At 71.4% G+C, this 57,328-nt stretch carries 48 protein-coding genes, 1 tRNA gene and 1 riboswitch (2 of these 50 cut by a window edge); of the genes, 16 read left to right on the top strand and 33 right to left on the bottom strand.

The features are described from left to right. Positions 1-473, bottom strand: partial view of an acetyl-CoA carboxylase biotin carboxylase subunit family protein gene (locus tag DEJ47_RS33720; protein WP_150174876.1) — the 5' portion only. 901 nt of this gene lie to the left of the window's left edge; 473 of the gene's 1,374 nt are visible here — the first part of the coding sequence; the start codon lies at positions 471-473; its stop codon lies off the left edge, out of view. A 262-nt stretch (positions 474-735) separates the two neighbouring features. On the opposite strand from DEJ47_RS33720, the gene DEJ47_RS33715 reads away from it, so the two are divergent. Continuing rightward, entirely contained in the window at positions 736-1,833 is a 1,098-nt protein-coding gene (locus DEJ47_RS33715; protein WP_223828598.1) for a PAS domain S-box protein, read from the top strand. Positions 1,834-1,843: 10 nt separating this feature from the next. Here DEJ47_RS33715 and DEJ47_RS33710 read toward each other — a convergent pair whose 3' ends face one another. After that, the gene (locus DEJ47_RS33710; protein ID WP_150174873.1) at positions 1,844-2,359 is read right to left on the bottom strand and encodes a lytic polysaccharide monooxygenase auxiliary activity family 9 protein; all 516 of its coding nucleotides are present in this window, start codon (positions 2,357-2,359) and stop codon (positions 1,844-1,846) included. Between the two features lie 185 nt (positions 2,360-2,544). Further along, positions 2,545-3,633 carry an endonuclease/exonuclease/phosphatase family protein gene (locus DEJ47_RS33705; RefSeq protein ID WP_150174871.1) on the bottom strand — a complete coding sequence of 363 codons (1,089 nt, stop codon included), beginning with the start codon at positions 3,631-3,633 and terminating at the stop codon, positions 2,545-2,547. Between the two features lie 86 nt (positions 3,634-3,719). Between DEJ47_RS33705 and DEJ47_RS33700 the strand changes: the two genes are divergently transcribed. After that, positions 3,720-4,418 (top strand): response regulator transcription factor, encoded by a 699-nt coding sequence (locus DEJ47_RS33700; protein WP_150174868.1) that lies wholly within the window; start codon positions 3,720-3,722, stop codon positions 4,416-4,418. Between the two features lie 10 nt (positions 4,419-4,428). Further along, positions 4,429-5,496 carry a sensor histidine kinase gene (locus tag DEJ47_RS33695; RefSeq protein WP_150176055.1) on the top strand — a complete coding sequence of 356 codons (1,068 nt, stop codon included), beginning with the start codon at positions 4,429-4,431 and terminating at the stop codon, positions 5,494-5,496. Positions 5,497-5,507: 11 nt separating this feature from the next. Here DEJ47_RS33695 and DEJ47_RS33690 read toward each other — a convergent pair whose 3' ends face one another. From DEJ47_RS33690 to DEJ47_RS33665, 6 genes are all read right to left on the bottom strand, one after another. Next, entirely contained in the window at positions 5,508-5,879 is a 372-nt protein-coding gene (locus tag DEJ47_RS33690; RefSeq protein WP_150176054.1) for an EF-hand domain-containing protein, read from the bottom strand. Between the two features lie 124 nt (positions 5,880-6,003). Further along, positions 6,004-10,284, bottom strand: coding sequence for a NaeI family type II restriction endonuclease (locus tag DEJ47_RS33685; protein ID WP_150174866.1), 4,281 nt, complete (start codon positions 10,282-10,284; stop codon positions 6,004-6,006). 4 nt (positions 10,285-10,288) lie between these two features. Continuing rightward, entirely contained in the window at positions 10,289-11,299 is a 1,011-nt protein-coding gene (locus DEJ47_RS33680; protein WP_150174863.1) for an AAA family ATPase, read from the bottom strand. Next, positions 11,296-13,458, bottom strand: a complete 2,163-nt coding sequence (locus tag DEJ47_RS33675; protein WP_161235528.1) for a trypsin-like peptidase domain-containing protein — start codon at positions 13,456-13,458, stop codon at positions 11,296-11,298. The genes DEJ47_RS33680 and DEJ47_RS33675 overlap by 4 nt, the downstream gene beginning before the upstream one ends. Before the next feature lies 1 nt (position 13,459). Beyond that, positions 13,460-13,774: a trypco2 family protein gene (locus DEJ47_RS33670; RefSeq protein WP_150174857.1), complete on the bottom strand. Its 315-nt coding sequence runs from the start codon at positions 13,772-13,774 to the stop codon at positions 13,460-13,462. 177 nt (positions 13,775-13,951) lie between these two features. Further along, positions 13,952-14,025: transfer RNA gene (locus DEJ47_RS33665), tRNA-Pro, on the bottom strand. A gap of 111 nt (positions 14,026-14,136) precedes the next feature. Between DEJ47_RS33665 and DEJ47_RS33660 the strand changes: the two genes are divergently transcribed. From DEJ47_RS33660 to DEJ47_RS33650, 3 genes are all read left to right on the top strand, one after another. Continuing rightward, the gene (locus tag DEJ47_RS33660; RefSeq protein ID WP_150174854.1) at positions 14,137-14,655 is read left to right on the top strand and encodes a DUF309 domain-containing protein; all 519 of its coding nucleotides are present in this window, start codon (positions 14,137-14,139) and stop codon (positions 14,653-14,655) included. Between the two features lie 255 nt (positions 14,656-14,910). Beyond that, positions 14,911-16,902 carry an MDR family MFS transporter gene (locus DEJ47_RS33655; protein ID WP_150176053.1) on the top strand — a complete coding sequence of 664 codons (1,992 nt, stop codon included), beginning with the start codon at positions 14,911-14,913 and terminating at the stop codon, positions 16,900-16,902. Positions 16,903-16,932: 30 nt separating this feature from the next. Then, positions 16,933-17,802, top strand: coding sequence for an alpha/beta fold hydrolase (locus DEJ47_RS33650; protein WP_150174852.1), 870 nt, complete (start codon positions 16,933-16,935; stop codon positions 17,800-17,802). 8 nt (positions 17,803-17,810) lie between these two features. Here the strand turns inward: DEJ47_RS33650 and DEJ47_RS33645 are convergent, their stop codons facing one another. The 6 genes from DEJ47_RS33645 to DEJ47_RS33620 all read right to left on the bottom strand — a co-directional run bounded on the left by DEJ47_RS33645 (position 17,811) and on the right by DEJ47_RS33620 (position 25,376). After that, entirely contained in the window at positions 17,811-19,328 is a 1,518-nt protein-coding gene (locus tag DEJ47_RS33645) for a long-chain-fatty-acid--CoA ligase (protein WP_150174849.1), read from the bottom strand. A 101-nt stretch (positions 19,329-19,429) separates the two neighbouring features. After that, positions 19,430-20,617, bottom strand: coding sequence for a thiolase family protein (locus tag DEJ47_RS33640; RefSeq protein ID WP_150176052.1), 1,188 nt, complete (start codon positions 20,615-20,617; stop codon positions 19,430-19,432). 133 nt (positions 20,618-20,750) lie between these two features. Further along, positions 20,751-21,971: an NAD(P)/FAD-dependent oxidoreductase gene (locus tag DEJ47_RS33635; RefSeq protein WP_150174846.1), complete on the bottom strand. Its 1,221-nt coding sequence runs from the start codon at positions 21,969-21,971 to the stop codon at positions 20,751-20,753. Further along, positions 21,968-23,383 carry an FAD-dependent oxidoreductase gene (locus DEJ47_RS33630; protein WP_150174844.1) on the bottom strand — a complete coding sequence of 472 codons (1,416 nt, stop codon included), beginning with the start codon at positions 23,381-23,383 and terminating at the stop codon, positions 21,968-21,970. The genes DEJ47_RS33635 and DEJ47_RS33630 overlap by 4 nt, the downstream gene beginning before the upstream one ends. After that, on the bottom strand, positions 23,383-24,843 hold the full coding sequence (locus tag DEJ47_RS33625; RefSeq protein WP_223828597.1) for an FGGY family carbohydrate kinase: 1,461 nt from the start codon (positions 24,841-24,843) through the stop codon (positions 23,383-23,385). The genes DEJ47_RS33630 and DEJ47_RS33625 overlap by 1 nt, the downstream gene beginning before the upstream one ends. A 74-nt stretch (positions 24,844-24,917) precedes the next feature. Next, positions 24,918-25,376 carry a MarR family winged helix-turn-helix transcriptional regulator gene (locus tag DEJ47_RS33620; RefSeq protein ID WP_150174841.1) on the bottom strand — a complete coding sequence of 153 codons (459 nt, stop codon included), beginning with the start codon at positions 25,374-25,376 and terminating at the stop codon, positions 24,918-24,920. 80 nt (positions 25,377-25,456) lie between these two features. Between DEJ47_RS33620 and DEJ47_RS33615 the strand changes: the two genes are divergently transcribed. Then, positions 25,457-25,825 (top strand): VOC family protein, encoded by a 369-nt coding sequence (locus DEJ47_RS33615; RefSeq protein ID WP_150174838.1) that lies wholly within the window; start codon positions 25,457-25,459, stop codon positions 25,823-25,825. On the opposite strand, the gene DEJ47_RS33610 is transcribed toward DEJ47_RS33615, so the two are convergent. Together DEJ47_RS33610 and DEJ47_RS33605 are read right to left on the bottom strand one after the other, a co-directional pair. Then, on the bottom strand, positions 25,803-27,380 hold the full coding sequence (locus tag DEJ47_RS33610; RefSeq protein WP_150174835.1) for an MFS transporter: 1,578 nt from the start codon (positions 27,378-27,380) through the stop codon (positions 25,803-25,805). The two genes, DEJ47_RS33615 and DEJ47_RS33610, sit on opposite strands and share 23 nt — an antisense overlap. Then, positions 27,377-28,153: a GntR family transcriptional regulator gene (locus tag DEJ47_RS33605; RefSeq protein ID WP_150174833.1), complete on the bottom strand. Its 777-nt coding sequence runs from the start codon at positions 28,151-28,153 to the stop codon at positions 27,377-27,379. Before DEJ47_RS33605 ends, DEJ47_RS33610 begins: the two co-directional genes overlap by 4 nt. 512 nt (positions 28,154-28,665) lie before the next feature. Between DEJ47_RS33605 and DEJ47_RS33600 the strand changes: the two genes are divergently transcribed. Further along, positions 28,666-29,991, top strand: a complete 1,326-nt coding sequence (locus tag DEJ47_RS33600) for an amidohydrolase family protein (RefSeq protein WP_202456602.1) — start codon at positions 28,666-28,668, stop codon at positions 29,989-29,991. On the opposite strand, the gene DEJ47_RS33595 is transcribed toward DEJ47_RS33600, so the two are convergent. The 6 genes from DEJ47_RS33595 to DEJ47_RS33570 all read right to left on the bottom strand — a co-directional run bounded on the left by DEJ47_RS33595 (position 29,988) and on the right by DEJ47_RS33570 (position 34,343). Continuing rightward, entirely contained in the window at positions 29,988-30,626 is a 639-nt protein-coding gene (locus tag DEJ47_RS33595) for an FG-GAP repeat protein (RefSeq protein WP_223828596.1), read from the bottom strand. The two genes, DEJ47_RS33600 and DEJ47_RS33595, sit on opposite strands and share 4 nt — an antisense overlap. Positions 30,627-30,697: 71 nt before the next feature. Then, on the bottom strand, positions 30,698-30,982 hold the full coding sequence (locus DEJ47_RS33590; RefSeq protein ID WP_150174826.1) for a DUF3253 domain-containing protein: 285 nt from the start codon (positions 30,980-30,982) through the stop codon (positions 30,698-30,700). 114 nt (positions 30,983-31,096) lie between these two features. Next, on the bottom strand, positions 31,097-31,651 hold the full coding sequence (locus DEJ47_RS33585; protein ID WP_150174823.1) for a GNAT family N-acetyltransferase: 555 nt from the start codon (positions 31,649-31,651) through the stop codon (positions 31,097-31,099). 33 nt (positions 31,652-31,684) lie between these two features. After that, positions 31,685-32,416 (bottom strand): SDR family oxidoreductase, encoded by a 732-nt coding sequence (locus DEJ47_RS33580; RefSeq protein WP_150174819.1) that lies wholly within the window; start codon positions 32,414-32,416, stop codon positions 31,685-31,687. Between the two features lie 98 nt (positions 32,417-32,514). Further along, on the bottom strand, positions 32,515-32,808 hold the full coding sequence (locus tag DEJ47_RS33575) for a hypothetical protein (protein WP_150174814.1): 294 nt from the start codon (positions 32,806-32,808) through the stop codon (positions 32,515-32,517). A gap of 44 nt (positions 32,809-32,852) precedes the next feature. Further along, positions 32,853-32,962: riboswitch (SAM riboswitch) on the bottom strand. Between the two features lie 22 nt (positions 32,963-32,984). Next, positions 32,985-34,343 carry a radical SAM protein gene (locus tag DEJ47_RS33570; protein ID WP_150174811.1) on the bottom strand — a complete coding sequence of 453 codons (1,359 nt, stop codon included), beginning with the start codon at positions 34,341-34,343 and terminating at the stop codon, positions 32,985-32,987. Between the two features lie 356 nt (positions 34,344-34,699). Between DEJ47_RS33570 and DEJ47_RS33565 the strand changes: the two genes are divergently transcribed. Then, complete coding sequence (locus DEJ47_RS33565; protein ID WP_223828595.1) at positions 34,700-35,131, top strand: hypothetical protein; 432 nt, start codon at positions 34,700-34,702, stop codon at positions 35,129-35,131. 59 nt (positions 35,132-35,190) lie between these two features. Here DEJ47_RS33565 and DEJ47_RS33560 read toward each other — a convergent pair whose 3' ends face one another. The 7 genes from DEJ47_RS33560 to DEJ47_RS33530 all read right to left on the bottom strand — a co-directional run bounded on the left by DEJ47_RS33560 (position 35,191) and on the right by DEJ47_RS33530 (position 42,797). Continuing rightward, complete coding sequence (locus DEJ47_RS33560; protein ID WP_150174808.1) at positions 35,191-36,210, bottom strand: Gfo/Idh/MocA family protein; 1,020 nt, start codon at positions 36,208-36,210, stop codon at positions 35,191-35,193. Continuing rightward, entirely contained in the window at positions 36,207-37,259 is a 1,053-nt protein-coding gene (locus DEJ47_RS33555; protein WP_150174806.1) for a Gfo/Idh/MocA family protein, read from the bottom strand. Before DEJ47_RS33555 ends, DEJ47_RS33560 begins: the two co-directional genes overlap by 4 nt. Before the next feature lie 54 nt (positions 37,260-37,313). Continuing rightward, a complete protein-coding gene (locus tag DEJ47_RS33550) occupies positions 37,314-38,147 on the bottom strand; it encodes a carbohydrate ABC transporter permease (RefSeq protein WP_150174803.1) in 834 nt (277 codons plus the stop codon). Continuing rightward, positions 38,140-39,087: a carbohydrate ABC transporter permease gene (locus DEJ47_RS33545; RefSeq protein ID WP_150174800.1), complete on the bottom strand. Its 948-nt coding sequence runs from the start codon at positions 39,085-39,087 to the stop codon at positions 38,140-38,142. The genes DEJ47_RS33550 and DEJ47_RS33545 overlap by 8 nt, the downstream gene beginning before the upstream one ends. Further along, a complete protein-coding gene (locus DEJ47_RS33540; RefSeq protein ID WP_190415694.1) occupies positions 39,084-40,340 on the bottom strand; it encodes an ABC transporter substrate-binding protein in 1,257 nt (418 codons plus the stop codon). The genes DEJ47_RS33545 and DEJ47_RS33540 overlap by 4 nt, the downstream gene beginning before the upstream one ends. 64 nt (positions 40,341-40,404) lie before the next feature. Next, on the bottom strand, positions 40,405-41,547 hold the full coding sequence (locus DEJ47_RS33535; RefSeq protein WP_150174797.1) for an ROK family transcriptional regulator: 1,143 nt from the start codon (positions 41,545-41,547) through the stop codon (positions 40,405-40,407). 149 nt (positions 41,548-41,696) lie between these two features. Continuing rightward, positions 41,697-42,797, bottom strand: coding sequence for an amidinotransferase (locus DEJ47_RS33530; protein ID WP_190415691.1), 1,101 nt, complete (start codon positions 42,795-42,797; stop codon positions 41,697-41,699). 283 nt (positions 42,798-43,080) lie between these two features. On the opposite strand from DEJ47_RS33530, the gene DEJ47_RS33525 reads away from it, so the two are divergent. Together DEJ47_RS33525 and DEJ47_RS33520 are read left to right on the top strand one after the other, a co-directional pair. Continuing rightward, positions 43,081-44,169 carry a mechanosensitive ion channel family protein gene (locus DEJ47_RS33525; protein WP_150174793.1) on the top strand — a complete coding sequence of 363 codons (1,089 nt, stop codon included), beginning with the start codon at positions 43,081-43,083 and terminating at the stop codon, positions 44,167-44,169. A gap of 115 nt (positions 44,170-44,284) precedes the next feature. Beyond that, complete coding sequence (locus DEJ47_RS33520; RefSeq protein ID WP_150174789.1) at positions 44,285-45,211, top strand: cation diffusion facilitator family transporter; 927 nt, start codon at positions 44,285-44,287, stop codon at positions 45,209-45,211. 19 nt (positions 45,212-45,230) lie between these two features. Here the strand turns inward: DEJ47_RS33520 and lipB are convergent, their stop codons facing one another. Next, positions 45,231-45,917, bottom strand: a complete 687-nt coding sequence (gene lipB / locus DEJ47_RS33515) for a lipoyl(octanoyl) transferase LipB (protein ID WP_150174786.1) — start codon at positions 45,915-45,917, stop codon at positions 45,231-45,233. A 234-nt stretch (positions 45,918-46,151) separates the two neighbouring features. Here lipB and DEJ47_RS33510 point away from each other — a divergent pair, with 234 nt between their 5' ends. After that, positions 46,152-46,577 carry a hypothetical protein gene (locus tag DEJ47_RS33510; protein ID WP_223828594.1) on the top strand — a complete coding sequence of 142 codons (426 nt, stop codon included), beginning with the start codon at positions 46,152-46,154 and terminating at the stop codon, positions 46,575-46,577. Positions 46,578-46,731: 154 nt separating this feature from the next. After that, positions 46,732-47,727 carry an esterase/lipase family protein gene (locus tag DEJ47_RS33505; protein WP_161235516.1) on the top strand — a complete coding sequence of 332 codons (996 nt, stop codon included), beginning with the start codon at positions 46,732-46,734 and terminating at the stop codon, positions 47,725-47,727. A 29-nt stretch (positions 47,728-47,756) separates the two neighbouring features. Here DEJ47_RS33505 and DEJ47_RS33500 read toward each other — a convergent pair whose 3' ends face one another. Further along, on the bottom strand, positions 47,757-49,130 hold the full coding sequence (locus tag DEJ47_RS33500; protein WP_150174780.1) for a phenylacetate--CoA ligase family protein: 1,374 nt from the start codon (positions 49,128-49,130) through the stop codon (positions 47,757-47,759). Positions 49,131-50,119: 989 nt separating this feature from the next. Here DEJ47_RS33500 and DEJ47_RS33495 point away from each other — a divergent pair. Together DEJ47_RS33495 and DEJ47_RS33490 are read left to right on the top strand one after the other, a co-directional pair. After that, complete coding sequence (locus DEJ47_RS33495; protein ID WP_223828593.1) at positions 50,120-50,851, top strand: thioesterase II family protein; 732 nt, start codon at positions 50,120-50,122, stop codon at positions 50,849-50,851. After that, complete coding sequence (locus tag DEJ47_RS33490; protein WP_150174774.1) at positions 50,848-51,648, top strand: AfsR/SARP family transcriptional regulator; 801 nt, start codon at positions 50,848-50,850, stop codon at positions 51,646-51,648. The genes DEJ47_RS33495 and DEJ47_RS33490 overlap by 4 nt, the downstream gene beginning before the upstream one ends. 53 nt (positions 51,649-51,701) lie before the next feature. Here the strand turns inward: DEJ47_RS33490 and DEJ47_RS33485 are convergent, their stop codons facing one another. Further along, a complete protein-coding gene (locus tag DEJ47_RS33485; protein ID WP_150174771.1) occupies positions 51,702-52,952 on the bottom strand; it encodes a cytochrome P450 in 1,251 nt (416 codons plus the stop codon). Between the two features lie 219 nt (positions 52,953-53,171). Between DEJ47_RS33485 and DEJ47_RS33480 the strand changes: the two genes are divergently transcribed. Then, positions 53,172-57,328: the 5' portion of a type I polyketide synthase gene (locus DEJ47_RS33480; protein WP_150174769.1), read on the top strand. 769 nt of this gene lie beyond the right edge of the window; the window shows 4,157 of its 4,926 coding nt (coding positions 1-4,157); the start codon lies at positions 53,172-53,174; its stop codon lies beyond the right edge, outside the window.

The raw sequence follows: 57,328 nt of genomic DNA, 5'->3' as shown, positions 1-57,328 counted from the left end.
GATCCGGCGCTCCAGGCCGCCTTGAGGAGCAGCGGTCCGGCCAGCTCGCGGGCTGCCGCGTGCAGATCGGCCTCGGTGCGGACGGGGCGGAACTCGGGCTGCGGGAGGGCGTGCTGCTGCCAGGTGCGCCGCATGAGCCGCTTGTCGCGGGCGAGCGCGGCGGCGTTCCCGGCCCCCGCGAGGCCGAGCGTCTCGCACGCCTCGGCGACGGCGACGACCGCGTATTCGGAGAAGGTGAGCACCGCGTCCGCGCCGACGGTCTCGGCCCGCTCGACGATCAGGGACACCAGGTCGGAGCGGTGGGTCTCGTCGGGCGTGACGACGGACGCGCACAGTCTCCGGGCGGGCCCCGCCACGGCGGGAGGCAGAGCGCTGAGCGCCAGCAGGTGCACTTCCGCCCTCGCGGCCGTCCGGGACAGGACGTGACCGAGCGGCGGACCACCCTTGGCATGCACTAACAGCACCTTGCTCACGGAAGTTCGTCTCCATTCATCGAGTCACGGGCCGTGGATACGGGCCGTCGAGCCTTCACATGGCGGGGCGTGTTCACCCGCTCACTCCAGGGGACCAAACCCGGCATGTCCGCAACGCCCCACCGGGCACCGGGGACTCAGGCAAATGCCTGAGTCTCGTCTGCGGCAGTTCGGCCGAGAAGGGGGCATGTGCGAGCTGAGGGCGGGATATCCAGTGCCGTGTGACTGAGCGTCAGCCAGTCGTATACGGACGGAGACCGCTGTGGACGATTCCACCTTCAAGGCACTGAGCAGGACCGGTACCCCCGGCAGATACGCGGCCTTCGCGGACCTCGTCGACCTCGCCCCCGCCGCCGCGTTCATACGGGACAGCGACGGCCGCTACCTGTGGGCCAACCACGCCTACGCACACCTCTACGGCACGGTCCCGGAGCAGGTGATCGGCAGGTACATCGAGGACCTCGACGAGCCCGCGGACGCCGAACAGTTCCGCGCCCTCGACCAGGAGATCCTCGGCCGGGGCACACCGGTCCGCCACACCCTCGCCTACCGGCGCCCGGACGGCAGCGCGGGCAGGGCGGTCGGCCACCGCTTCCCCGTCCGGGAGAACGCGCGGACCTGCGTCGCCGGGATCTACGTGGACGTCACGGACCATCTGCGCGCCACGGTCCAGTGGCAGGAGGCGGAGGAGAACCTGCAGGCCCTGCGCGACCACAGCGGTCTGCCCTGCGCGCTGCTCTCCGCGAACGGGCGGGTGGTCGAGGCGAGCGCGGCGGCGGCCGAACTGTTCCAGGTCAGCCCGCACGACCTGGTGGGCCGCCGCGCGCACACCCTCCTGGCACCGTCGCCCGACCTGGCCCGGCTGCACGCCCGCTGGAACGGCCTGATATCCCGTCGTACGAGACGGGTGGAGACCTCCGCGGTGCTCGTGGACGCGCACGGTCTGCAGCGGCGCGCGCAGCTGCACCTCACGTCGATCGGTCACTCGTCGACCGGCCACCCCTCAGGCGGCCACGCGCCGGTCGGTCACGCGCCGGTCGGCCACTCGACGTCGCGGGCGCGGCACGTGTGGGCCGTGGCCACGCATCAGAGCCTCGCCCACGAGGCGCATCCGGCGCTGACCGCCGCGCAGATCCGCATCCTGTCGCTGCTCGCGGAGGGCAGCAGCAACGGCGACATCGCCACGTCGTTGCATCTGTCGCGGCAGACGGTCGACTACCATCTGAGCCGTCTGCGGCACCTGTTGGGCGCGGCGACCCGCCCTGCCCTGGTCGCCCGCGCCTACGTCCTCGGCATCCTGGCACCCCGCGCCTGGCCGCCGCGCTCGGCGACGGCGGCCCATCCGCTCAGCACAGTCTGACCAGCAAGGTTCAGCGGATGTTGACGTCGATGCACGCGTAGAAGGCGTTGGACGTGTCCCCGATGTTCCACACCGCGAGGACCTTGTGCCTGCCGGTGAAGTTGCCGAGGTTGACCTGGTGCGAGACGGTCGCCGGGGGCTGCTGGTTGTGGCCGTCGACGGTCGCGACCTTCGTGCCGTCGACGAAGTACTCGTAGTTCGCGGTGCGGTGCCGCGCCGTGAACGTCCAGGTGAAGGTCTGCGTCCTGCTGACGTCGCTGACCTTCCAGCCCTTGCCGTCGTTGTCCAGCTCGGCGAAGCGCGCGTTGCCGCCGCTGCAACTGCGCAGACCCTTGGGACCCTCGACGCTCTGCGGCTCGTACTTGATGTCGCCGCACGCGATGGTCCGTGCGGCGCACTGCGCCTGCCGGCTCGCCGGCGCGTTCACGTATCCGTGCGCGCCGGCCGAGCCGGTCGGCAGCGTCAGGGCGAGTACGGGCGCCATCCCGGCGCCTATCGCCGCGGCGATCTTCCGCTTCTTGTCCATGCGTACTCCTTCACGGGCAATGCTTCATGGGGGTGTGCGACGTGAAGTGCTGGGTGGGGCGCGGGGGTTGACGGCAGGGGTGAGGGGGTCACGTCTGCCGATTAGTCCAGACCATAGACTTCGGCAGGACACGGTCAAGGTTGGATTCCGGCCACACCGCTGTCGAGTGCGGGGGCGAGGCCGGGTCACCAGCTGATCGCGGCCCCCACGGGCAGGTGATCGCTGCCCGTCCCGGGCAGCACCCACGCACGCTTCGCCTCCACCCCACGGACCAGGATCTGGTCGATCCGTGCCACGGGGAAATCCGCGGGCCAGCTGAACCCGAACCCACTCCCCGCCTCCTCGTGGGCCGAGTGCAGCTGTGCGGTGAGACCGCCGAAGGCGCGGTCGTCCATGGTGCCGTTCAGGTCGCCGAGGAGGACCACGCGGTCGCTCCGCTCGGCGGCGAGGGCGCGGGTGAGGGCCTGGGCGTTCCTGTTGCGCGTGGCCGTGCCGAAGCCGCCGTCCGACGTCACCCGTACGGACCCGAGGTGGGCCACGTACACGGCGAGGGGGCCCTGGTCCGTCGCCACCGTGGTCCGCAGCGCCCTGTTGTCGACCAGCTTGTCCGCCGCCGGCTTGCTGTCCCCGAGGGGCCCGACGTCCTGCTCGGTGTCGACGGGCCGCGTGTGGGAGAGCGGCGCCTTGCTCCACAGCCCGACCGTGCCCTGCACGGTGTGGTGCGGGTACGCCTTCGCCAGCTCCTTCTCGTACGTCCCCCTGGCCTCCTCGCTGATCTCCTCCAGCGCGAGCACGTCCGCACCCGACTCGGCCAGGGCGCGGGCGGTGCCGACCGGATCGGTGTTCTCGGCCGCGACGTTGTGACTGACGAGGGTGAGGTCGCCGCCCGACCGGGACCTGTCGCCGAGCAGCCCGCCGAAGAGGCTCAGCCACGCGGTGACCGGCAGGAGCAGCGCGACGGTCGCGGAGGCGGAGCGCCGCCACAGCGCGATGACCAGCAGCACGGGCACGCCCAGGCCGAACCAGGGCAGGAACGTCTCCACCAGACTGCCGACGCCGCCTCGGTCGGTGATCCGCCGGTGCAGCAGCAGGAGCAGGCCCAGCACGAGGGCGAACGCCGCGGTCACCAGGCCGCGCCTCCACGGTCCCGGCCCGCGAAGGGAACGTATCCACCGGTGGATGCGTGGACGCGGGGTCCCCCGCCTGTCCTGCTCGGGCGCGGGGCCGCCCCGCACGCCCTCCTGCACCGTGTCACATGCTGGAATTCGAGTCATGCCGCCAGTGGAAGCAATGCGCTGTTGCCGACACGTATGCGGTTTTCGATACGTCGACGATATGCGCCGACTCGTACTGTGAGCGCATGCGTGTCCTGATCGTCGAAGACGAGCCCTATATGGCGGAGGCCATCCGCGACGGCCTGCGGCTGGAAGCGATCGCCGCCGACATCGCGGGCGACGGCGACACCGCTCTGGAACTCCTCGACCGGAACGCCTACGACATCGCGGTCCTCGACCGGGACATCCCCGGGCCGACCGGTGACGAGATCGCCCGACGCATCGTCGCGTCCGGCAGCGGCATGCCGATCCTCATGCTCACCGCGGCCGACCGTCTCGACGACAAGGCCACCGGGTTCGAGCTCGGAGCCGACGACTACCTCACGAAACCCTTCGAGCTCCGTGAACTCGCGCTCCGCCTCAGGGCCCTCGACCGCAGACGCGCCCACAGCAGGCCTCCGGTGCGCGAGATCGCCGGTCTGCGCCTCGATCCGTTCCGCAGGGAGGTGTACAGGGACGACCGGTTCGTCGCCCTGACCAGGAAGCAGTTCGCCGTGCTCGAAGTGCTCGTCGCGGCGGAGGGCGGTGTCGTCAGCGCCGAAGAGCTGCTCGAACGCGCGTGGGACGAGAACGCGGATCCGTTCACCAACGCGGTGCGCATCACCGTCTCGGCGCTGCGCAAGCGGCTCGGCGAACCGTGGGTGATCGCGACGGTGCCGGGGGTCGGTTACCGCATCGAGGCGGCGCGGCCCGGCACCGGAGGCGAGGGCGGCACCCGTGCATAGGGAGCCGGGCCTGAGCGTGCGCCTCAAACTCACCCTCAGCTACACCGCGTTCCTGATGCTGGCGAGCGGCCTGATGCTGATGGCCGGGTGGTTCTTCCTGACGCGCGTGGAACACGTCGGGCTCCGCTTCGACCCCGGCTACGAGATCCCCGTCGCGCGCGAGTTCGCTCCGGTCGCGGCCGTCACGATGCTGTTCATGCTGGTGTTCGGACTCGGAGGAGGCTGGATCCTGGCCGGCCGCATGCTCGCGCCCCTGGACCGCATCACCCACGCCACGCGCACGGCGGCGAACGGATCGCTCTCCCACCGCATCCGCCTGCCGGGCCGCGCGGACGAGTTCCGCGAACTCGCCGACGCCTTCGACGCGATGCTGGAACGGCTCGAGGCGCACGTCGCCGAACAGCAGCGATTCGCCGCCAACGCCTCGCACGAACTGCGCACGCCCCTGGCGATCTCGAAGTCGCTCCTGGACGTGGCCCGCACGGACCCGCACCACGACACGACCGAACTCGTCGACCGCCTCCACACCGTCAACGCCCGCGCCATCGACCTCACCGAGGCGCTGCTCCTCCTCAGCCGCGCCCAACGGCGGTCCTTCACAAGGGAACGCGTCGACCTGTCCCTCATGGCGGAGGAGGCCACCGAGACGCTCCTCCCCCTCGCGGAAGGCCGCGACGTCACCCTCGAAACAGGCGGCCACATCGCCCCCGCCATCGGCTCACCGGCGCTCCTGCTGCAGCTGATCACGAACCTCGTGCAGAACGCGATCGTCCACAACGTGCCGGAGGGAGGGACCGTCCGGGTCCACACGAGCGTCCGCCCCCACACGGTGGTCCTGACGGTGGAGAACACCGGCGCGCACCTGCCCCCCGAGCAGATCGCGACCCTGACGGAACCGTTCCAACGAGGCACGCAACGCACTCACGCTCAACACGCGGGCGTCGGCCTCGGCCTGGCCATCGCCGACACGATCACCCGGGCACACGACGGAACCCTCACCCTCACACCGCGCCCCACCGGCGGCCTGCACGTCACGGTAGAGCTCCCCGCGGCACCTCCCGCCCCCGGCGACCCGTAGCCGCCGCGCGCTCAGTGGAGGCGGCCGAAGATGTGCGTGAACTCGGTCAGACTGATCGCGCCGTCGCCGTCACCGTCGGCCAGATCGAAGAAGTGGTCGGCGACCGGGGCGAGTTCTTCGGGGTAGCGGGCACGGTCGACGAACATCGCGGCGAAGGCCTGTGTCATCTCCGCCGACGTCACCCTGTCGTCCTTGTCGGTGTCGGCGGGAGCGATGACGGCCTCCCAGAACCGACGCATGGTCTCGTACATCTGCTGGGCCTGGGCGGAGTGGGGGCCGATGCCCCTGGCCCGGACGTAGCGCTCGCTCATCAGGACGACGTCCTGCCGCGTGATCGCACCGTCGCCGTCCACGTCCGCAGCCCGGAACCACCGCAGACCCATTCCCGGTCACCCCGAGCCCGCCCGCACGCCACCGAGGCCCCGACGATCCCCGCTCCGACGACCACCACGCCCGACATGATCCTCCACTGTTGGACGGAAACGAATCGACGCGTCAAGGGCCGTGTCAGATGACCGGCGCGCGGTGCACGGGGTCATCCGGTGAGGCCACGCACCACAGCCGGTCGTCCAACTCCGCGGAAGGCCGGTCGTCCCCGGGCGGAGCCGGTGCGACCCGCGCGCTGACGAACTCTCCTTCCTGGGGGACGGGGAGGCCCAATTGCAGGGCGACGCGTCGGTGTGCTTCGTGGTCGCCGAGGATGATGATCCCCTCGTTGCGCAGCGCCGAGCGGGATCCGCCGTTCCCGCGCACGCGCTTCATGTAGTCCCTCTGCCCCACCACGGTACGGAGCACGGCGCGACCGATCCGGCGCCCCTGGACACGCCGGAAGAACTCGTTGAGCCGCCCTTGTCCGGACGTGCTCGCGAAGACGGCCTCGCGGTCGGTGTCGGACAGATGCAGCAGGACGTTCTCCTGCAGCTCGGCGTCGTGCCACAGCCAGGCGATCTTGTTGCGGTGCTCCGCCCTGAGCGTGGCCTTCCGGTCGCGGTTGTATCCCGCGTTGAGCCATTCCCGCCTGACACGCAGCAGACCCACGCTCCACCGGCTCCGGTCGTCGTCGGCCCAGACCAGCAGGCAGATGTGGCCCAGCGTCTCGGGAGGGAAGAGCCAGCCGCCGAGTGCGTGGCTGAAACGGCAGTCGACCTCGATGTCGGCGATACGGAAGTCCATCGCGTCGCCGTCCTCGAAACGGAACTCGCGCTGGACGGCCATTTCGACCAGGGCCCCGAGATTCGTCCTCTCCGTCTTCGCGAGCTGCTTCAGGTCGTACCGGCCCGTGAGCTCGCCGCTCAGCACCTGGTCGATGACAGCCCGTAGGACAGCACCCATCCGGGCGCCGTGCGGATCCGCGTTCCGTACCGCCCGGTGGACCGTGATCAGCTCCCTGTCGTCGGTGTCCGCGCCCGTGAGCCTCGCCAGGACCTCGGCCGCGTTCACCGGACGATCCGCGGGGTCGGCCTCCAGCAGGTCCACGACCAACGCTTCGAGCGCGGGCGAGTACCCGGACGGCAGCTCCGGTCGGGGATACGAGCGTCGCCGGGCCTCTGTCGCGCCCGGCGTGACCACGGCCACGTCGGGCGCGGCGCCCGTGACCATGGCGTACAGCAGGCAGCCCAGTGAGTACAGGTCGCTTCGGCGGTCGACGGCGGCGCTCTCGGAGAGCTCTTCGTGCGACCGGTACGGCGGCAGGAAACCGGGGGTGTCGCGGACGCGGAGTCGCCTGCGCATGGTGATGCGCGACGGGCCGGTGACGCACAGCCCGGGATCGGTCACGAGCACCCTGCCGTCACGGCGCAACACCACGGTCGAGGGGTTGAGATCCAGGTGCAGCAGCCCGTGCTCGTGGAGTTCGGCGAGCGTCCGCGCGAGCTGTCCGCCGATGTCCCTGATCTCTTCCACGGGTAGGGCGCCGAGCGCGAGGTCCAGCGGTTGTGCCAGCGCCTCGCCGTCGACCGCATCCGTCACGAGGTACGGACGGCCCTCGTGCAGTCCGTAGTCGCTGACCCGCACCATTCCCGGGATCTCGAGTGCGGCCAACTGCCGCGCCGCGGCGAGGAATTCCTCCTCGCCGGACGCCGTGCCCGACCTCCGCGGGGCGAAGAGTTTGAGAGCCACCCCACGGCCCTGCGTCTCGTGGACCGCCGACCATGTGGTCGACGTCATTCCTGTGTGCAGGCGCCGTGTCAGCCGGTAATGTCCCCCGACCACCGTTCCCGACTCGTCGGCCGGAACGCCGGGGCCAGGGTACGGACGTCCGGCGGCGGCCGCGGCGAAGGCCTCGGCCAGGACTGTGGCGGAAGGTCTGAGCGCGGGGTCGTGCTCCAGACAGCGCCACAACATGCGCACGAGCACCGGGCTGATCCCGGGCTCGGCCAGTGGGCCGCGCTCCGGGTCGTCGGCCCTCGGGTCGCTCCACCGTCCCGAGAGCAGGGCCAGCAACAGGGCCCCGACGGCGTACACATCGCTCTGCGGGGTGCGCGGCCGCCCGTCACCCGCCTCCAGGTAGGTGTCGCTCCGGGGCAGCAACTCCTGGTGCGCGCTGTCGACTCCGTCGATCGTCGCGGTCGACCAGCCGACCAGCCGGATGTCGCGGTCGGTCACGAGAACGGTCAAGGGGGAGAGCGAGCCGTGCACGAGTCCCCGGGAGTGGGCGGCGGCGACGGCTTCCGCCAGGCCGCGCCCGATCCGCAGGAAGAGCCCTTCCGGAATCGTCTGGGTGTGTTCGGCAAGGACGGCACGCAGGTTGGGCGCGGGCGGCGAGGCCGGGACGTCGGCACGGCTGTGGACGCAGACCGCCGCGATCCACGGCAACTCCCCTTCGGTGAGCCCCGCCACGCCGAGGAGCGCAGGTGCGTGCATGCCCCGCATGCGGGTCAGGCATTCGGCTTCCGTCCGGACGAGGTCCCTGGCCGTCTCCGGGTCGCGGGTACTCAGCCTGAGCGGCGCCCGAACGGTGGCGAGGGTGCCCTCCTCGTCCTCGGCCAGGTACATCGTCAGGTGCGGCCAGCCGTCGGCGCTGCGGGCACGGAGCCGGAACCGACCGAGCGACTCCGGGTCCTCGGGGCGGAGCTTCGTCCAGCCGACCGGCAGGAACTCGCCCGGGGCGTCGTCGTACGCCTCATCGCTCCCGGCATCCGCCGAGTCGGCGGGCCCGTCGGCACGGGTCACGGTCGGTTCGGGTCCGGGCGTTACCGGCCCGGCGTCGGCGGACGGGATGCCGAGCCGCGTCAGCACCTGCTCCCGGAGCCAGCCGAAGGAGCGTGCGGTGTCGTCGATGACGGCCGCCCCGTCCGGGTGCCCGACCCATGCGGGGAAGACCAGGGCGCGGCCGACGGCGGCCTCGATGTGCCGCGTGGCGGCCTCGGCGGTGCGCAGCAGTTCCTTCGGGGACACGGCGCTGAGGAGGACGCGGCGCGCGTCGTCCGTGAAGTCGAACCGCCGGTGGTGCGGCGGTCGGTCCGCCCCGCAGGCGTCGAGTTCGTGCATGAGACCTCCCAGGAACACCTCCATGAGGTGCCCGAGGTCGGCCGGTGGCCCGACGGCCGCCTGCACCAAGCGCATCACGGGCGGCGTGGTGGGTGCGACGGCGGCCACGTGGGCCGCGAGCCGGTACGCCTCCGGTGACGCGGCCTCCCGGAAGCGAAGCACCGCGTCGGCCGCGTCGCCTTCCGGGGAGGCGGCCGCGGTCCGGCCGGCGGCGTCGGCGTCCCACAGCGGGAGGAGCGCCGTCCCGCCGGGTGCGGCGACGAGCCGAGCCCAGTCCGCGACGGCCTCAGGGGTCGGCGCGAGCACCGGGACGGGGACGGAGTCGAACCGGACGAGGTCGGGCGGCAGGTCGGGGTCGGTGACGTGCCAGGCGCGGGTGGGGCCGCCGCGGCGACGGGTGGTGACATGCCAGCGCCGTGCGGCGACACCGGTGCTCGCCCAGAGTCGAACCGGCAGTGGCTGGATGATCGCGGTGGGGCCGCACCCTCCCCAGCGGTCCATGACCTGGCGCATTCCGTCGCCCCGCCAGGCTTCGCCCACACCGTCGCTGACGACCAGGACGAGGGTGCTGCCGCTCGGGTCGCACAGGGTCTCCGGCGTAAGGACGCGGCCATGGTGGCGGTACGGGACCGTCCTCAGGAAAGGCGTACCGCCGCGCGTGTCGAGGCCGTACACACGCACGTCCCGGAAGGCTCCGGCGCGCTCCATGAGTGCCCGTACATCGGCGGCGAGCCGCTGCCAGAGCACCATGGAGACACCGTCGTCGACCACGAGGGCCAGGGACAGCCAGCGGGTGCGCACCGCGCGGGTGACGGTATCGGGCATACCGGTCTCCGCGATGGCGTCGACGGTTCGTGCGATGTCGTGTTCCCGTCGGCGCGGGTCGGGGAAACGCTGCCGAAGCGGCCGGAGAGCCTTGCCGAGCCTGAGCTGCCCCGCGCCGAGGGCGCTGCGGTCCGGGGCGCGGACCGCGACGGCCGGCGACCGGCTCGGGGCCGCCTGCACCTCTTCGTCGGGACCGGGCTGCGCGGAGGCCAGGAGCGGGTGCGTCGAGCGGCCCTCAGCGGCGTCCGTGGCGGGTGGCTGCGGCGTGGGCTCTGCGGCTGCGGGCTCCGGTACCAGCGGCCCGTCGTGGTGTACGCCGTGCCGCTCCGAGGTCGCCGATGCCGCGTCGGCGGAGCGCGCCAGGGGCCGGGCGCCCCGAGGCAGCTTTCCGGCGAGCCACACGGCGTCGAGGAGCTCCTCGGGGGAGAGTTCCACCCCGCTCTCGGCCAGCACCTTCGTCACACGGAAGATCACGGCGTCACACGGTTCCGCCGAGACGGTGCAGGACGCCCCGGAGGAGGGAGGCCGCGTCGAGGTGCACACCGCCCTTGCGGAGGAAGACGGCGTTGAGCAGCTGGTCGGTGGCCAGATCGCCCTCGGCGCGGCGTTCGAGGAACTCCCGCAGCAGGTCGTCGGTGTCGGCCAAGGCGTCGGGGCCGAGGTGCGCGGTGACGATTTCCCGAAGTCGCTGCTCGTCGGGCTCGGGCAGATCGAGGCGGATGCAGCGCCGGAGGAACGCGGGCGGGAACTCCCGCTCGCCGTTGCTCGTGATGACGACGACGGGGAACTCGTCGCAGCGGACGCGGCCACGCGTGACGGGGGCGGTCTCGTCCGGGTCGTCGGTCAGGACCTGTACCGGCCCGTGGCCGGCGGGCAGCCGGGTGAGTTCGGAGATGGCGAACTCACCTTCTTCGAAGACGGTCAACAGGTCGTTGGGCAGGTCGACGTCGCCCTTGTCCAGCTCGTCGACGAGCAGCACGCGGGGGCGTTTGCGAGGCACGAGCGCGTTACCGAGGGGGCCGAGCCGGATGTACTGACCGATGTCGGGTTCCGCGCCGTCCGCGTCGCGCCGCAGGGTCGCCTCGCGGAGCCGGCCGACGGCGTCGTAGTGGTAGAGGGCGTCCTGAAGCGTCGAGCGGCTGTTCACCGGCCACTGCAGGACACGGCCGAGCGTGAGTTCGTGGGCGATGGCGTGGGCCATCGAGGACTTGCCCGTGCCGGGCTGCCCGGTCACCAGGAGCGGCCTGCGGAGGTGGAGTGCCGCGTTCACCACCTCCACCTCGTCGGGGCCGATGAGGTAGGGCCGCGGGTACGGGACCCTGTCACCGGTCGCGGTCTCCTGTCCGTCGAACCGGCGCCACGGGGGTGCCGCGGGGAAGGGCACCTCACGGCTCTCGCCGTCCCCGCGGAACAGCCACCAGTCGTCACCCCCGCCCTCGGAGGACGAGGACCGGGGGCTCGTGGCGGCCGGGGGCTCTGGGGTGGTCATGAGGCGTGCGTTCCTCTCCAGGGGTCACTCAAGTACAACGGCTCGCTCCGCGGCGGACGGCCTTTCGGTTCCCATACGAGAGAGGGCCGTGCCCTCCGCTCCGCGGGGGAGGCCGCCGAGTCGCTCCGGAAACCCCGCAGCCGCTCGGGGAGTCCGGCCAAGTCGTCGGCGGGCGCCAGGGGCTCCAGTTTCCCCGCGTCGTCGTGGTCGACGGCCGCACGGTCCCACAGCACGACGGGGACGCCCAGGGCGAGACAGGTCAGCAACCAGGACCGGCGTTGGTCGGCAGGGCCGTGGAGGACCACCCGCGCGGTGTCACGGTGCTCGGTCTTCAGCAGATGGACGAGCTGGCGGGCATCGCCGCACGTATGGTCGGTGACGAGCACCGAATCGCGTCCGTTCTGCCATCGGCGTTCCTGGTCGCCTTCGCGCTGCGGCCCGCGGTCGCTGAGTTCCGGGCAGCTCAGGGAGAGGCGGTAGTCCGCCCCGATCGGCCACGCCGGAAGGATGCCGTCGGGCGATTCGGCCTCCCATTCGTCGACGGCCAGGTCGAGACCGGCCCGGTCGACCACGACCGTCACCCAGGGCACCTGGTCACCGTGCCCCGGCTCCTGGGCCGCCGCGTGGACCGCGTCGGTCAGGGTGCTCGCCGCCTCCTGCGGGGTCTTGGGCTCTGACTCCGTCTCCTTGAGCACGCGGTACGAACCGTCGTCACGGACGAGCAGGACGCGGACCCGGTACCGGTCACCGCCCGCGGCGGGGTCCTGTGCCAATTCCATGACGACCCTCGACACGGGCGACGCGGTGCGCTTCGCCCACCGGGCCGCGTCCGTACGCCTCTCCCCCAGCGCCCCGGGGTGGATACCGAGCCGCTGGGCGGTCTTCTCCGACCACGTGCGCAGTTCGGCGCCCAGTCCGTCGCCGACGGCCGCTGCCACGTACTCCACGAGCCGTAGCAGGGCCGGCACCGGCGGGCCGCTGTCGGGGCCGCCGACACCGTCGGTCAGATCCTCCAAGCCCTCGACGACGGCTTGGACTTCGTCCCCGCCGAGCTGGGAACGGGTGAGGGCTTCCGGGAGGACGACGTGGCGCAGCGCCTCGCCGGCTGTGCGGGGCAGCAGCGCCGACTGCTTCTCGCAGACCCGGCGCAGCAGGTCGATGAGGGTGTGGTATTCGTTCACGGAGAGCAGCGCCCCGCGGTCGAGTGCCCTGGCCCAAGAGAACAGGTGGGTCAGAGCGGCGCGAACCGTCGCCTGCGCGCCGCTCGCGACGGCTTCGCCGAGCGACGCGAGCGCCCGGGGATGCGTGGTGAGGAGCGCCGCGAGGTCGGCGGTGCTCGGCTCGTATCCGTGCGGCTCGTAGCCCAGTTCGCGCGCCAGGGCTCGAGCGTGGTCGACGCGGACGTCGGGATGCGGGAACAAGGGTGTGAGCAGCTGCTCCAGTTCCCGTTCGGCGCGCGTGCGCTCGGGGGCGGGCCCGGCTTTCGGCAGAGGCGCACCGACGGCACCCAGCAGGGGTGACCGGCCGGTGTGCTCCTCGACGTGGGCGGTGAAGGCGTCGTCATCGGCGAACGAGGACGCCGGCAGCGCGACCAGTCGGCGGGCGCCGTAGGCCTGGTCCTCCTCGGTCACGACGCCGACGAGGTGGCCGCCGCAGAAGATCGCCGCTCCCGAGGTTCCGGCCCACGCGTTCCCGCCGTCGGTGCGGGCGGCGGGCGCCGGTCCCTGGTCGAGGACGTAGCGGTCCCTGCCTCCGGACAAGACCGGCAGGAGACCCCGCAGGTGCTCCGGCGCCCGGACCTTCCCCTTGGCGGCCCAGGGATACCCGAGGCCCTCGTACGGCAGCGGCGCGGTGCCCGCCGGGCGGCCCCAGCGGACAGAGCCGGGCGGATCGACCTCCCGGTCGATCCGCAGCAGCGCGACGTCCAGTCCGCCCGGATGGGCCCAGAGCAGTTCCGCGTCCGCGCGCGTCGGCTCGCCGTCGAGGTGGTGGCCCACGCGTACGGTGATGACGGGCCACGGCGTTCCCGCGTGGCGGTCCACCAGCACATGGCGGGCGGTCAGGACGAGGCGCGGGGCGATCAGATAGCCGGAGCCGACGGTGACGCGCCCCGCGTCGGCATCCCCGCTGCGGATCAACGCCAGTCTGCGGCGATCCACGTCACTCCTCGTCCGGTGACCCGGACTCGTCGTCACCGATTTCGGGGCGCGCGCCTGCGCGGGCCTGGTCCCCGACCGACAGCTTCAACACCAGCTTGTGGGTGCGGACGGTGGATTGCTCGCCGCTCGCGCCGACGGCGACCACGCCGAAGGACAGCTTGCCATCTCCCTTGGCGGACCTGCGCAGTTCGAGCTGCAGCTCCAGCTCCGCCTCTTCGACGCCGAAGGCGAACTGCTGGCCTGCACCGAGGCGTTGTGCCTCGTACAGCTCCTGCCGCAGCTCGTCGATGGCCGCAGCCAGACCGATCGTCGACACCTTCGCCCCGCCCCCGGCTCGAAAACTCTCATGACAACGTAGTTCGCCGGTACAGTACAACGCCCGCGAATCACGACGAACATCGGTGGACCGACGCCGGCCCCTCCCCGGGCCCGAGAACGCCGAAGGCCGTTTCAGATTGCTCTGAAACGGCCTTCGAACTGCGACTCTTTCAAGTCGGGACGACAGGATTTGAACCTGCGACCCCTTGACCCCCAGTCAAGTGCGCTACCAAGCTGCGCCACGTCCCGGTGTGTTTCTCGCGGTGTGTGCTCCGCGTGATCACAGGTAGAACTCTACCCCACGCCGAAGGGTGCTCCGTCCTGCGGTGACCGCCGTCAGGGACGCGCGACAATCGGCGTATGAGCTCTGCACCTGGACCGTACGACAGTGGCCGCGAGCGGGATCGTGACGAGGAAGGCCGGGCCCGTAATCAGCGGCCCCGCGACGGTCTCGGGCGGCCGTTGCCCTATGGGGCCGACGGCGTGCCGCGGCAGCCGGAGGGGGTCGTACGGACGCCCGAGGAGTCCGTGACCGAGGCGCAGGCGCTGCTGGATGCCGGGCAGCCCTTTCACGCGCACGAGGTGTTCGAGGACGCGTGGAAGTCGGGGCCAGAGGGTGAGCGCGGTCTATGGCAGGGGCTGGCGCAGCTCGCCGTGGGCCTGACGCACTCGGCCCGCGGCAACACCAAGGGCGGTGCGCGGCTGCTGTTGCGCGGGGCCGGGGCGATCGGTGAGTGGAGCGCGCGGGCCGGGCAGCCCCGGCCATACGGGATCGGCGTCGCCGCGTTGGTGTCGTGGGCAGAGGCGTTGGCCGAGGTCCTGGAGCGTGAGGGCGTGGCGGTGGACGCGGCCGCCCATGCGCCTCGACTGCGGGGGTGAGCTGAGGAGCGCGGCCGGTAGCGGGGCGGGGAGGCGGAGCGCAGGGGGTGAGCCGGTCCGGGTGGCCGAGGGCCCCGGCGTCACCGAACCGGCCTCGCCCCGCATGCACACCCCCCTCCCCGGTGTGAGGCTGGCCGTGTGACCACCACCGATCCGTCGGCGGCGCCCGCGTCCGCCTCGGGCTCCGGCCCCGTCGAGGCCCAGGCTCCGCCCGTTCTCGACCGGCGGCGGCGCAACGTCGTCTTTGTGACGATCATGCTGGGGATGCTGCTCGCGGCTCTCGACCAGACCATCGTCGGCACCGCGCTGCCGACGATCGTGTCGGATCTGGGCGGGGCGGAGCACATGTCCTGGGTCGTCACGTCGTATCTGCTCGCGGAGACCGTCGCCACGGTGCTCGTGGGCAAGTTCGGTGACCTGTTCGGGCGAAAGGTCGTCTTTCAGGTTTCGGCGGTCATCTTCATCACCGGATCCTTTCTGTGCGGTCTGTCGACGAACATGACGCTGCTGATCGCCTGGCGTGCGATGCAGGGCATCGGCGCGGGCGGACTGATGGTGACGTCGATGGCGTTGATCGCCGACGTCATCCCGTTGCGGGAGCGCGGCAAGTATCAAGGTGCCATCGGGGCCGTCTTCGGTGTGTCCACCGTCATCGGGCCGCTGCTGGGTGGGCTGTTCACCGATCATTTGAGCTGGCGCTGGGCCTTTTACGTCAACGTGCCCATCGCGATCGTCGTCGTGCTCGCCGCCGCCCGGACCATTCCCGTCGTGAAGTCGGCGGTGCGGCCCGTCATCGACTATCTCGGCATCGCGCTCGTCGCCGTCGGCGCGAGCGCGCTGATCCTCGCGACGAGCTGGGGCGGCAACCAGTACGCGTGGGGGTCGCCGACGATCATCGGGCTCTTCGTCGGCGGTCTCGTCGCGCTCGCGCTGTTCTGCGTCGTCGAGACGCGGGCCGCCGAACCGATGCTGCCGATGCGGCTGTTCGGCAACCCGGTCTTCACGGTCTGCTCGATCCTCAGCTTCATCGTGGGCTTCGCGATGCTCGGTGCGATGACGTTCCTGCCGACCTATCTGCAGTACGTCGACGGGGACTCCGCCACCATCTCCGGCGTGCGGACCCTGCCCATGGTGATCGGGCTGCTCATCGCCTCCATCTTCAGCGGCAATGTCGTCAGCAAGACCGGGACGTATCGGATCTTTCCCATCGTCGGGGCGCTGGTGATGGCGCTCGGTCTGTATCTGCTCTCGCTGATGGGGAGCGCCACGAGTACGTGGCTGGAGTCGCTGTACATGTTCGTGCTCGGCACCGGTATCGGGCTGTGCATGCAGGTTCTGACGATCGCCGTGCAGAACACCGTCGCGTACACGGATCTGGGCACGGCGACGTCCGGCGTCACCTTCTTCCGTACGCTGGGCAGCTCGTTCGGCACGGCGGTGTTCGGCACGATCTACGCCAACACGCTGACGCCCAATCTGAAGGACGGGGTCGCCGCTGCCTCGCGGGCGAGCGGTGGTGATCCGGTCGCCATCGGCAAGGCCGCACAGAGTCCGGACGGGCTGCACGAGCTGCCGGCGGCCGCCGCCGCGCCCGTCGTCAGGGCTTACGCGGACAGCCTGCACACCGTCTTCCTGTGGACGGTCCCGGTCGCGCTCCTGGGGTTTCTGGTGGCGCTGTTCCTCAAGCAGGTCGAGCTGCGCGACAGCGCGCGCATGGGCGCGCCCGACATGGGCGAGGGCTTCGCGCAGCCGTCCAGTGGTGACCCCGGGCACGTACTGGAGCGGAGCGTCGCCGCCATCATCCGCGACGTCGGCATGACCACCGCGCGCGGGATCATCAGGGACTCCGACACGCGGCTCGACATCGCGGGGGCCTGGGCCGTCATGCAGGTCTCACTGTTCACGCGGATGGTCGGGCACGCGAGCCTGGGGCTGATCGCCGCGCGGCGCAGGATTCCGCCGGAGGTTCTGGTGCCGGTCTTCGACCGCATGGTCGAGGAGGGGTATCTGACGCGCACGGGTACGTACTTCTCGCACACGCCCGCCGGGGAGCGCGAAGCGGAAGTGATCTCCAAGGCGTGGGCGTCCTGGCTGGGCGAGGAGATCCAGAAGGACATCGGCCGGCCCGCGGACAAGGAGCTCGCGGCGGCGGTCGACGTGATCGCCAAACGGCTGCTCGCGGAGGACCTGGAGCAGGGGCTCTCCCCGGAGACGGCGGGTGCCACCGAGGTCGCCGGCCGCCGATGAGTTTTCCGGGCGGGGGCGGTCTGTACGGACATGAAGACTCACACGCTTGAAACCGCCGGTGCCGACCTCGTCTACGACGTCCGGGGGCCGCTGCCGACCGGCGACGGACGTCCGCCGCTGTTCATGATCGGGCAGCCCATGGACGCCACCGGGTTCCGTGCGCTCGCCTCGCGCTTCCCCGAGCGGACCGTGGTCACCTACGACCCGCGGGGGCTCGGCCGGAGCACCCGTAAGGACGGGCGGGTCGACCACACGCCGCAGACCCAGGCCGACGACGTGCACGCCGTCATCGAGGCGCTCGGGGCCGGTCCTGTCGAGATGTTCGCCAGCAGCGGCGGAGCGATCACCGCGCTCGCGGTCGTGGCGACGTATCCCGCGGACGTGACCACTCTGGTCGCGCACGAGCCGCCGCTCATCACCCTGACCCCGGACGGTCCGGCGGCCGTGCGGGCGCGGGCCGGGGTCCGGGACGCGTACGAGAAGCGGGGCTGGGGAGCCGGGATGGCCGCGTTCGTGGCCATGACCTCGTGGGAGGGCGAGTTCACCGACGCGTACTTCGCACAGCCCGAGCCCGATCCCGCCGCGTTCGGGATGCCCGCGGAGGACGACGGCTCGCGTGACGATCCGCTGCTGTCCGACCGGTCGTGGGCGGTCAGCGGCTACCGGCCGGACGCCGACGCGATCGCCGCCGCGCCGACCCGTGTCGTGATCGCCGTGGGCGAGGAGTCCGAGAACGTGCAGACCGGACGTACGTCCGTGGCGACCGCCGAACTGCTCGGGCAGCGGGTGAGCGTGTTCCCGAGCCATCACGGCGGGTTCTGCGACGGCGAGTTCGGGTATCCCGGGAAGCCGGACGAGTTCGCGCACCGGCTGCGGGAGGTCCTCGACGGCGCCTCATAGGTGCCGGCTCACGCGCTGTAGTGGGCGCGCAGTTCCCGCTTGAGGACCTTCATGCTCGGGCCGAGCGGGAGCTCGTCGGTGAACTCCACCAGGCGCGGGTACTTGTGGCGGCCGAGGTGCTCCTTGGACCACTCGATGATCGTCCTCGCGAGGTCGGGCGTGGCGTCTTCGGCCGCCACGACGACCGCGCAGATCTCCTCGCCGTGCACCGGGTCGGGCAGGCCGATCACGGCGGCCTGGCCGACGGACGGGTGGCGCATGAGGACCTCTTCGACCTCGCGCGGGTAGACGTTGTAGCCGCCGCGGATGATGACGTCCTTCTTGCGGTCGACGATGGAGAGGAACCCGTCGGCGTCCTTGGTGCCGAGGTCTCCGCTGCGGAACCAGCCGTCGACCAGGGCCTCCGCGGTGGCCTCGGGGCGTCCGAGGTAGCCCGAGAAGACGTTGTGGCCGCGGATGACGACCTCGCCGAGTTCGCCGACGGGCAGCAGTTCGACACGGTCGTCGACGTCGGCGCGGGCGATCTCGACGTCGACGCCCCAGAGGGGGTGGCCGATGGTGCCGGGCCTGGTGCCGAAGTCGGGCTGGTTGACGGAGGCGGTCGGCGAGGTCTCGGAGAGGCCGTACCCCTCGTACACGGGCGTGCCGAAGGCCTTCTCGAAGCGTTCGAGCACGGCGACGGGGAGGGAGGCGCCGCCGGATATGCAGATCCGCAGCTCGGGCAGTTCCGCCGCGGCCTCGGCGGCGGCCACCAGGCCCACGTACATGGTGGGGACGCCGTGGAAGGTGTTGACGTTCTCCTCGACCATCAGCTCGATGGCCCGTGCCGCGTCGAAGCGCGGCAGCAGGACGAGGGTGGCGCCCGCCCGCCACGTCGAGTTCATGGAGACGGTCTGACCGAAGGCGTGGAAGAGGGGGAGCGCGCCGAGGGCGGTGTCGTCGGGGCGTATGTCGTTGGCGTCGAACGCGTTGACGGTCGCGTTCATCACCAGGTTGAAGTGGCTGAGGACGGCGCCCTTGGGGACGCCCGTGGTGCCGCTGGTGTAGAAGACGACGGCGGGGTCGTCGGCGTCGCGCGTGGCGTAGGCGGTGAGGGGTTCGGTGGCGGCGGCCAGGGCCTCAAGCTCGCCGTCGCCGCCGAGTCGCACCATGCGTACGTCGGTCGCTTCGGCGGCTGCCGCGCCGGTCTTCGCCTGGGCGGGGTGGCAGAGGAGCAGGGTCGCGCCGCTGTCGCGCAGGACGTGCTCGACCTCTTCGGTGGAGAGCAGCAGGTGGACGGGGACGACGACTCCGCCCGCGGCGAGGATGGCGTAGTACGCCGTGGGGAACTCGGCGGTGTTGGGGGCCATGAGCGCCACACGGTCCCCGGGCCGCACACCCAGCTTCGCGAGGGCGGCGCCCTGGGCACGGGCCTTCTGCCACAGCTCCTTGAAGGTGAGGCGCAGGTCGCCCTCGACGAGCGCGGTGCGGTCCGGGTGGCGGCGGGCGGGCTCGGCGAGGATCGCGGCGAGGGAGAGCGTGGCCATGAGGGTGGAGGCTCCGTTTCCGAGGGGCTTGCGGCGGGCGAGTTGCGGCCCGGGGGCGGTTCTCGACGGCGACGTCGGTTCGGCCGTCGTCAGGCGGGCTCTCAGTCGCGCTCGACCAGGAGCGCGCTGCCCTGCCCGACACCGACGCACATGGTGGCGAGGCCGCGCGTGGCGCCCGTGCGGCGCATCCGGTGCAGCAGGGTGGTGAGGATGCGGGCGCCGGAGCAGCCGAGCGGGTGGCCCAGGGCGATCGCTCCGCCGGACGGGTTGACGAGCTCGGGGTCGATGCCGAGGGAGTCGACGCAGGCGAGTGCCTGGGCGGCGAACGCCTCGTTGAACTCGGCTTCCTGGAGGTCGTCGACGTTCCAGCCGACGCGGGCGAGCACCTTCCGCGTGGCGGGGACGGGACCGATGCCCATGACGTCCGGGTGGACGCCCGCCGACGCGCCTGCCGCGTACCGTCCGAGGGATTCGAGGCCGAGGTCGTTCAGGGCCTCCTCGCTGACGATCAGCAGTCCGGCCGCGCCGTCGTTCATCGGTGACGCGTTGCCCGCGGTGACGGTGCCGTCCTTGCGGAAGACGGGGCGCAGGCCGCTGAGCTTCTCGTACGAGGTGTCCTCGCGCACGCATTCGTCGGTGTCGACGACGGTGCCGTCCGGCCGCGTGACGGGGAGCAGTTCGTCGTCGAAGTGACCGTTCTTGCGGGCGGCGGCCGCGTACTGGTGGCTGCGGAGCGCGAAGGCGTCCTGACGTTCGCGCGAGACGCCGTACCGCTCCGCGACCTCCTCGGCGGTCTCGCCCATCGCGAGGACGCCGTGCAGGTCCTTCATCCTCGGGTTCGTGAGCCGCCAGCCGAGGCGGGTGTCGGCGGTCTCCATGCGGTGCGGCAGCGCCTCGTCGGGGCGGGGCAGTACGAACGGGGCGCGGCTCATGGACTCGGAGCCGCCCGCGAGGACGATGTCGGCCTCGCCCGCGGCGACGGTGCGCGCGGCGGTCGTGACGGCTTCGAGGCCCGAGGCGCAGAGCCGGTTGACGGTGGCGCCCGGCACGGTTTCGGGGAGTCCCGCGAGGAGGGCGGCCATCCTCGCGACGTTGCGGTTGTCCTCCCCCGCCTGGTTGGCGGCGCCCCAGTAGATGTCGTCGATCCGGGCGGGGTCGAGCTGGGGGATGTCGGCGAGGAGTCCCTTCACGACGGCCGCCGCGAGGTCGTCGGGGCGTACGGAGGAGAGGGCACCGCGGAGTTTCCCGATGGGGGTGCGGCGGGCGGCGGCGAAGTGGACGGTGCGCACGATACGGCTCCGGATCGTTCTGCGGGTCACGCTGCTTCGATGGTACGTAAATTAGCGCTGCTAGTTTTGGAGTCTATGCGGGGGGTGGGGTTCAGGGGAAGAGCCCCCCGCCGAGCCGGAGGGAGTGCGCGCGTCAGCCGAGCGCGATCCGGACCGCACCGCCCTCGGTGTCCACCCGTCCCGTCCACTCCCCCGCGACCCGGAAGGGCCGGTTCGGGACGGCCGGGCTGCGCGGACGCGTGCGGTGCAGGATCCTGCCGTCCTGCGTGATCACCAGCGTCGGGCGCGCGACGAACTCGGTCGCGCGGAGGGTGAACGCGCCGGTCGGGTCGTCCGGCGTGAGGCGGTTCGGGGCGATCCAGGCGAGCGGCGCCGTGACCCGCAGCCGCACCGAAGCCGAGGGCCAGTCGCCGTCGGAGAGGTAGCGCCGCACGGCCTCCGCCGCCCGTGTTCCCTCGCGCGCCACCGCGCGTGCCGGTTCGGCGGCGTGCAGCACGTTGCCCACCGCGAAGACACCGCGCCCGTCCGTGCGGAAGGCGCCGTCGACCGCCGGGCCGCGCGTGCCGGGGTCCAGCAACAGGCCGGCGCGCCGAGCCAGTTCGTGGTCGGGGACGAAGTCGCCGGTGAAGACGACGGTGTCGCAGGCGACGTGCGCCGTCCTGCCGTCCCGGTGCCGGAGCGCGACGCCCGAGAGTCGGCCGCGTCCGACGAGTTCCACCACGGTGGCGTCGGTGAGCAGGGGCACGCCGTGCCGCAGCCGTGCGTCGAGGGCGCGGGCGGGCCGTGCCTGGTGGCGCGGGTGCTCGGTGACGAGCGCGGCGACGGAGACCCCGGCCCGGCGCAGGGTGTCCAGGGCGGTGAAGCTGACCGGTTCCGCGCCGACGACGACGGCACGCGTCCCGATCCGTTGCCGGTGGAGGTCGGCGGCCTGCTGCAGCTCGCCCGTGGTGTACACCCCGGCGGGCCGGGTGCCGGGGACGAGGCGGGCGGCGCGGGGCCGTTCGCGGGCCCCGGTGGCGAGGACGACCGCGCGGGCGGTGATGCGCTCCAGACCCCGGGGGCTCGTGGTGTCGACGGTGAGCGGTGCCGCCCACGCCGTCACGCTGACGCCGGTCCGCAGGACGGCGCCGGTGCCCACGGCCGCCGCCACGCAGCGCTCCGCGTACTGCGGCCCGGTCATCCCGAGGCGTCCGAAGCCGCCGTGCAGACAGTGCCGCGGGATACCGCCGGCCTGCCGCTCCCGGTCCACCACCTCGACCTCGCCGACACCCGCCGCGGCGAGCCCGGCCGCCGTGGCGAGACCCGCGGGTCCCGCGCCGACGACCAGGACGTCGACGATGCGCTCGCGCCTCATCCGGTACCCATTTCCGCACCCCGTTCGTAGAGTTCCCGCACCTCGGCACCGCAGTAGAAGCCCTGGCAGCGTCCGCCCCGCGCCCGTGTGCGGCGCCGCAGGCCGTCCGGCGATCCCGGCGGGACCGTGGCCGTGAGCGCGTCGCGGATCTCGCCGCGCGTCACGCGCTCGCAGTGGCAGACGATCTCGCCGTACGCCGGGTCCGCCGCGACGAGGTCGGCGCGCTGGTAGGGGCGTGGGAAGGCCTCGCCGAGGTTGGGCATGCGGACCGGTTCCAGGTCGCGGGGTCCGGAGAGCTCCAGGCCCGTGGCCGCGAGGAGCTCCGTGACGTGGGCGGCGATGGCCAGGGAAGCGGTGAGGCCGGTGGAGCGGATGCCGCCGACGGTGACGTAACGCTGTTCCTTGTGCGCGCCGATGCGGTAGTCGTCCTGGCCGGTGGCGGCGCGCAGTCCCGCGTAGACCGCGGTGACCTCCTCGTCGAGCAGTTCCGGGAGGATCCGGTGGCCCCTCTCGCGCAGGGCCGCGATGCCTTCGGCCGTCGTCCCGGTGGCCGACTTGTCGTCCAGCTCCTCGGCGGTGGGCCCGAGAAGAACGTTTCCGTACACGGTCGGCGCCACGAGGACGCCCTTGCCGAGTGCCGTGGGGACGGGCAGCAGGATGTGCTGTACGAGGTCGCGGGCGAACTTGTCGTAGACGATGAGCTGGCCCCGGCGCGGGGTGACGGTGAAGGCGTCGTGGCCGAGCATCCGGTCGACGGTGTCGGCGTGCAGACCCGCGGCGTTGACGAGGTACCGGGTGCGCAGGGCGCCGCGACTGGTCGTCAGGAGGTGGGCTTCGCCTGCCGAACCGACCCCCACCACACGGCAGTTCAGCAACAGGTCCACACCCGCGCGTACGGCCTGGGTGGCGTACGCGAGGGTGGTGCTCCAGGGGCAGATGATGCTCTCGCCGGGGACGTCGAGCGCGCCGAGGGCGCCGGGGCCGAGGTGCGGCTCACGCGCCCGGACCTCGGCGGCCCCGAGAAGGCGTGCCGCGTCTTGGCCGTTGCGTTCCGCTTTCGACAACAGGTCGGGCAGAGCGGCCAGTTGGTCGTCGTCCCAGGCGACAAGCAGTGCGCCGACCGGCTCGACGGGGATCCCGGACTCGGCGGCGTACGCGGCGAGCATCGCCTGACCCTCGCGGACCAGGCGGGACTCCAGGGAGCCGGGCACCGCGTCGAAGCCGGTGTGCAGGATCGCCGTGTTCGCCTTCGACGTACCCTCGCCGACGTCGTCGGCCGCCTCGGCGAGGGCGATGCGCAGCCCGGGGTGGCGGGCCAGCTCGCGGGCGATGGCCGCGCCGACGACTCCGGCGCCGATGACGGTCACGTCGTACGTCACGTCCGGCGGCGCGCCACGCCTGGTCACGGCCATCAGGACGTACGTTCCATGAGCGCCGACACCGCCGAGCGGAACCCGGCGAGACGTTCGGCGGCGAGGTCCGCGCCGATGCGCGGTTCGTAGACGGCGGCGGGCCGCCACTCCGGTACGGCGTCGGCGACCGTGAGGGTGGGATCGATGCCGATACGGGCGACGGCGGCGGCGCCAAGTGCGGTGCTTTCGGTCAATTCCGCTACTTCTATGGGAAGTTGCAGCAGATCCGCCTGGGCCTGCATGAGGAGGGCCGACCGGGTCAGGCCGCCGTCGACGCGGAGGCTCGTCAACGGCTCCCCCATGTCCGCGGCCACGGCGTCGGCGAGCGCGACGACCTGCGCGGCGATGCCCTCGCACAGGGCGCGCACCAGGTGGCCGGCGGTGGTGTCGAGGCCGAGACCGCTCACCGATCCGCGCAGGTCACCGCGCCACCAGGGCGCCGCGAGGCCTGCTAGCGCCGGTACGAAGGTGACGCCGCCGGCGTCGGGGACGGCCGAGCCGATGGGGTCGATGTCCTCGGCGCCCGCGATCACGCCGAGGTCGGCGAGCCAGCGGACGGCGGACGCGGCGGTGTACACCTGCCCGTCGAGGCAGTAACTGCTCCGTCCCGCGAGGCGCCAGGCGACGCAGCTGACGAGGCCCGAGTCGCCGCGGCGCGGGTGCGCGCCGGTCTGGGCGAGCAGGAACGCCCCTGTTCCGTAGGTGCACTTGGCGCTGCCGGGTGCGGTCACGTCCTGGCCGAGGAGGGCGGCCTGCTGGTCGACGAGGAGGCCGGTGAGGGGGATCTCGGGGCCGAAGGCGGTGGTCGTGCCGAACTCGCCCGCGCTGTCGACGACGCGGGGCAGGTGCTCGTCGCCGAGTCCGTAGAGCTCGAGGGCCCGCGGGGACCATTCGACGGTGTCGAGATCGAGGAGCTGGGTGCGGCCGGCCGTCGCGGCGTCGGTGACGTAGGCGCCGGTGAGGCGGTGGACGAGCCAGGCGTCGCTGGTCGTGACGGCGCCCCGCCGGGTGCGATGGCGACGTAGCCACGCCATTTTGGGCGCGGCGAAGTAGGGGTCGAGGGGCAGCCCGGTGAGCTGCCGCAACTCGTCCTGGTGTGCGCCGAGTTCAGCACAGACGGACTCGGCTCTGCGGTCCTGCCACACGAGGGCGTCGGTGAGAGGCTCGCCCGTCTCCGGGTCCCAGGCGAGAACGGTCTCGCCCTGATTGGCGAGGCCGATGGCGGCGACCGGCTCCCCCGCGTCCGCGAGCGCCGCGCGCCCCGCTTCGACGACGGACGACAACAGCTCGGCGGGGTCGACCTCGACGAGCCCGCCGGGGAGGAACCGGGGCCGCACCGGCGCGGCACCCGTTCCGATCACACCACGCTCCGGGCAGACCACGAGGGCCTTGGTCCCGGATGTGCCCTGGTCCACGGCGAGCACGGGCCTTCGCGCCGGATCCCGCTCATGAGTGATCACCGCGGCAGCGTGCTACAGCGGCCGGGAGGGCGTCAAGGGACGGAAATGACAAGGAGGCGTCAGACCGGACAAGGCTACGCGTCGCCGTCACCGGTACGCAGGGAACGCACCATGCTCTTCAGGCTCCGGAACGCGGCCTCCTGTTCGGCACCGGACATACCCGACAGCATTCTCAGCTCGACGGACCGGACCGCCGCGGTCGCCTTCTCCAGGCTCTGCCGGCCGCTCGGCGTGAGGCGCGCGGGGAGGGCCTTGCCGACGGGGGCCTCCGCGGGCCTGGTCACATGGCCGTCTCGCTCCAGTGCCTGGAGCAGCACGTTCATCGTCTGCCGGGTCACGAAGGCGCCGCGCGCGAGCTCGGAGTTCGACAGGCCCGGCCGCTGGGCCAGCAGTTCGAGGCAGGAGTAGTGCGTGACGCTCATCCCGAGCGGCCTCAGCACCTCCTCCATGGCGGCGCGCAGCGCGCTCGACGCCTCCTTCAGCAGGTAGCCCAGCGACTGGTCCAGGTCGATACCGGCGCCCTTTTGACTCATGTCAGTATTCTGACATACCTTCGACGTGTCAGTAATCTGACACAAGGCAGCACTTCGGCACGAAGGCAAGGAGCACCACCATGCCCGTCACCGGTCCCGACTTCATCTCGCTCCAGGCGCGCGACCTCGCCGCTTCCCAGGCGTTCTACGAGCAGTACCTCGGCCTCGTCCGCTCGCAGACCGGACCTCCGCACGCCGTCGTCTTCGAGACGAAGCCCATCGCGTTCGCACTCCGCGAGGTCGTCCCCGGCACCGATCTCTCCTCCGTCCCACAGCCCGGCATCGGCGCGGCGATCTGGCTCCACGCCACCGACGTCCAGGCCATCCACGACGCCCTCGCCGCCGACGGTCACACCATCGTGTCCGCGCCGATCGACGGACCCTTCGGCCGGACGTTCACCTTCGCCGACCCCGACGGTTACCGGATCACTCTCCACGACCGCGTCTGACCGGGTACCACGCGACGACCAGCGCGCCGACCGCCACCACCAGCACGGCCAGCACCCGCATCGCGGTGTCCAGTGCGACGGTGAAGTCGGCGACGACCGCGTCTCGAAGCCCCGCGGAGGCCAACTCCTGTGCGGAAAGCGCCTGTTCCGCCGCCGGGACAGTGGTGGGCGCGTCGGGACCTCGCAACGGGGCCGGGAGGCCCGCGATGAACGTCTGCGTCACCACGCTGCCGCTGACCGCCACGCCCAGCGCGCTGCCCAACTCCCTCGCCAGGCTCTGCAGGCCCGAGCCGACTCCTGCCCGGTGCGCGGGCAGCGCGGACATCATGCCGTGCGACAACAGCGGCGTCGCCAGGCCGCATCCGACGGCGGTGAGGGTCGCCCCGAGCGCATACAAGGGGTACGGGGTGCTCGGGCCGACCAACGAGACCGTACCGAGACCGGCCGCCAGCACCGCGAGCCCCGACCCGAGCGTCGACCGCGGGCCGGCGCGCCTCTCCAGGGCCACCGCGCAGCGCGGCGCGAGCAGCAGCGCCGCCGCCATCGGCAGCAACCGCACCCCCGCCCCCAGCGGCGAGTAGCCCATGGCGTACTGCAAGTACTGCCCGTTGACGTAGAACAGGCCGAACATCCCCAGGAACACCAGCGCCATGCCGACCGCGCCCGCCCGCACCACGGGCACGGCGAACAGCCTGGGGTCCAGCATGGGGTGCTCGCGCCGCAGCTCACGGACCGCCCAGAGCGTCAGCAGCACCACCGCCGCCGCGAACCCGGCCAGCACCCGTGCGCTGCCCCAACCCGCCCCGGGACCGGACACGATGCCCGACAGGAGGGCGAGGAACCCGGCCGTCAGCAGGCCCGCCGACACCACCGACACCGGACGGTCGTGCCGTGGGGGCGCCGGGGAGAACACCAGCACCAGGACGAGTGCCACGACGGACAGCGGCACCACGCTCCAGAACAGCGCGCGCCACGAACCGAGTTGGAGCGCCGCGCCACCGCCGACGTTGCCCAGCACGGCCGCCAGACCCGTCATCGACGCCCACAGCGCGACCAGCCGCGGCCGACGGTGGGACGGTGCTCCGCCCACCATCAGGGCGAGCGTCGTCGGCAGCACCGCGGCGGCACCGACACCGCTCACCACCCGCCCCGCGATCACCACGCCGACTCCCGGCGCCACCGCGCACAGCGCGCAGCCGGCGGTGAACAGGCCCATACCGGCCGCCAACACCCGTTTGCGGCCGAGCCGGTCGGCGAGCGCGCCGCCCGGGATGAGCAGACAGGCGAAGACCACGACGTAGCCGTCGACCACCCACAGCACCGACTCCGCCGACGGGCGCAGGGCGCTCCGCGACAGCGCGGGGACGGCGAGGTTCACGGCGGAGACCATGCCGACGACCAGGGTGACGCACAGGCAGAGCACGGCGACGGTCAGCGGGCCGGGGCCGGGTCCGTCGGGCTCGGGCGCCGGGGATTCGAGGGCCCGGACGCCGCAAGGAGGCTCGCGAGGGAGCGCCTTCCCGTACGTGGGCGTGATCCTGCGGCCGGGGTTCATCGCGCGCCGCCTCCCGCCCGGACCAGTTCGGCCCGGAAAGCCAGCCGGTCGCCGCGGATGCGCAGGAACTCCAGGTCCACCGGCCGCCCGTCCGGCAGCCTCGTCAGGCGTTCGACGGTGAACAGTGCCGAACCGGCCGGGATGTCGAGCAGCGCGCACGTGTGCGGGTCGCCGCCCACCGCGTGCATGGTGACGCTCGCCGAGCCGAGCCGGGCGCCGATGGACTGCTCGATGAGCCCGAACAGGTCCCGCCCCGCCAGGTCGGCGGTGAGCAGCGGCTCCCCGATGTCCGCGGCCAGGTAGGTCAGGTCGAGGGAGAGCGGCACGCCGTCCAGGAGCCGCAGCCGCTCGATGTGGACCACCCGGCCGCCGACGGGGACGTCCAGCTTGCGTGCCACGTCGCCGGGCGGCCGCACCAGGCCCGCGACCCGCACCTGGTTGACCACCTCGCCGTGCGTGCCCAGCGTCTCCGCGAGGCCGGTCAGCCGTTCCAGGGTGTGCTCGAAGGGCCGCCGTACGATCACCGTGCCGACGCCCTGGCGCCGCTCGACCACGCCTTCGCCGCGCAGGACGCCCAACGCCTCGCGCACGGTGTTGCGCGAGACCGCGAAGTCGGCGATCAGCGTCCGCTCGTCCGGCAGCATGCCCGACGTGAAGGACCCGGAGGCGATCTGACGGCGCAACACCTCGGCGACCTGCCGGGCACGGTCCGCCCGGGTCCGCTGCCGGTTCCGCGGTGTCTGTGGCGCCTGCCCGGTGGACGGGGGGTTCATGGGACCTGACATCTGTCGAAACTAGGGCGCCAACGTTTCCGTGGAGTTACGCCACCTGGCCTGACCTGCGACAACGGTCGTGGCCTGCGGTGAGGCGGGGTGCGCGGACCAGTTCCGCCACCTCCCCCGCCGACCCGAACCCCTTCCTCCCCTTTCCATTTGCCGAAACCCTTGTTCCGCCTGATGGACTCCCCTAAGGTCGGCCGCCCCGGCCCGGCCGCCCCGTGCGGCCGGGCTTTCCCTGTGCAACGCCAAAGGAGCGTGCGGTGGAGAACGAGTACGCGGACGAGGGCCCCGACTTCGGCGTCGGTGGCGGTGTCGGTGGCGGTGGTGGCGCCGACGGGTCACGCGGCGTGGGACGTCGCCGTTTCGTCGTCGGTGCCGGGCTCGCCGGCACCGGTGGCTTCCTCGGTGCGGGCGGCGCGACGCCTGCGGCCGCAGCCGAGCACGATGGTCGCGATGGCCGCGACGGCCGCGGCTCCTTCGGTCCGGAGGACTTCCGCGCCCGTCGACTGCTGCTCGTACCCGACGTCGTCCTGCTCCCCGAAGGCCCCGTCAAGGACCGTGCGGTGCTCGTCCAGGGCGGTACGTTCCGGGCCGTCGGGCCGGTCCGCGAGCTCGCCGACGCGCACCGGAGCGCCAAGAAGGTGCGCCTCAAGGGCCACTTGCTCATGCCCGGCTTCGTGGACGCACACCACCACCTGACGCAGAGCTTCGGCAAGGCGCAGGCGTTCGGGCAGCCGTCGGAGATCTTCAAGACCGTCTGGGAGCCCCTGGAACACGCCCTGGACGAGAAGACGGCGCACCTCTCGGCGAAGCTCGCCGCCCTGGAGGCGCTGCGCGGCGGGTTCACCACCGCCGCCGACGCCGGCACCCGCGCGCCCGTCGACGTGGGCGTCATCGCCGAGGCCGCCGAGGAGGCCGGGCTGCGCTGTGTGCTGTCCAAGGTCGTCTCCGACGGCAAGGGCGGCAAGGAGCATTTGGAGCGGTTCCAGGACTCCCGGCTGATCCATCCCTCACTGGCGATACCCGTGCCGGAGGACGCCACCGCCGAGGTGCTGAAGAGGACCGCCGAGCTGTGCGCGGACGCCGACGCGGTCTTCCAGGTCCACGTCAACGAACACCTGGCCTCCGTCGAACGCTCCCTCAAGAGCGTGGGCCGACGCCCGTTGTCGTACCTGCACCACATCGGCGCCCTCAACGCGCACACCCTCGGCTCCCACGCCACCCTGCTCACCCCCGACGAGATGCGCATGCTCGCCGACACCGGCGCCGCGGTCAGTTACAACCCGGTGGCCAGCGCGTGGAAGGGCAACGCCGTCGCGCACGCCCTCATGTGGCACACCATGGGCATCCGCTTCGGCACCGGCACCGACGGCACCCGCGGCAACGGGTTCCGCCTGGTCGACGCGGCGGAGAGCGCCCAGCGGCTGTCGTACGGCCTGATGGCCGGGGACTCCGCCTGCGGCGCGGGCCGGGTGTGGCTCACGCACGCCACCTCGCTGAGCGCCGACGCCGTCGGGCTCGGCGGGGTGACGGGCGAGATCGCCGTCGGCAAGGCGGCCGACTTCCTCCTCGTCGACCTCGACGTACCCGAGCTCACGCCGTCGTACGACCTGTCGTGGGAGTTGGTCCGACTGGCCGGCCGCGACCAGATCAGCGCGGTCTTCGTGGACGGCAGGCTGCGCCTGTGGCACGGCTGGCCCACCGACTGGGACGGGCGTGCACTGGTCCGCGAGGCCGCCGAGACGGGGCCCGAGGTCGTGCGGCGGGCCCGGATCCAGCGCGTGGACCCGGACCCGGACCGCACGGCCCGCCGCCCGGGGCGCCGCCCCTAGGGGATCACCGTTCCCGAGCCGTTGTGCCCGCTCGGGTTCAGGCCGAACAGCGCCTTGGCCGCAGGTGCCCCGATGTCCGTCGGGTTCTGCGCGGACGACCGGGACGCCGTCAGACCGGCGGCGGCGCCGCGCAGCAGCCACACCGCGCCACCGTTCCTGACGGCACCCAAGTCCTCGCCCGGCGCGCCCGCGACCAGGTCCGCCCTGCCGTCACGGGTCACATCGAGCAGCCGTACCGAGCCGCCGAACACGTCACCGGGCTCCGCCGCACCCGGGACGTCCGCCGTGTCCTGGTGGAATGCCCGCGCCCCCTTGCCGGTGAGCCCGTCCTTGTCGCCCTTGAGCAGCACCACGGCGCCGGCCTTCGCCTTCGAGCCGATCGCCTCGCCGGGGACGCCGACGGCGAGGTCGGGGTATCCGTCGCCGTCGAAGTCCTCCCGTACGAGGCGGCGCCCCGATCGGAGACGGCCTTCGCGGACGCGGTCCTCGCGGACGCGGTGCCCGCCAGAACCGGTACGCCGAGCGAACCGGTCAGGGTCGCGACCACGGCGGTCGACATGGCGGGTCGGCGGATGCCCACGGTTTCCTCCTCGGGCGCGCACGAGGTCGGAAATGGCCGAGAAATCCCTGCGCACGGACGTGACTCGCCTCGGAGACACGCGGAAACGACCGATGGTTGTGCGCGACACAGCACGTGAACGGAGTGCTACCGCATCCGGCGGATGCGGATCGGGCCGCGGGCCTCCGCCGGGTCGACCGGCTCGCCGCCCTGCGTGATCTCCGCCTCGCCGGCCTCGACCAGGTTCCGGGCGGCGCGGCGGGCGGGCTCCATCAGCGCGCGCCAGCCGTCGTCATCCCCTTCGTAGACCGCCCGCGCGGCGTCCGAGGGACAGATCGTGGCGTCCGGCGCACGGCGGTCCAGCAACTCCAGGATGGTCTCTTCCAGGCGCCGCTCGGTGTGCTCCGCACGCTGCCGCTCGCTCTGCGTCATCACGTCAGTCTCGCACCGAGCGGGAGGCGCCGCAGAAGCTTGCACGGCGGTCACGGGCTCACAGGGGCACAGGGTCACAGGGTCACAGGGTCACAGGGTCACAGGGTCACAGGGTCACAGAGGACGGTCGTTGAGGATCTTCTGGAAGAGCCGGTGGTCGCGCCAGGCACCGTGCAGGTAGAGGAGGGACGGAGCGAGCCCGTACTCCTCGAAACCGCACTTCCTCAGCACGCGCTGCGACGCGGTGTTGTGCAGCATGGTGCCCGCCTCGACGCGGTGCAGGCCCAGTTGGGTGTCCGCCGCCGCGCAGACGTGCCGCGTGGCGGCGGAGGCGAGGCCGCGGCCCACGTGTTCGGCGTCGATCCAGTAGCCGAGGTTCCCGCTGCGGGCCGGGCCGAGCACGATGTTCGAGAGGGCCGCGTGGCCGACGATCTCGGCGCCGCTCGCCAGGACCCAGTGTGCGGACCGGCCCGCCCGGCCGTCCGCCAGCTGCACGCGGACCCGCTCGGCCTGCCCCTCCGGGGTGTAGAAGGCGGCGGGACGGTCCGGGTCCCAGGGGCCGAGGTGGTCACGGTTGCGCCGGTAGGCGCGGGCCAGCGCGTCCGCGTCGTCGAGGGTGACGGGCCGGATGAGTATGCCGTGCGCGAGATCGACCGCTCCACTGATCATGCGCCCATCGTACGAGCGGTCGACCGGGGCGCGTCAGCGCCCGCCGGCGACCCGGAGCACGGTGCCGGTGGCGTACGAGGCCTCGTCCGAGAGCAGCCAGGCGACGGCCGCCGCGATCTCGGACGGCTGGCCGGAACGTCCGAGCGGGATGCCCGCGGCGAGCTTCGCCGGGCGCTCCGGGTCGGCGTGGAACTCGGTCCAGATGACGCCGGGGGCGACGGCGTTGACGCGGATGCCGTCCCCGGCGACCTCCTTGGACAGGCCGACCGTCATGGTGTCGACGGCGCCCTTCGCGGCTGCGTAGTGGACGTACTCGCCGGGAGCGCCGAGCGTCGCGGCGGCGGACGAGACGTTCACGATGGCGCCGCCGCCGTTGGCCTTCATGTCCCGTACCGCCCGCCGGGCGCAGAGCAGATAACCGAGTACGTTCACTTCGAGCGCCCGGCGCATGCCCTCGGCGTCCGCGTCGGCGAGGGTCCCGACAGGCCCGCTCACCCCGGCGTTGTTGACCAGCCCGGTGACCGGGCCGAGCCCGGCGGCGGCGTCGAAGAGACGGTCGACGTCGGTTTCGTCGGCGGTGTCGACCTCGACGGTGACACAGCGGCGGCCCGCCGCGCGGACCGCCGCGGCGGCCTCCTCGGCGGCGCCCGCGTTCGACCGGTAGCCGATCACGACGTCGTGGCCGTCCTCGGCGAGACGGGCGCTGACAGCGGCGCCGATACCGCGGCTTCCGCCGGTGACGACGGTGACGGGGTGGTGCTGCACGGGGACCTCCGGCTCTGGGTGGCTGACTGTCGCGCCGTCCGGGCGCGGGGATCGCCCGCGCCCGGATCCGCCGTCATCCTACGAACCGGTGATCTTGGTCAGCCGCGAGCGGCTTCGTGGCCCGCCCCGGCGGCCACGCCGACCAGCGTGGTGCCCGCCGTGTCGCACCGCAGCCTCAGCACGTTCCGGTGGGGCTGCCACTGGGCGAGGCCCTTGTGGTCGCGCAGCACGCGGCGCAGGTGCTGCGGGTCGCGCGTCCACAGGACCGCGGGAACGCCACGGGTCGGGCCGAGCACGTGGAGAGCGATGCGGCCGTCGTCGGCGACGTCGTACGAGGACAGGAGCACGTCGATTGAGGTGTCACGGTTGTCGTGCGCGGGGGAATGCGTCATGGGGCGCCTCCGGAGTCGTGGACCCCGGGTTTCGCCGACCCGGTGATCCGCCGTTCCCCGTGCACGTCGCACGGGGCGGGTCGTCACCCGGGGCACCCGCGACGGAGCGGGGTGCCGTCCAGCGAGCCGGGGCTTGACACTGGAACTCGTGACCCGCCCCGACCGTAACACCTCGCCTAGCCGGCCGTCGCGGGAGTAATCGCGTCCTCCGGAGCGGCCTTCTCGGCGGGCAGGCTGTCCATGAAGGAGCTGACCGAGAAGACCGCGTTGCCGGGGCCCGCGGGGCCGTAGCCGGGCGGCGAGGTGAGGCCGTTCGCCTCCATCGTCGCGCGGTAGGCCTCCAGGAGCCGCACGTGGTACTCCAGCGGCGCGCCCTGCGGGTTCGCCTTGCCGAGCGGCGTCGTGGGCTCCGGGCACCAGGTGGTGAAGCGGGGCGTGATGCCGCGCGACATGAAGTACTGCAGACCCTCCACCGTGGAGTCGATGGCCTCGTCGACCGTCTTGAAGCCGAACGGCTCGGCCATCTCGACGCCCGCGACGAAGTTCGGGATCACGTTGCGCGGCCCGAACACCTCGGCGGAGTCCAGGATGCGGCGGTGCCACTCGTCACGGCCGACGTAGCGCTCCTTGCCGGGGCAGTACCGCTCGAACAGGTACGGGTCCCACACCTCGTAGTTCGGGTGGTAGATCCGCACTCCGTAGTCGTGGAAGCGCTGCACGTCCTCCTTGGGCAGGGCCTGGGCGACGACCTTGCCGATCCAGCGGCCCGGGAAGCGCTCCTCGATGGCCTTCGCGTACTGCCCGTAGAAGTCGGCCTCGTCCTTGCCCTGGAGCCGCGTGGTGATGGCGCCGCCGGTGAGCGTGTACGCGGTGGACGACTTGTTCGTGTCGTACTTGTCGATGATGGCGAGGGCTTCGAGAACCTCGTCCATCGGCTTCACGCCCGTGTAGGGGCGGCCCGCCGCCTTCTGCTGGCGCCAGTTGTGGTTGATGTCGCAGTACTGGCACTCCTCCTTGGCGCCGAAGTACTGGCAGACCCGGAAGACGGTCAGGTAGATGAGGTAGCCCCACTGGATGGTGGGCGCCACCTCCATCACCGACTTGCCGTTCTCCAGCGTGTGCCGGTAGTAGTCCGGCATCGGGGGCAGGCCGACGTCGGAGATCCGCGCCCCGTCCAGGTAGAGGCCGAGCACGCCGTTGTCGTCGGCGGCGACGCGGTAGGGCGAGGACGGGTTGACACGCACCGAGACGACGGTGCGGCGCAGCTCGTACGGGCCGCCGGTGAGGACGATCTCCTCCGGCGGGCGGCGCAGGGCGGCGGCGCCGAGCTCGGGGAGCGTGCCGTGGTCGAAGGAGAAGATGAAGTACGACTTCGGCTTGACCTCGCCGTTCTCGTTGTCGCTGAGCGCCGACTCGTCGAAGGCGATGCCGCCGCGCAGCAGATCCTCCTTGATCACGGCTTCCCGCGGCACGTGCGGGAACCGCTCCATGAGTGACTCGATGAGCTGGGTACGGCTCTCGCTGCGGCTTGGCATGGGCCGGGCACCTCGGATCCTGTTCGGTCGATCTGTCCAGTCCACGCTAATACCCGCCGGATCCGTTCCGGATCCGACTCCGGTCTCAGTGCGTCTCCACCGCAGGTCTATCCTGCGCGGCCCTGCCACGGCGGTCCTGTCCGGGACGCGGCACGGACACGGCGCTGACCGGCCCGGACAGGCCGGCGACTGTCCGGGACAGCCGGCTTCCGTTGCTTGACCTGTCGATGGTCAACAGTCTGTGGGGGTGCCTGGCCGGCCCGGCGGTCGCCACGGCGCGGGCCCGTCGCGTCGAGGAACAGCTCTCCACGCAATGGGCCGGACCTGAACCGGAACCCAGCCATGAAGGAGCTCACGTGCGTGCACGACCTACTCTCGTGACCGCTGCGCTCAGCAGCATGATCGCTCTCGGCGCGACGGTCGCACCCACCCATGCGGCAGCACCGGCCCCCTCCGCGAGCGTGGCGGACCAGGCACCGGACTTCACGCCGTCGAACGTGCCCACCGGCGCCCAAGCCTGCAACGCCAAGCCCACGTCGAACGGTTTGGGGGGTGCGGACGTCACACGGTCCGTCGCTCTCAGGTCCGGCCCGAGCAGCGCATGCGGCGACGTCTCCTCCAGGCTCTATGTGGGCCAACGACTCGGCGGCTGGTGCCGGTACAAGAACCCGTCCTCGGGATACTGGTGGTACTACGTCAGCAAGGGTGGCGAGGCGCCCTACGGCTGGATCTACGAGGGGAACATCTCCGGCGAGGAAACGATCCGAACGGCCTGCAATGACTACTGACACGCGCTGACAGGCGGTGCCCGCAGCCGGGAGACGGCCGCGGGCGCCGCTGCCGTTCGTCAGTCCTGTCGCGGTGCGACCGGAACCCCGCTGCGGGCCGACGCGTAGCCGGCCTCCACCACGCGCAGGGTGCGCAGACCGCCCTCGCCGTCCGCGACGGTCATCGCGCCCTCCTGGGCCCCGTACAGGAACGCCCGCAGCATCAGCTCGTCCAGGTCGGGGCCGAAGGGCACCTCGGTGCCGGTGCCCTCGCGCTCGCTGAAGCCGTGCACCTTCTGGTCGAAGGCGTCCATCTCCAGGGTGGCCCGCTCGCCCACGACGGTGAGTTCCAGGCCGCCCCAGGAGTGGTGGGAGCGGGGGTGCGACCAGCTGCAGTCGATGGTGGCGACGGCGCCGTTGGAGTACGTCACGCTGACCAGGCCGCTGGTCTCGGCGGCGACCTCGTCGGCGTACAGGAGGTTGTTGGTCTGCGCGTACACCTCGACGGGCGTCGCCTCTGCGAAGAGGTCGTCGAGCAGGTCGGCGATGTGCACGGTGTGGTCCATGAGGGCGCCGCCGCCGGAGAGGGCGGGCTCGGCGAACCAGCGGCGGGCGCGGGTCGGCATGGCGCCGTTGTTCGCGCCGGACACGGCGAGGACCCGGCCCGCCTCACCCGCCGCGACGGCCGCTTTCACGGCCGCGTAGGCCGGGCTGAACCGCACCGGGTGGGCGACGGCGAGCCGCACGCCCGCGGCCCGGCAGGCGGCGACCATCGCCTCGCCGTCCTCGACCGTGGCGGCCAGGGGCTTCTCGCACAGAACGGGCACACCGTGCGCCGCGGCGCGTTCGACGAGGGGCCGGTGCCGGGCGTTCTCGGAGCAGACGATCACCGCGTCGGGGCCCCAGGCGAAGGCTTCCTCGTACGTGTCCGCGTACGCGACCCGTGCCGCGTCCGCGACCGCGCGGCCCCGCACCTCGCCGGGTGCCGCGAGGTCCGTTTCGGGGTCGCTGCCGAGGACGTCGACGCCGGGCATGCGGGAGAGCAGGCGCAGGTAGGTCGCCGCGTGGACGTGGGCGAACGACAGGACGGCGACCTTCATCGCGTGACCTCCTCGGTGTCGGTGATCGTGGGTGCGGCACTGCTCCCGGTGAGCTCGACGACGCGGCCCGTGCGGCTGGACTCGACGGCGGCCTCCGCGATCCGCACGGCCTCTATGCCGTCGCGAGTGCTCACCCTCGGTTCCGGCCCGCCCTCCTGCCATGACGTGGCGAACTCGCGGAGTTCGGTGAGGAAGGGGCTCTCCGTCATGGGGCTGGTGGGGATGCCTTCGTTGGCGGCGCGGACACCTTGGGCGGTGATCTTGAAGCCGGGTACGGCGGTGGAGTCGTGGTGCAGGAGGCCGTCGGCTCCCGCGACGCGGAACGTCGTGCGGAACTGCTGGTCGGGCAGGCCCCACAGGCCGTTGATGTGGCTGACGGCGCCCGACGCGTGGGTGAGGACGGCCGACGCGGTGACGACTTCCGGCGGGGCGCCGGTGGCGTGTTCGACGCCGCGGGTCCGCGCGTGCACGCGGACCACGTCGCCCGCGAGCCACCGGGCGATGTCGATGTCGTGCACCATCAGGTCCATGATGACGCCGCCGGACTGGGCGGGGTCGCCGAACCAGGGCGCCCACTGGGGCCTCGCGCCGCCGCGCGTGAAGCGCAGCACGGCGAGGTCACCGAGGTCGCCGCGGGTGACGGCCTTGTGCAGGGCGGCGTACGCGGGGAAGTAGCGCACCACGTGGGCGGGGTGGAGGCGGACGCCTGCCGCGTCGGCTGCTGCGCCGATCTCCTCGGCGTCGTGGGCGGTGAGCGCGAGGGGCTTCTCGCAGACGACGTGGCGGCCCGCGGCGACGGCGGCGAGGGCAAGGGCCTTGTGGGTGGGGGTGGGCGTGCAGACGTCGACGGCACTCGCCTCGTCGAGGAGCGTGTCGAGGTGGTCGACGGCCCGGACGTCGTGGCCGCGCCCGGCGTACTCGGACGCGAGTTTCTCCGCGGAGCCGTCGACGGTGTACACGCTCACCCGGGCGCCCAGGGCCAGCCAGCCGGGCAGATGGGCACGGGCGATGCCGCCGGCACCGAGCATGCCGATGTGAAGCGATCGCATGGAGCCTCGCATGGGAGGTGCTGCCTTTCCGTCGGGGGGTGTGAGCTCCTGTGGTCAGCTCTTGGAGCCCGAGAGGGCGACGCTCTGGACGAAGTGCCGTTGAAGGAAGAGGTAGACGACCAGCATCGGCAGGCTCGCGATCAGCGAACCGGCCATCATCACCGGGTAGTTCGTCTCGTACTGCCCCTCCAGGGAGGTGAGGCCCGCGCTGATCGGCATCTTCTCCGGGTCGGTGTTGACGATCAGCGGCCACAGCAGGTCGTTCCAGGACCACATGGCGGTGATGACGGCGAGCGCGGCCAGCGCGGGCCGGATCAGCGGCAGCATGATCGACCAGAAGATGCGGAAGGACCCCGCGCCGTCGATGCGCGCGGCCTCCTCCAGCTCCTTGGGGAGCGAGAGGAAGAACTGGCGGAGCATGAACGTGCCGAAGGCGCTGAACATGCCGGGCAGGAAGAGCGCGGGCGCGGAGTTGAGCAGTCCGAGGGACTGGATGATGTCGTACTGCGGCAGGACGAGCAGGGAACTCGGCACCATCAGGACGGACAGGAAGAGCGCGAACAGGACGTTGCGGCCCCGGAATTGCATACGGGCGAACGCGTAGGCGGCCAGCGAACAGAACACGAGCTGGCCGAGGGTGCGTCCGATGGTGTTGATCAGGCTGTTGGTGAGCATCTCGCGGAACGGCAGCGCGGTGAAGACCTCTTCGAAACTCGCCCAGTTCCAGTCCTCGGGCAGGAACGTGGGCGGCACCCGCGAGGTCTCCGCGAGGGTTTTGAGCGCGGTGAGCAGCTGCCACAGGAACGGGAAGACCATGATGAGCGCGCCGAGCGAGAGCACGGCGTGGGTGGCGACGGATCCCGGGTCGAAGCGCTTCCGGTCAGGCATAGTGCACCCACCTCTTCTGGATCCGGAACTGGAGATACGTGAGGGCCGCGATGACCAGCATCAGCAGGAAGGCGAGCGCGGCGGCGGCACCTTGCGCGTTCTCGATGAACGCCCATTTGTAGAAGAGGCCGACGACGGACTGCGTATCGCCGATCGCGGGGTTCTTCTCGGCCATCATGATGTAGATCAGGTCGAACGTCTGCAGGGAATTGATCATGCAGATGACGGAGGCGAAGAAGATGGTCGGGCTGAGCAGGGGCAGCGTGATGGTGAAGAACCGGCGCAGCGGTCCCGCTCCGTCGAGTTCCGCCGCCTCGTAGTAGTCCTGCGGTATTCCTTTGACACCCGCCATGAAGATGACGAGGTAGTAACCGGTGGTGGACCACACCATCACCGTGCCGATGGCGTAGACGGCGGTGGACGGGTCGGAGACCCAGTAGTTCCGCTCGGCGCCGAACCAGCCGAGGATTTCGTTGACGAGCCCGAAGTCTCCGTTGTAGAGCCAGTTCCAGACGAGTCCGACGGCGACGGGCAGCGTCACGAAGGGGATGAAGTACAGGGCGCGGTAGACGGATACGCCGCGCAGTCCCCGGCGGTTCAGGAGCGAGGCGACGACGATGGCGACGGGCAGAGCCATCAATCCGATGACGCAGTAGATGAGCGTGTTTCCGAGGGCCTGCCAGACGGTGACGTCCTTGACGACGCGCAGGTAGTTGTCGGTTCCTATGAAGGTGTGGCCGCCGAACGCGCCGAATTCGGTGAAGCTGAAGTAGAGGGTCTGCAGGAGCGGCCAGAAGTAGAAGACGGCGAAGCCGAGGCCGAGCGGTGCGATGAACCAGTAGGCGGACCGCTGGTTGCGGGATCCGGGGCGCGTGCCGGACGCGGATGTCCGGCTGCGTCCGGCCGCCTTCGCCGCGGCCGTCGCGGGAAAGACACTCATGAGTCGCGTTCCTCCTTCAGGGCCCGGTCCATCTGCTCGCCCAGCGTGCGGGCGGCGTTCTCGATGCCGCCCTTGCCGCTGAACGCGGCGCCGAGCAGCGGGTATTGGAGGTTCTCCCAGACGGCGGTGTTCTTGGAGCTGGGGTAGGGGACCGCGTACTCCTGCATCTCGATGAAGTTCTTGAGGTCGAATTCGGGCATCGACTTGATCCAGGCGTCCTGCGTTCCTTCGTACGAGGAGATGGTGGCGCCCGCCTTCGCCTGGATCTCGGCGGCCTCGCGTCCTGCCATGAAGTGCACGAACTTCCAGGCGGCCGCTTTCTTGTCGCTCTTGGCGGAGATGACGTTCGCGAGGCCGTGGATGATGGTGGCCCTGCGCTTCCCCCTGGGGAGGACGGCGATGCCGCCGTGGTCCTTGAGCGCGGGCACGGCGTACATCTGTCCGGCCATCGCGGAGAGGTCGTAGTTCATGGCGACCTTCTCCGACCAGTAGCGCACGCGTCCGACGGACTCGACCATCGCGCTCTGCGGGGGCGACCAGCCCCGGTCGATCATGTCGGTCAGGTAGCGCATGCCGTCGATGGACCGTTCGTCGCCGAAGCCCGAGCGGCCGTTCTCAAGGACGTAACCGTCGGCCCCGCAGATGGCGGGATAGATCTTGATCTGCCGGTCCATCTCGGCGGCGAAACCGTGCACGCGCCGGCGCGGGTCGGTGAGTTCGGCCGCCGCGTCGCGTACGTCGTCCCAGGTCCAGCTCGCGTCGGGGTACGTGATGCCCGCCTTGTCGAAGAGCTGCTTGTTGTACCAGAGGCCGATGGTGTCGAAGTCCTTCGGCAACCCGTACTGCGTGCCGCGGTAGGAGTAGAGCTTCACCAGGGCCTTCGGGTGGCGGTCCACGGGGGTGGCGTCGGCCTTGATGTGCCCGGAGAGCGGTTCGAGGACGCCGTTGGCCGCGTACAGCTGGAAGTTGACGGCGTTCATCCAGAACACGTCGGGTGCGGTGCCCCCGCGCATGGACGTCTTCAAGGTCGTCCAGTAGCTCGCCCAGGGCGTCAGCTGGATCCGCACGGAGATGCGCGGATTCCGTTTCTCGAACGCGGCGATGATCTTCTCCATGCCCGGCACCTGCGCCGGGTCCCACATCCCGTACGAGAGCGTGGTCCTGCCACCGCTGTCCGTGCCGCCGCCCCCGCCGGAGCAGGCGGCGAGCAAGGGGGCCGCCACCGCCCCGCCGAGCAGAGTCCTTCTGCGCATGTGCGCCTTCGCCTCCCGATGAGTCACCGGACGCCCCACGGCCCCGCCCCGAGGGCGGCCGCCGCTACGGCGCCTTGTCCGCGAGCAGGTCCTCCTCCACCCGGTCGAGCGCCTTGCGCACGGCGCCGATGGCCACGCCCCGCTCCCCCAGCGTGCTCAGGGCGATGCGCGGGACGTGCAGGGTCATGGGGTGCAGCCGCTCCTCGAGCAGCGGCACCAGGTGGTGGCCGACGGGGGTCGCGCCGCCGGTCAGCACGATCAGTTCCGGGTCGACGGCGAGCGCGAGCGCCGCGATACCCGGGGCGAGCCGGTCGGCGAAGTCCGCGACGGCGGCCAGCGCCTTCGGGTCTCCGCCGTCGGCCGCGCGGGCCAGCGCGGCGACCTCGGACTCGCCGGGGCGCCGCCCGTCGGAACCCGCGGGCCACTTCAGGGCCTCCTGGGCGGTGCTCATGCCGAGCAGCGGCAGCATGCCGAGTTCGCCCGCGCCGCCGCGCCTGCCCCGGTGGAGCCGCCCGCCGATGGTGAGGCTGCACGAGACGCGGTGTCCGGTCAGGACGCAGACGACGTCGCCCGCGAGGGTGGCGGCGCCCTGCCAGCGCTCGGCGAGCACCGCGAGGTTCACGTCGTTCTCGACGAGGGTGTGGCCCGGTACGCCGTCCTGGAGCAGCCGTCCGAGGTCGACACCGGACCACTCGGGCACCACCACGGACGTCACGACGCCGCCCTTGTCGACGACGCCGGGCACGCCCACGCAGCGGGCGAGGACGGCGGCGCGGCGCGGGGCGTGGGCGTCGAGGAAGGTCTCCGTGCCGTGCCGCAGCAGGTCGAGGCGGGCGCTGCCGCCCAGTTCGGGGTCGATGTCGCTGCGCCGGGCGGCCAGGACGGTGCCGCCGAGGTCGGCGAGGAGCAGCACCATCTTGTGCAGCCCTATGTCGGCGCCGAGGACGTATCCCGCTTCCGTGCGGAAGCGGAAGCGGCGTGCGGGGCGGCCCGGCGCGCGCTCCCCCGTCTCCTCGGCGGACTCGCCGACGAGCCCCCGTTCGGCCAGTTCCTCGACGGCGGCTTCCACGGTGGGCCGGGAGAGGCCGGTGCTCGCGGCGAGTTCAGCCAGGGTGCGGGGGCTGCGGTGGTGCAGGGCGCGCAGCACGACGGTGGTGTTCAGCCGCCGCAGGGCGATCAGATCGTGCCCTCGTGCCGCGTTTCGCATCAGTCCTCACCCCGGGTCCGCGCCGCGGCGGCCCGGCTGACGGGCCACGACGTCCGACGCCGCACGGAATTGGGGAGGAGACTTGCATAACCGTCGCGGCCGGGGAACCCCTCCGGCAACGGTCGTTCGACGGGGCCGTTCGGCCGAACTCAGTCGAAGTACGTTTCCAGCGTGCCCCTGCGGCGTACGTCGAGGGTCGCGCAGTGGAACGACCCGCCGAACGGCGCGTAGTGGAGCAGGTCGCAGGGGATCGGCTCGAACCCCCAGGCCTCGAGCGCGCGCAGCATGCCTGTGTGGTGCCGCTCCGCGATCACCCTTTTCTCGTCGAGCATGAGCACGTTCATGCTGAGCCACTTGCCGCACATCGAGGTCATTTTCAGGACGCGTTCGTCGATCGGCTCGGGCTCCGGGGCGATCAGGACGTCCCACGAGCTCAGCACGTCGGGGAGGCGGTCGACATCGACGTATTCGGGATTGACGAGCACCTTGCCGGGCGCGAGCAGCACGAACGTGGTGTCGATGTGCATGGGCGTAGGGCAGCGGCTCTCGATCTCGTGGATGCGGTACTCGGGTCCGAGATGGCGGCGCAGCCATTCGATGCCCATCAGGTTGGTGACGTTGCTCCGCGTCACGAAGAGGTCGCGGCCCGCGCGCATGAAGTCCGCGGCGTCGAAGACCGGCTCGAACTCGGTGAGGACGTAGCGCATGGGCTCGCCCTTCTTCGGCGGGCGGAAGTCCTTCTCGAACAGGGCGTCGGTCAGCTGGGGCTTCGGTGCGGACGTCCAGCGGGCGCCGCGCCGGAAGTAGTCCTTGAGGAGTTCGCGGTAGGAGTACGTCTCGAAGTACCGGCACGGCCAGGCCATCGGCGTCTCGATGATCTCGTCGCCGACGACGAGCATGCCGTCCCTGGGACAGGCGTTGCAGAAGCCGCGTGACGTCCAGTCAGGGGTGGCGAAGTCCCGCTTGTGCTCGACGGCGGCCGGGCGGGTGACGGTGACGCCGAGGGACTCCAGGAGTTCGACGAAGCCGTCGAGTTCGGCCTGCGCGGGTTCGGTCAGGCGCTTCGGGTACGTGTGGCCCGCGGCGAGACCTTGCAGGCGGGCCGCCCAGGGCGGGATGTTGCAGGCCACGACGGGGTGGCTGGACGGGATCGTCGCGCCGTCGAGGCGGCCGACGACGACTTCCTCCAGCGGATCCCACTCGTTGTGTGAACCGACGGGCGATACGGGCGTCTCGCGCACTGGAGCCATGGCTCTTCGTCTACCACGTGTTGCGCGTCTCATTCGACAGACGTGGCCGGACTGTGAAGATCCAGGCAGGGGTACGCGCGCCTGTTGTGCCCGGATGGGGCAGGATGACGTCCGCGCCGGGTGGAGCTCCTGGAGGCAGTCGTCGTGACTCCCCATGTCGTGCTCCCGCCTCGGCGTGACCGCACTCCCCGAATCGAGCAGGTACCCACGTGACGACACATCACATACGTCGTATGCAGGCGCGTATGCAGCCGCACTCCCCCCGGGCGACGGGAGCGGACCGATGACCCGTGCGCTCACACTGCACGACTGGATCGCGGCGGGCATCGCCGTGGCCGCGGGTGTCGCGGCCGGACTGCTGCTCCGCGCGCTTTTGCGGTGGCTCGGCGAGCGGGCCAGCAGGACCCGGTGGAGCGGCGACGACGTCATCGTCGACGCGCTGCGCACCCTCGTGCCCTGCGCGGCCATCACCGCCGGACTCGCCGCCGCGGCGGGCGCGCTGCCCCTCACGCCGCGCACCGGCCGCAACGTGACCACGGCGCTCACCGCGCTGCTCATCGTGGCGGCCACGCTGACGGCGGCCCGGATCGTCACGGGCCTGGTCAGGAGCGTGGCACAGTCCCGCTCCGGCGTCGCGGGGTCGGCCACGATCTTCGTGAACATCACGCGGGTCGTCGTGCTCGCGATGGGCTTCCTCGTCGTCCTGCAGACCCTCGGCATCTCCATAGCCCCGCTGCTGACCGCGCTCGGCGTCGGCGGTCTCGCGGTCGCCCTCGCCCTCCAGGACACGCTCGCCAACCTCTTCGCGGGCGTGCACATCCTCGCCGCGAAGACCGTGCAGCCGGGTGACTACATCCAGCTCAGCAGCGGCGAGGAGGGGTATGTCGTCGACATCAACTGGCGCAACACGACCGTGCGTCAGCTCTCCAACAACCTCGTCATCATCCCCAACGCCAAGCTGGCGAGCACCAACATGACGAACTACAGCCGCCCCGAGCAGGAGCTGTCGATCACGGTGCAGGTCGGGGTGAGTTACGACAGTGACCTGGAGCAGGTCGAGAAGGTCACGACCGAGGTCGTGGACGAGGTGATGACCGAGATCACGGGTGCGGTGCCCGACCATGAGGCGGCCATCCGCTTCCACACCTTCGGCGACTCACGGATCAGCTTCACGGTGATCCTCGGCGTCGGGGAGTTCAGCGACCAGTACCGCATCAAGCACGAGTTCATCAAGCGCCTGCACCAGCGCTACCGCGCGGAGGGCATCCGGGTGCCCGCTCCCGCGCGCACGGTGACGGTGCAGCAGGGGGAGCTGCCACCGCCGCTGGGGATCCCGCATCAGCGCGACGCGTCGATTTCGACGCTCCACTGAGAGCCGGCGCCGCACTGAGAGCCGACGCTCCACTGGGAGTCGTACAGGTCCTCTGTCGGCCGAGTGGCGGACCTCTCGGTGGCGGGTCTCCGGGCCCCGTGTTCCACTCGCGGGCATGGGGCACGACCACGGTCCGTCCGCGGCCACGGCGGGCGGCACGCTCAGCGGCACGTACCGCAGCCGGCTGCTGTGGACCATCGGCATCAGCGCGTCGATCACCGTCATCCAGGTGGTCGGCGCCCTGCTGTCCGGCAGCCTCGCGCTGCTCGCGGACGCGGCGCACAGCCTGACCGACGCGGTCGGCGTGTCGCTCGCGCTCGGCGCGGTCACCCTCGCCCAGCGCGCCCCGACGCCGCGGCGCACGTTCGGTTTCTACCGGGTGGAGATCTTCTCCGCGGTCCTGAACGCGCTGCTCCTCGTCGCCATCTTCGTCTGGGTCCTGTGGTCGGCGATCGGCCGGTTCAGCGAACCGGTGGAGGTCAAGGGCGGCCTGATGTTCGTGGTCGCCGTGGGCGGTCTCCTCGCCAACCTGGTGGGGCTGTGGCTGCTGCGGGACGCGAAGGACAAGAGCCTGAACCTGCGCGGCGCGTATCTGGAGGTCCTCGGCGATGCGCTCGGCTCTGTCGCGGTGATCGTGGGCGGCCTGATCATCCTCCTCACCGGGTGGCAGGCCGCCGACCCCGTCGCCTCGATCGTCATCGGCCTGCTGATCGTGCCGCGCGCGTACGGGCTGCTGCGGGACTCCGTGCACGTCCTGCTGGAGGCGACCCCGCAGGACGTCGACCTCGACGAGGTGCGGAGGCATCTGCTCGCGGAGCGCGGCGTGGTCGCCGTGCACGACCTGCACGGCTGGACCGTCACCTCCGGGATGCCGGTGCTCACCGCGCACGTGGTGGTCACGGAAGCGGCGCTGGCGGACGGGTACGGGGAGCTCCTCGGCCGGTTGCAGGGGTGCGTCGGCGGCCACTTCGACGTGGCGCACTCGACGCTGCAGCTGGAACCGGAGGACCACCGCGAGGAGGGCGGGGCGCTGCACACCTGAGCGTCGACCCGGCCTCCGCTCAGCCCTCCCGCCGGGCTCCGGCCCCGAAGGCCGCGGCCACCGCGTCCCTCACCTCGGCCTCGCCGGGCGCGGCGACGCCCCGCTCGGCGGCCATCTCGGCGAGGGAGGTCATCGCCACGTCGGGCAGCCCGCAGGCCGTGAAGCGGGTGAACTCGTCGAGGTCCGAGGTGATGTTGAGGGCGAACCCGTGGCTGGTCACGCCGCCGCGGATGCGCATGCCGATCGACACCAGCTTGTCGTGGCGCGGCGTCCACACGCCGACGAGGCTCTGGGCGCCGGAAGGGGTGTCGCGCCGCACCGCTTCGAAGCCGAGGGCCCCGACCGCGTCGATGAGCGCGTTCTCGACCCGACGCACGATGTCGCCGGGCCCGCGCTCTCGTAGGTTGAGGATGAGATATCCGACGAGCTGACCGGGCCCGTGATACGTCGCCTGCCCGCCGCGGTCGACCTCGACGAGGGGGATGGGCGAGTCGGCGCGGGGCAGCTCTTCGGGCGGGGTACGGGTGCCGTACGTGATCACGGGCGGATGCGTGAGGAGAACGAGCCGGTCACCGATGACCCCGGCCCGCCGCTGCTCGACCCACCCGCGCATCGCGTCCATGGCATCGAGGTAGGGAACCTCACCGAGATCTACACGCTCCAACTCCACCGCACCCACGCGACTCCCTCCGGCGGTCACGTCCATACGCGCACGTCCACGCACACCAACCGACCCGTGAGTCCGCGCATTCCCCCTTCCCCACGTCCCGCTGCTCCCAGGCGGCGGACTGTCTCGGCGGACTCGGTCCGGAGGGGCGAGTCCTCCGAGGGAACCTGCCCGGGTCCCGCGGAGGCTGCTTCCAGCAGGGCGTTCCGCAGCTCGAGGTGCGGAGACTCAGCGCGTCGGTTCCTCCATGTCCGAGGTCCGCTCCCTATGTTGATGCGCGACAGAACGAACGGGCAGCACCTGGACAGGGAAGCCACATTGAAGTCGACACCGCAGCACCTCAGGCACGCCTCGGCCCTCTCCGGGGCCGCCGCCGCCCTCTTGCTCCTGACGGCCGCCCCCGCCACCGCGACCACGCCGACACTCACCGCGCAGGCCTCGGCGAGCAACGTGCGGGTCTCGGAGGAGTTCCACGTCTCCGGTGAGAGCCGCGACATGCCGGCCGGCACGCCGGTCACCCTGGAGCAGAGGCAGGGCACCCAGTGGGTACCGCTGCCCGCCTCGGTGAACACCACGCCGCGGGGGACGTACAAGATGCGGGTGGTCCTGGGACGCGAGGGCCGCAACGCACTGCGTGTGACGGGCGGCGAGGCGGTCTCGCCGGTGGTGCATGTGACGGTGCGGCCCCTGGAACGGTGACGCGGACGACGTGGGGGCAGAGCCACCCCAACTACCTTTGTCAGTGGGGGCGTTGAGGGGCCTGTTGCTGTTGACGTGTGCGTGACCGCGTTTCAGGATGGAGGGCTCCCCACTCGGGGAGACAGGGAGCCCCCACACCCCCGCGGAGACCACAGTGCGCTTGTCCTCATGGTTCGGCGGCCTCGCCGCCACCGTGCTCACCCTCACCGTTCTCCCCGTCTCCGCCGTCCGCGCGGACACCTCCGAGCCCCCGCCGCCCCTGGAGATCCCGGCCGCCCGACTCGCCGAAGCCCTGCACTGCGGGACGGAGTCGGGCGAGCTGCGCGGCGCCAGTGACAAGCCCACCGTCCTCTTCGTGCCCGGCACCGGCCTCAAGGGCGAGGAGAACTACGCCTGGAACTACATGGCCGAGCTCAAGAAGAAGGGCTACCAGTCCTGTTGGGTGGACTCCCCCGGGCGCGGGCTCAGGGACATGCAGGAGTCCGTCGAGTACGTGGTGTACGCGACGCGCGCCATCCACGAGGCCACCGGACGCAAGGTCGACCTCGTCGGGCACAGCCAGGGCGGGCTCCTCACGGCCTGGGCCCTGCGGTTCTGGCCGGACCTGCCGGGGCGGGTGGAGGACATGGTGACGTTGGGCTCCCCGTTCCAGGGGACCCGTCTCGCCAGTCCCTGCCGTCCGATCGCCGAGGTCGCGGGCTGCCCGGCGTCGGTGCTGCAGTTCGCCCGTGACTCGAACTGGACGAAGGCTCTCGGCGCCGACGGCACGCCCATGCCGACGGGCCCCTCGTACACCACCGTCCACTCGTACGCCGACGAGTCCGTGGTCGCCGACGGGCAGGCCCCGTCCCTGCCGGGCGCGCACCGCATCGGCGTCCAGGACATCTGTCCGGGTCGGCCGTGGCCGACACACATCGCCATGGTCGTGGACCAGGTCAGCTACGACCTCGTCGCCGACGCCGTCGACCACCCGGGCCCCGCCGACGCCGATCGTATCGACCGCGCGCACTGCGCCAAGGCGGTCATGCCGCTCAACAGCGAGGAGGCCGTCAACGCGCTCCCCGGTCTGCTGAACTACCCGATCGAGCTGCTGATCCACAGTCAGCCGTGGCTGAAGGAGGAGCCCATGCTGCGTGAGTACGCGCGGTAGGGCTCATCCGCTTCCCCGGGCGGGCTGCCTCACGCCGGAAGCGGGATGACCGTCCGGTACTTTCCGCCGGACGCCTGCTTGGGCGGTTCCTCCGCCCGCTCCACGGTGACGTTGTCCAGCTTGTTGTCGGCGAGCAGGTGCGTCAGACCGTCATGGGCCTTGCGCCACACGTGGTCCGCGTCGGCGCCGGGCGCCTTGACCATGCGTACCCGCAGCGTCGCCGGAGCGGTCTGCTCGATCTGGAAGAGCTCCACGCCCGGCATGCGGTCGAACAGGCTGCTGAAGGCCAGCGGGGTCAGCCGGACGTCCTCGCCGCGGCCGGACGGGAAGGTGAGGATGTCGCCGGCGCGGCCCTGGACGCGGATCGCGGGGGACGACGTGCCGCACGGGCAGGGGTCGGGGCGGAGCATGACGCTGTCGCCGAGGTCGTAGCGGAGGAACGGCTGTACGCGGTTGGCGAGGTTGGAGATCAGGACCGTGTGCGAGAACTCGCCGGGCGGGGTGGGCCGGTGGTCCTCGTCGACGGGTTCGAGCACGGCCCAGTCGTCGTTGACGTGGTACCAGCCCTCGGCACAGCCGTGGCTGAGGTAGGTGCACTCCGTCGCGCTGTACATCGTGCGCACCTTGGCGCCGAAGGCCCGCGCGATGCGGTCGGTGTCGCTGTCGGTCATCGTCTCGCCGGCGGGCTCGACCAGCACCGGGTCGATGTGCAGTCGGCCCGCCTCCTGTTCGGCGGTGAGCAGCATGATCGTGCTCGCGTAGCCGATGACGAAGGCCGGGCGGTACTCGTTGAGCCGGTCGACGAGGTGTGGGAGCGGTTCGTGCACGGAGAACGCCCGGAGCAGCCTGCTGCGGCCGCCGCCCTCCTGGGACATGCGGGAGTAGCCGGCGAAGCCCACGTAGTGCCCGTCGGTGGCGACGAGTTGGGCGAAGCGGCCGCCGTGGACCACGGCGCGGGCGATGCCGAGCGGGCCGAGCCAGGAGGCGAGCACCCGGGAGGACACGGCGGAGGACACGTTCATGTACCGGTCGTCGAGCACGAAGAGGCCGCGCCTGCCGCTGGTCCCCGAGGTGGTGGCGACCAGGTACCGGCCGAGGAAGCGGCGGCCGATCAGGTCGGGGTCGTCCGTGAACGCGCGGACCTTCTCGAAGGTGATGTCCCGGTCGGTCGCCCAGTCGTCGAAGCGGTCCATCAGTTGCTTCTTGTCGGTGACCGGCAGCAGCGTCGGGTCGTCGACCCGTTCGGGCAGACCGCGGTAGAGCTCGCGGTAGTACGGCGACGCGGAGCGGGCGCAGGCCACCAGGTCCGCCAGCCGGTCGCCCCGGCGCCGCGCGACCGCGGCCGCGCCCTGCTTGCGGGCCTTGCGGATGTCCCGCGTCAGCCACGCCATGCTCTCGCTCATCGTCCTGTGCTCCTTCGGTGGCAGCTCCGGCCCGCGGCCGGCTTGCCGGGGGGCAGCGGGCGCCCATGCCACGACCTTCGCGGATGGGCCGCGGAACAGCACACCTTGAACAAGGCATAGTCACCCCAAAAGGTGACAACCCCGCCCCGCGGGGCTCGCGATGGCCCGATAGCGGCCACGGAGCCCGCGGCGGCCCGCAAGCGCGCCCGTACTGATCGTGTGGCCAACTGCCGCCGATTCACACGGGTCCGGTTCCGGCCACTCCACGCCCGCGCGCCGGCCCCGCCGTCACCCCCGTACCGATGCCCCCACGTGGGACGCGGACCCTTCGGAGACCGGATCAAGACCCATCCCGACAGATCGATGCAGCAAGAAAACAACAGGCCAGAATCGGAGCACCGATCATTGGACACCAACGTCCGGCAGGGGAAACCGATCGTTTCCGTTTCATTGCCATAAGGGGAAGGAATAGCGCAGGCCAGCGCGGGGCGGAAGCATGAAACCAATGGAGCGTAATGATCCCGCAAAGATTGAAGAAGCTTCGGTCGAGCCCGGTTCCAGGAGACCTCGACCGGATCCGGAGCGCGGGTGCCGCCGACGCCGCCGGTCGGCGCACCCTTCTGACCTGCTGCTGTGCCCGGCGTGATCCACCGAAGTCGGCATATGCCGACGTCCGAGGCCGATCGCGGCGAGATGCCGACCGACACATCGTTAAGCATTCATATTGAAATTTACCCTAAACTTGCCGCTCGGCTTTTGATCACGCAAGAATCCCCGCATAAAGCATGGGGAATGTCTTATTCCGCCCTGGTGCCGGTATATCGACGTTGCCCTTTAAACTTTGAGCTGCGCATGATCAGGAGCGGCTGTGCTATACGGCGACACCGTTGTCAGCGCTCCTGGCGAAGGGATTGATCTTGTCTTTCTCCCCCCCACCCCAACCGTCGGACCCATGGATACGTCGATTCCGGCCCCGGCCTGAAGCCGACGTGCGTCTGGTCTGCTTCCCCCACGCGGGCGGCTCGGCCTCCTACTTCCACCCCCTCGCGCAGTCCCCCACCCTGCTGCCCGACACCGAGGTCCTCGCGGTGCAGTACCCGGGACGGCAGGACCGGCGCAGGGAGCGGCTCCTGGACAGCGTCCCCGAGACGGCCGACCGGATCGCCGAGGCCCTCGCGCCGTTCGGCGACCGCCCGCTGGCGTTCTTCGGGCACAGCATGGGCGCGGTGCTCGCTTTCGAGGTCGCGCAGCGGCTGCGGGAGGGCGCCATCGGCGAGCCCCGCGCGCTGTTCGTCTCGGGCCGTCGGGCGCCGTCCCTCCACCGCCGCGGCACCGTGCACCTCCTCGACGACGCCGACCTGGTCGGTGAACTGCGCAGGGCCGGCGGCACGGACCCGCGGTTCCTCGACGACGAGGAGCTGCTCGCGGAGATCATCCCGGTCGTCCGCAACGACTACCGCGCGGTCGAGCTGTACCGGTGGACGCCGACGTCCCCGCTGAGCTGTCCCCTCACCGCCCTGGTGGGCGACCGGGACCCGCAGGCCCCGCTCGACGACGTCGAGGCCTGGCGGCAGCACACCGAGGGACCGTTCGACCTCAAGGTCTTCTCCGGCGGCCACTTCTACCTCAACACGCACCAGCGGGGCGTCGCGGACGTCATCTCCAAGACCCTCGCCGACCGTGCGCAACGACCCGCGACGGCAAGGGGGAACGCGCGATGAGGTACGAGATGCTGGGCCCGCTCCGGATCAAGGACGGCGACGACTACGCCACCATCAACGCGCAGAAAGTGGAGATCGTCCTCACGGTCCTCCTCATCCGCGCCGACCGGCTGGTCTCCCTGGAGCAGCTGATGCGGGAGATCTGGGGCGAGGATCTGCCGCGGCGCGCGACCGCCGGGCTGCACGTGTACATATCCCAGTTGCGCAAGTTCCTGAAGGCCCCAGGCACCGCGGGCAATCCGGTCGAGACACGGGCGCCGGGCTACGTGCTGCACAAGAACCCCGAGGACCGGATCGACGCGCAGGACTTCCCCGAACTGGTCGACGTGGGCCGGTCGTTGCTCAGAGAGAAGCGCTACGACGACGCCGCGTCCTGTTTCGGGCAGGCGCTCGCCCTGTGGCGCGGGCCGATCCTCGGGCAGGGCGGGAACGGCCCGGCCGCCAACGGCCCCATCGTCGACGGCTTCTCGACCTGGCTGACCGAGATCCGCCTCGAGTGCCAGGAGATGCTGGTCGAGTGCCAGCTCCAGCTCGGCCGGCACCGGGAGGCCGTGGGCATGCTGTATGCCCTGACAGCCGAGAACCCGATGTGCGAGGCGTTCCACCGTCAGCTCATGCTGGCGCTCTACCGCTCCGAGCGACAGGCGGACGCGCTGAAGGTGTACCAGTCGGTCCGCAAGACGCTCAACGACGAGCTGGGGCTCGAACCCGGGCGCCCGCTGCAGGACCTGCAGCGGGCCATCCTCTCAGGTGACATGGACCTGATAACTCCACCGCTCGCGATGTCCGGTCACTGACGGATCGGGGGCGCGTCCGGCGAGTCGTACGTATGCGGAGGAGACGTACGTGCTCAGAAGGCGCACCGCAGGTGCTTGATGCCCTCGATGAAGCTGGAGTCCAGTCTGCGGGGCTGCCCCACGGCACGGATGTGGGGCAGCGCCGCGAGCAACTCCCGGTAGAGGACGGTGATTTCCATCCTGGCGAGGTGGGCGCCGAGGCAGACGTGCGGGCCCACCGCCCCGAAGGTGATGTGATTGTTCGTGCCACGCGTGATGTCGAAGCGGTACGGGTCCGGGAAGATGCTCTCGTCCCGGTTGCCCGACCAGTAGAACAGGAAGATGCGGTCGCCCCTGCGGAACCGGTGGCCGTTCATGTCGCAGTCGCGGGTGGCGACGCGGCGCATCCAGTTGATGGGCGTGGAGACCCGGAGGATCTCCTCGACGGCGTCCTTCGCGTACGTCTCGAAGTCCGAGAGCAGCAGCTGCTTCTGCTCGGGGTGTTCGGTCAGCAGCACCAGGGCGTGCGAGATGGCGTTGCGGGTGGTCTCCATCCCCGCGATGACGAGCAGGATGAAGAACGACACGAGTTCCTGGCGGGTCAACTGTTCGCCGTCCGCCCGCACTTGGACGAGCTTGGTGATCAGGTCGTCGCCGGGCGCGGCGAGCCGCTCCTCCCGGAGATCCGCGATGTAGTCCCCGAGTTCGCGGGACGCCTCAATGACGGCACGCTCGGAGTCGGCGCGGTCGGGCACGTAGTCCGGGTCGAGCGGCCCCACGATCGTGTTGGACCGGTCGAAGAGGAAGTCGTGGTCCGACTCGGGGATCCCCATCATCTCGCTGAGTACGGCGATGGGCATCTCCGCGGCGACGGGCCTGATGAAGTCGCCAGGCCCCCGCGCGACGAGGTCGGCGATGATGCGCCGCGCGGTGCGCGTCGCCACGGCCTCGAACTCGGGGATCATGTTGCGGCCGAAGGAGCGCGACACGATGCGGCGCAGCCGGGAGTGTTCCGGGTTGTCCATGTTGATCATCGAGCCGTAGTACTCGTCCAGTTCGGGCGGCAGACCGATGATCGTGGTCGCACCGTCGGAGGAGAAGTCCTGCGGCCTGCGGCTCACCTCCGCGATGTCCGCGTACTTCACCAGCGCGTGGTACCCGAAGGCGAACGGCACGCCCGGCATGCTCTGCTGGACGAACGCCGGATGCGGCAGCCCACGCATCTCCTCGAACAGCGCCACGCGTTCCTCGTACGGCCGCGCCCAGAACGACGGGTCGACCAGGTCGGGGAATGTGGCGGCCGGCTTGTTATCCGTGATGGGCACGATGCCTCGCTTCGCGTTGTCCGGACCGACACCGGGACACCCTGGCAGGGGGGTCTTAAGCGTTCCTAAGAACCCCGGCGGAGTGACGCGGGGGGCGCGCCCCGCAGCAGGACTCGCCCTGGGGAAAAGCCGAGTATTAGGAGGGCTTTAGCGTCGTCGACGAGTCTGCCGTCCGGCGGGGGCCCCGCCGATCTCGCGGAGAGGGCGGTTGTCACCGGGATGGCGCACACCGAAGAGAAGCTTCTTGACTACCTCAAGCGTGTCACCGCGGACCTGCGTCAGACCGAACGCCGGTTGCAGGACGTCGAGTCGGCGGGCCACGAACCGATCGCCGTCATCGGCATGGCATGCAGACTGCCGGGCGGGGTCCGGTCCCCCGAGGAATTCTGGGAGCTGATCTCCACGGGCGGCGACGCCGTCGCCCCGCTGCCCGGCAACCGCAACTGGGACCTGGACGCCCTGTACGACCCCGACCCGGAGAGCACCGGCACCAGTTACGTCCGCGAGGGCGGCTTCGTCTACGACGCCGGCGAATTCGACCCCACCTTCTTCGGCATCGGCCCCAGCGAGGCCCTGGCCATGGCACCGCAGCAACGCCTCGCCCTGGAAACGGCATGGGAGGCCATCGAGCGCGCCGGCATCGATCCGCTGAGTCTGCGAGCCAGCGCCACCAGCACCTTCATCGGCTGCGACGGCCTCGACTACGCCCTGGGCGCATCCGAGGTGCCCGAGGGAACGGCGGGGTACTTCACCATCGGCAACTCCGGCAGCGTCACCTCGGGCCGCGTCGCCTACACCCTGGGCCTCGAAGGCCCCGCCGTGACGGTCGACACCGCCTGCTCCTCGTCGCTGGTCTCCCTCCACCTCGCCGCCCAGGCCCTGCGCACGCACGAGTGCGCACTGGCTCTCGCAGGCGGTACGTACGTGATGTCCTCGCCCGCTCCCCTGATCGGCTTCAGCGAGCTGCGCGGCCTGGCCCCCGACGGCCGGTGCAAGCCCTTCTCCGCGGGCAGCGACGGCATGGGCATGGCGGAGGGCACCGGGGTGGTCCTCCTGGAGCGCCTCTCCGACGCGCGCCGGAACGGTCACAAGGTTCTCGCGGTCATACGTGGCTCCGCGGTGAACCAGGACGGCGCCAGCAACGGTCTGACCGCGCCGAACGGCCCCTCGCAGGAGCGTGTCATCCGCGCCGCCCTCGCCAACGCCCGCCTGACCGCCGAGGACATCGACGCCGTGGAGGCCCACGGCACGGGCACGACCCTGGGCGACCCCATCGAGGCCGGTGCCCTCATCGCCGCGTACGGGCTGGAACGCCCCGAGGACCGGCCGCTGTGGGTCGGCGCCGTGAAGTCCAACATCGGGCACACGCAGATCGCGGCGGGCGTGGCGGGCGTCATCAAGATGGTCATGGCGCTCCAGAACGACCTGCTGCCCGCCATCCTCCACGTCGACGCGCCCTCGCCCCACGTGGAGTGGGCCGGCAGCGGGCTGCGCCTGCTCACCGAGCCGGTGAAGTGGCCTCGCGGCGAACGCCCGCGCCGGGCGGGGGTGTCGTCGTTCGGCTTCTCCGGGACGAATGCGCATCTGCTTCTGGAGGAGGCGCCGGGGGAGGGTGCGGCGGAGGTGGAGGCGGCTGGTGTTGTCTCGTCGGTGGCGGATGGTGCGGTGGTGCCGTGGGTGGTTTGCGGGCGGACGTCTGAGGCGTTGCGGGCGCAGGCAGGGCGGCTGGGTGCGCTCGTCGCGGGTGGTGTGGAGGCGTCGCCGGGTGAGGTGGGGTGGTCGCTGGTCACGACGCGATCGGTGTTCGAGCACCGGGCCGTGGTGGTGGGCCGGGGGCGGGAGGAGCTGGTGGCCGGAGTTGCCGCGCTGGCCAGGGGTGAGGTGTCGGCGGATGTGGTGGCCGGTGCGGCCACATCGGCCGGGGCGGGGCCGGTGCTGGTCTTTCCCGGGCAGGGCTCGCAATGGGCGGGCATGGGCGCGCAGCTGCTGGAGGAGTCGCCCGTCTTCGAGGCCCGGATCGGTGAGTGTGAGCGGGCGCTGTCGGAGTACGTGGACTGGTCGTTGACGGAGGTGTTGCGCGGGGACGGCGGTGAGCTGTCGCGGGTGGAGGTCGTGCAGCCGGTGTTGTGGGCGGTGATGGTCTCGCTCGCCGCGGTGTGGGCGGATCAGGGGATCGTCCCGGCTGCGGTGATCGGGCATTCGCAGGGTGAGATGGCTGCCGCGTGTGTCGCGGGTGCGCTGTCGCTGGAGGATGCGGCACGGATCGTTGCGGTACGCAGCGACGCACTGCGGCAGCTTCAGGGACACGGCGACATGGCGTCCGTCGGCACCAGTGCAGAGCGGGTCGTCGAGCTGATCGGGGACCGGGCTGGTGTCTGCGTCGCGGCCGTCAACGGGCCGTCCTCCACGGTGATTTCTGGTTCGCCCGAGGATGTGGCGGCCGTTGTCGCGGACGCGGAGGCGGCCGGACTGCGGGCTCGGGTGATCGATGTCGGCTACGCCTCCCACAACCCCCAGATCGACGCACTGCACGACCTGCTCACCGACCGTCTGGCCGACATCCGACCCACCCCCACCGACATCGCCTTCTACTCCACCGTCACCGCCGAACGACTCGACGACACCACCGCCCTCGACACCGCCTACTGGATCACCAACCTCCGCCAGCCCGTCCGCTTCGCCGACACCGTCGAAGCGCTCCTCGCCGACGGCTACCGCCTCTTCATCGAAGCCAGCCCCCACCCCGTCCTCAACCTCGGCATCCAGGAGACCATCGAGCAGGCCGACGCGAGCGCCACCGTCGTCCCCACCCTGCGCCGCGACCACGGCGACACCGCCCAGCTCACCCGCGCCGCCGCCCAGGCCTTCGTCGCGGGTGCCGACATCGACTGGCGCCGCTGGTTCCCCACCGACCCCGCCCCCCGCACCATCGACCTCCCCACCTACGCCTTCCAACATCAGCACTACTGGCTCGAACACTCCACCCGCGCCGGAAAGACCCTCGCCGCCGAGCACAGTGTGGCCGAGGCGCAGTGGTGGCAGGCGGTCGACGAGCTCGACCTTGACCTGTTGGCGGAGACGTTGCGGTCACAGGAGGGCAGTGACGAAGCGGTGCGGGCGATGGAGCCCGCTCTGCCCGTGCTTCAGGGGTGGCGGCGTCGGCACCGGGAGCAGGCGACCATCGACTCCTGGCGCTACCGCGTCACGTGGAAGCACCTACCCGATACAGCCGACCCTCGACTCGACGGTGAGTGGCTGCTGTTCGTCCCGGACGGTCATGCGGAACATCCCGCCGTACGGGCAGCCGTCGACGCCTTGACCGAGCACGGCGCCGCCTCCGTCCGGCTGCACCCGGTGGAGGCCGGGCGGGTCCGGCGTGAGGAGCTGGCGGCCGTGGACACGTCCGGGCTCGCGGGGATCGTCAACCTGCTGCCCCTGGACGAGACCCCGCACCCCGAGCACGCGGCCGTGCCCGCCGGGCTCGCGGCGACCACCGCGCTCGTTCAGGCGCTCGGCGACACCGGCACGACCGTGCCGCTGCACACCGTCACGCAGGGCGCCGTCTCCACGGGCGCCACCGATCCGCTCACCCATCCGCTCCAGGCCCATGTCTGGGGGCTGGGGCGCGTCGCCGCACTGGAACACCCGCGTATGTGGGGCGGGCTCGTCGACCTGCCGGCCCGTGTCGACCGCCACACTCTCGCGGGCCTCGCCGCCGCGCTCCTCCCCCAGGACGAGGACCAGATCGCCGTCCGCGCCACGGGAACCCACACCCGTCGGCTCGTCCACGCCCCCGCCACCGCCTCGGGCAGCGGTGTGGGGTGGCAGCCGCGCGGCACCACGCTCATCACCGGTGGCACCGGTGGCATCGGCGCCGTCCTCGCCCGCTGGCTCGCCCGTGAAGGCGCCCCGCACCTGCTCCTCACCAGCCGCCGCGGCCCCGACGCCCCCGGCGCACAGGAACTCGCCGCCGAACTCCGCGGACTCGGCACCGCCGTCACCCTCACCGCCTGTGATGTCAGCGACCCGCGGCAGCTCCGCGATCTCCTCGACGGGACGCCGCCCGAGCATCCGCTGACCGCCGTCATCCACGCGGCGGGCATGACCGATCTGACGTCGATCGCCGATCTGACGACCGCCCGGCTGGACGACGTACTCGGATCGAAGTCCGACGCGGCCCGGAACCTGCACGAGCTGACACGGGACATGGATCTCACGGCGTTCGTGATGTTCTCGTCCGGTGCCGGAGTGTGGGGCAGCGGCCAGCAGGGCGCGTACGGCGCCGCCAACCACTTCCTCGACGCGCTCGCCGACCACCGCCGCTCCCAGGGCCTGCCCGCCACCTCCATCGCCTGGGGACCCTGGGCCGAGGCCGG

This window comes from Streptomyces venezuelae, from assembly GCF_008642355.1.
GTDB classification, from domain to species: domain Bacteria; phylum Actinomycetota; class Actinomycetes; order Streptomycetales; family Streptomycetaceae; genus Streptomyces; species Streptomyces venezuelae_B.
This window is presented reverse-complemented; position numbering and strand designations above follow the sequence as displayed.

Excerpts from the sequence above, each read along its gene's own strand:
- DEJ47_RS33710 (WP_150174873.1), bottom strand. The coding sequence starts at position 2,359 with ATGGACAAGAAGCGGAAGATCGCCGCGGCGATAGGCGCCGGGATGGCG.
- DEJ47_RS33705 (WP_150174871.1), bottom strand. The coding sequence starts at position 3,633 with ATGACTCGAATTCCAGCATGTGACACGGTGCAGGAGGGCGTGCGGGGC.
- DEJ47_RS33700 (WP_150174868.1), top strand. The coding sequence starts at position 3,720 with ATGCGTGTCCTGATCGTCGAAGACGAGCCCTATATGGCGGAGGCCATC.
- DEJ47_RS33690 (WP_150176054.1), bottom strand. The coding sequence starts at position 5,879 with ATGGGTCTGCGGTGGTTCCGGGCTGCGGACGTGGACGGCGACGGTGCG.
- DEJ47_RS33680 (WP_150174863.1), bottom strand. The coding sequence starts at position 11,299 with ATGACCACCCCAGAGCCCCCGGCCGCCACGAGCCCCCGGTCCTCGTCC.
- DEJ47_RS33660 (WP_150174854.1), top strand. The coding sequence starts at position 14,137 with ATGAGCTCTGCACCTGGACCGTACGACAGTGGCCGCGAGCGGGATCGT.
- DEJ47_RS33655 (WP_150176053.1), top strand. The coding sequence starts at position 14,911 with ATGCTGGGGATGCTGCTCGCGGCTCTCGACCAGACCATCGTCGGCACC.
- DEJ47_RS33650 (WP_150174852.1), top strand. The coding sequence starts at position 16,933 with ATGAAGACTCACACGCTTGAAACCGCCGGTGCCGACCTCGTCTACGAC.
- DEJ47_RS33645 (WP_150174849.1), bottom strand. The coding sequence starts at position 19,328 with ATGGCCACGCTCTCCCTCGCCGCGATCCTCGCCGAGCCCGCCCGCCGC.
- DEJ47_RS33635 (WP_150174846.1), bottom strand. The coding sequence starts at position 21,971 with ATGAGGCGCGAGCGCATCGTCGACGTCCTGGTCGTCGGCGCGGGACCC.
- DEJ47_RS33630 (WP_150174844.1), bottom strand. The coding sequence starts at position 23,383 with ATGGCCGTGACCAGGCGTGGCGCGCCGCCGGACGTGACGTACGACGTG.
- DEJ47_RS33620 (WP_150174841.1), bottom strand. The coding sequence starts at position 25,376 with ATGAGTCAAAAGGGCGCCGGTATCGACCTGGACCAGTCGCTGGGCTAC.
- DEJ47_RS33615 (WP_150174838.1), top strand. The coding sequence starts at position 25,457 with ATGCCCGTCACCGGTCCCGACTTCATCTCGCTCCAGGCGCGCGACCTC.
- DEJ47_RS33610 (WP_150174835.1), bottom strand. The coding sequence starts at position 27,380 with ATGAACCCCGGCCGCAGGATCACGCCCACGTACGGGAAGGCGCTCCCT.
- DEJ47_RS33605 (WP_150174833.1), bottom strand. The coding sequence starts at position 28,153 with ATGAACCCCCCGTCCACCGGGCAGGCGCCACAGACACCGCGGAACCGG.
- DEJ47_RS33590 (WP_150174826.1), bottom strand. The coding sequence starts at position 30,982 with ATGACGCAGAGCGAGCGGCAGCGTGCGGAGCACACCGAGCGGCGCCTG.
- DEJ47_RS33585 (WP_150174823.1), bottom strand. The coding sequence starts at position 31,651 with ATGATCAGTGGAGCGGTCGATCTCGCGCACGGCATACTCATCCGGCCC.
- DEJ47_RS33575 (WP_150174814.1), bottom strand. The coding sequence starts at position 32,808 with ATGACGCATTCCCCCGCGCACGACAACCGTGACACCTCAATCGACGTG.
- DEJ47_RS33570 (WP_150174811.1), bottom strand. The coding sequence starts at position 34,343 with ATGCCAAGCCGCAGCGAGAGCCGTACCCAGCTCATCGAGTCACTCATG.
- DEJ47_RS33560 (WP_150174808.1), bottom strand. The coding sequence starts at position 36,210 with ATGAAGGTCGCCGTCCTGTCGTTCGCCCACGTCCACGCGGCGACCTAC.
- DEJ47_RS33555 (WP_150174806.1), bottom strand. The coding sequence starts at position 37,259 with ATGCGATCGCTTCACATCGGCATGCTCGGTGCCGGCGGCATCGCCCGT.
- DEJ47_RS33550 (WP_150174803.1), bottom strand. The coding sequence starts at position 38,147 with ATGCCTGACCGGAAGCGCTTCGACCCGGGATCCGTCGCCACCCACGCC.
- DEJ47_RS33545 (WP_150174800.1), bottom strand. The coding sequence starts at position 39,087 with ATGAGTGTCTTTCCCGCGACGGCCGCGGCGAAGGCGGCCGGACGCAGC.
- DEJ47_RS33540 (WP_190415694.1), bottom strand. The coding sequence starts at position 40,340 with ATGCGCAGAAGGACTCTGCTCGGCGGGGCGGTGGCGGCCCCCTTGCTC.
- DEJ47_RS33535 (WP_150174797.1), bottom strand. The coding sequence starts at position 41,547 with ATGCGAAACGCGGCACGAGGGCACGATCTGATCGCCCTGCGGCGGCTG.
- DEJ47_RS33530 (WP_190415691.1), bottom strand. The coding sequence starts at position 42,797 with ATGGCTCCAGTGCGCGAGACGCCCGTATCGCCCGTCGGTTCACACAAC.
- DEJ47_RS33525 (WP_150174793.1), top strand. The coding sequence starts at position 43,081 with ATGACCCGTGCGCTCACACTGCACGACTGGATCGCGGCGGGCATCGCC.
- DEJ47_RS33520 (WP_150174789.1), top strand. The coding sequence starts at position 44,285 with ATGGGGCACGACCACGGTCCGTCCGCGGCCACGGCGGGCGGCACGCTC.
- lipB (WP_150174786.1), bottom strand. The coding sequence starts at position 45,917 with ATGGACGTGACCGCCGGAGGGAGTCGCGTGGGTGCGGTGGAGTTGGAG.
- DEJ47_RS33510 (WP_223828594.1), top strand. The coding sequence starts at position 46,152 with ATGCGCGACAGAACGAACGGGCAGCACCTGGACAGGGAAGCCACATTG.
- DEJ47_RS33500 (WP_150174780.1), bottom strand. The coding sequence starts at position 49,130 with ATGAGCGAGAGCATGGCGTGGCTGACGCGGGACATCCGCAAGGCCCGC.
- DEJ47_RS33490 (WP_150174774.1), top strand. The coding sequence starts at position 50,848 with ATGAGGTACGAGATGCTGGGCCCGCTCCGGATCAAGGACGGCGACGAC.